36 protein-coding genes are annotated in these 41,966 nt (G+C 71.2%); 11 read left to right on the top strand and 25 right to left on the bottom strand.

What is annotated here, in order from left to right:
- Nucleotides 1-125 precede the first annotated feature (125 nt).
- Nucleotides 126-1,058, bottom strand: coding sequence for a WXG100 family type VII secretion target (locus AB0L45_RS35560; protein WP_365847561.1), 933 nt, complete (start codon nucleotides 1,056-1,058; stop codon nucleotides 126-128).
- Nucleotides 1,055-1,363, bottom strand: a complete 309-nt coding sequence (locus tag AB0L45_RS35565) for a hypothetical protein (protein ID WP_365847563.1) — start codon at nucleotides 1,361-1,363, stop codon at nucleotides 1,055-1,057. The genes AB0L45_RS35560 and AB0L45_RS35565 overlap by 4 nt, the downstream gene beginning before the upstream one ends.
- A gap of 274 nt (nucleotides 1,364-1,637) precedes the next feature.
- Here AB0L45_RS35565 and AB0L45_RS35570 point away from each other — a divergent pair, with 274 nt between their 5' ends.
- The 3 genes from AB0L45_RS35570 to AB0L45_RS35580 all read left to right on the top strand — a co-directional run bounded on the left by AB0L45_RS35570 (nucleotide 1,638) and on the right by AB0L45_RS35580 (nucleotide 6,195).
- Nucleotides 1,638-2,069, top strand: a complete 432-nt coding sequence (locus tag AB0L45_RS35570; protein WP_365847565.1) for a hypothetical protein — start codon at nucleotides 1,638-1,640, stop codon at nucleotides 2,067-2,069.
- Nucleotides 2,070-2,515: 446 nt separating this feature from the next.
- On the top strand, nucleotides 2,516-3,661 hold the full coding sequence (locus AB0L45_RS35575; RefSeq protein ID WP_365847567.1) for a hypothetical protein: 1,146 nt from the start codon (nucleotides 2,516-2,518) through the stop codon (nucleotides 3,659-3,661).
- A 305-nt stretch (nucleotides 3,662-3,966) separates the two neighbouring features.
- Nucleotides 3,967-6,195, top strand: a complete 2,229-nt coding sequence (locus tag AB0L45_RS35580; protein ID WP_365847569.1) for an ATP-binding protein — start codon at nucleotides 3,967-3,969, stop codon at nucleotides 6,193-6,195.
- A 403-nt stretch (nucleotides 6,196-6,598) separates the two neighbouring features.
- On the opposite strand, the gene AB0L45_RS35585 is transcribed toward AB0L45_RS35580, so the two are convergent.
- The 4 genes from AB0L45_RS35585 to AB0L45_RS35600 all read right to left on the bottom strand — a co-directional run bounded on the left by AB0L45_RS35585 (nucleotide 6,599) and on the right by AB0L45_RS35600 (nucleotide 9,433).
- Nucleotides 6,599-6,904 (bottom strand): hypothetical protein, encoded by a 306-nt coding sequence (locus AB0L45_RS35585; protein ID WP_365847571.1) that lies wholly within the window; start codon nucleotides 6,902-6,904, stop codon nucleotides 6,599-6,601.
- Nucleotides 6,905-7,084: 180 nt separating this feature from the next.
- Nucleotides 7,085-7,723 (bottom strand): hypothetical protein, encoded by a 639-nt coding sequence (locus tag AB0L45_RS35590; RefSeq protein ID WP_365847573.1) that lies wholly within the window; start codon nucleotides 7,721-7,723, stop codon nucleotides 7,085-7,087.
- Nucleotides 7,724-7,881: 158 nt separating this feature from the next.
- The gene (locus AB0L45_RS35595) at nucleotides 7,882-8,682 is read right to left on the bottom strand and encodes a hypothetical protein (RefSeq protein WP_365847575.1); all 801 of its coding nucleotides are present in this window, start codon (nucleotides 8,680-8,682) and stop codon (nucleotides 7,882-7,884) included.
- The gene (locus AB0L45_RS35600) at nucleotides 8,666-9,433 is read right to left on the bottom strand and encodes a hypothetical protein (protein WP_365847577.1); all 768 of its coding nucleotides are present in this window, start codon (nucleotides 9,431-9,433) and stop codon (nucleotides 8,666-8,668) included. The genes AB0L45_RS35595 and AB0L45_RS35600 overlap by 17 nt, the downstream gene beginning before the upstream one ends.
- A gap of 441 nt (nucleotides 9,434-9,874) precedes the next feature.
- Between AB0L45_RS35600 and AB0L45_RS35605 the strand changes: the two genes are divergently transcribed.
- Together AB0L45_RS35605 and AB0L45_RS35610 are read left to right on the top strand one after the other, a co-directional pair.
- A complete protein-coding gene (locus tag AB0L45_RS35605) occupies nucleotides 9,875-10,219 on the top strand; it encodes a hypothetical protein (protein ID WP_365847579.1) in 345 nt (114 codons plus the stop codon).
- Between the two features lie 291 nt (nucleotides 10,220-10,510).
- Nucleotides 10,511-11,503, top strand: coding sequence for a PE-PGRS family protein (locus AB0L45_RS35610; RefSeq protein ID WP_365847581.1), 993 nt, complete (start codon nucleotides 10,511-10,513; stop codon nucleotides 11,501-11,503).
- Nucleotides 11,504-11,587: 84 nt separating this feature from the next.
- On the opposite strand, the gene AB0L45_RS35615 is transcribed toward AB0L45_RS35610, so the two are convergent.
- The 10 genes from AB0L45_RS35615 to AB0L45_RS35660 all read right to left on the bottom strand — a co-directional run bounded on the left by AB0L45_RS35615 (nucleotide 11,588) and on the right by AB0L45_RS35660 (nucleotide 22,525).
- Nucleotides 11,588-12,667: a PE-PGRS family protein gene (locus AB0L45_RS35615; RefSeq protein ID WP_365847583.1), complete on the bottom strand. Its 1,080-nt coding sequence runs from the start codon at nucleotides 12,665-12,667 to the stop codon at nucleotides 11,588-11,590.
- Nucleotides 12,668-12,721: 54 nt separating this feature from the next.
- Nucleotides 12,722-13,063 (bottom strand): WXG100 family type VII secretion target, encoded by a 342-nt coding sequence (locus AB0L45_RS35620; protein WP_365847629.1) that lies wholly within the window; start codon nucleotides 13,061-13,063, stop codon nucleotides 12,722-12,724.
- 916 nt (nucleotides 13,064-13,979) lie between these two features.
- Nucleotides 13,980-14,975, bottom strand: coding sequence for a S8 family serine peptidase (locus AB0L45_RS35625; RefSeq protein WP_365847585.1), 996 nt, complete (start codon nucleotides 14,973-14,975; stop codon nucleotides 13,980-13,982).
- A 121-nt stretch (nucleotides 14,976-15,096) separates the two neighbouring features.
- Nucleotides 15,097-16,401: a type VII secretion-associated serine protease mycosin gene (gene mycP / locus AB0L45_RS35630; RefSeq protein WP_365847586.1), complete on the bottom strand. Its 1,305-nt coding sequence runs from the start codon at nucleotides 16,399-16,401 to the stop codon at nucleotides 15,097-15,099.
- A gap of 90 nt (nucleotides 16,402-16,491) precedes the next feature.
- On the bottom strand, nucleotides 16,492-17,976 hold the full coding sequence (locus AB0L45_RS35635; protein ID WP_365847588.1) for a hypothetical protein: 1,485 nt from the start codon (nucleotides 17,974-17,976) through the stop codon (nucleotides 16,492-16,494).
- A gap of 2 nt (nucleotides 17,977-17,978) precedes the next feature.
- Nucleotides 17,979-18,308: a hypothetical protein gene (locus AB0L45_RS35640; RefSeq protein WP_365847590.1), complete on the bottom strand. Its 330-nt coding sequence runs from the start codon at nucleotides 18,306-18,308 to the stop codon at nucleotides 17,979-17,981.
- Nucleotides 18,308-19,447, bottom strand: coding sequence for a type VII secretion-associated serine protease mycosin (gene mycP, locus AB0L45_RS35645; RefSeq protein ID WP_365847592.1), 1,140 nt, complete (start codon nucleotides 19,445-19,447; stop codon nucleotides 18,308-18,310). The genes AB0L45_RS35640 and mycP (AB0L45_RS35645) overlap by 1 nt, the downstream gene beginning before the upstream one ends.
- Nucleotides 19,448-19,768: 321 nt before the next feature.
- Nucleotides 19,769-20,062 (bottom strand): WXG100 family type VII secretion target, encoded by a 294-nt coding sequence (locus tag AB0L45_RS35650; protein ID WP_030024340.1) that lies wholly within the window; start codon nucleotides 20,060-20,062, stop codon nucleotides 19,769-19,771.
- A 134-nt stretch (nucleotides 20,063-20,196) separates the two neighbouring features.
- A complete protein-coding gene (locus tag AB0L45_RS35655; protein WP_030024339.1) occupies nucleotides 20,197-20,520 on the bottom strand; it encodes a WXG100 family type VII secretion target in 324 nt (107 codons plus the stop codon).
- A 376-nt stretch (nucleotides 20,521-20,896) separates the two neighbouring features.
- On the bottom strand, nucleotides 20,897-22,525 hold the full coding sequence (locus AB0L45_RS35660) for a type VII secretion protein EccB (RefSeq protein ID WP_365847595.1): 1,629 nt from the start codon (nucleotides 22,523-22,525) through the stop codon (nucleotides 20,897-20,899).
- Nucleotides 22,526-22,903: 378 nt separating this feature from the next.
- On the opposite strand from AB0L45_RS35660, the gene eccE reads away from it, so the two are divergent.
- From eccE to AB0L45_RS35675, 3 genes are all read left to right on the top strand, one after another.
- Nucleotides 22,904-24,124, top strand: coding sequence for a type VII secretion protein EccE (eccE, locus tag AB0L45_RS35665; RefSeq protein ID WP_365847597.1), 1,221 nt, complete (start codon nucleotides 22,904-22,906; stop codon nucleotides 24,122-24,124).
- Nucleotides 24,124-24,972: a hypothetical protein gene (locus AB0L45_RS35670; protein ID WP_365847599.1), complete on the top strand. Its 849-nt coding sequence runs from the start codon at nucleotides 24,124-24,126 to the stop codon at nucleotides 24,970-24,972. The genes eccE and AB0L45_RS35670 overlap by 1 nt, the downstream gene beginning before the upstream one ends.
- A gap of 413 nt (nucleotides 24,973-25,385) precedes the next feature.
- Nucleotides 25,386-28,397: an SCO5717 family growth-regulating ATPase gene (locus AB0L45_RS35675; protein WP_365847601.1), complete on the top strand. Its 3,012-nt coding sequence runs from the start codon at nucleotides 25,386-25,388 to the stop codon at nucleotides 28,395-28,397.
- Between the two features lie 90 nt (nucleotides 28,398-28,487).
- Here AB0L45_RS35675 and AB0L45_RS35680 read toward each other — a convergent pair whose 3' ends face one another.
- The 8 genes from AB0L45_RS35680 to rimP all read right to left on the bottom strand — a co-directional run bounded on the left by AB0L45_RS35680 (nucleotide 28,488) and on the right by rimP (nucleotide 37,229).
- Nucleotides 28,488-29,438 carry a bifunctional riboflavin kinase/FAD synthetase gene (locus AB0L45_RS35680; protein WP_365847603.1) on the bottom strand — a complete coding sequence of 317 codons (951 nt, stop codon included), beginning with the start codon at nucleotides 29,436-29,438 and terminating at the stop codon, nucleotides 28,488-28,490.
- 606 nt (nucleotides 29,439-30,044) lie between these two features.
- Complete coding sequence (truB, locus tag AB0L45_RS35685; protein WP_365847605.1) at nucleotides 30,045-31,025, bottom strand: tRNA pseudouridine(55) synthase TruB; 981 nt, start codon at nucleotides 31,023-31,025, stop codon at nucleotides 30,045-30,047.
- Nucleotides 31,025-31,471: a 30S ribosome-binding factor RbfA gene (rbfA, locus tag AB0L45_RS35690; protein ID WP_365847607.1), complete on the bottom strand. Its 447-nt coding sequence runs from the start codon at nucleotides 31,469-31,471 to the stop codon at nucleotides 31,025-31,027. The genes truB and rbfA overlap by 1 nt, the downstream gene beginning before the upstream one ends.
- 55 nt (nucleotides 31,472-31,526) lie before the next feature.
- Nucleotides 31,527-31,823 (bottom strand): DUF503 domain-containing protein, encoded by a 297-nt coding sequence (locus AB0L45_RS35695; protein ID WP_365847609.1) that lies wholly within the window; start codon nucleotides 31,821-31,823, stop codon nucleotides 31,527-31,529.
- A 183-nt stretch (nucleotides 31,824-32,006) separates the two neighbouring features.
- Nucleotides 32,007-35,075 (bottom strand): translation initiation factor IF-2, encoded by a 3,069-nt coding sequence (gene infB, locus AB0L45_RS35700; RefSeq protein ID WP_365847611.1) that lies wholly within the window; start codon nucleotides 35,073-35,075, stop codon nucleotides 32,007-32,009.
- 148 nt (nucleotides 35,076-35,223) lie between these two features.
- Nucleotides 35,224-35,535: a YlxR family protein gene (locus AB0L45_RS35705; protein WP_365847613.1), complete on the bottom strand. Its 312-nt coding sequence runs from the start codon at nucleotides 35,533-35,535 to the stop codon at nucleotides 35,224-35,226.
- A gap of 165 nt (nucleotides 35,536-35,700) precedes the next feature.
- The gene (nusA, locus tag AB0L45_RS35710) at nucleotides 35,701-36,693 is read right to left on the bottom strand and encodes a transcription termination factor NusA (RefSeq protein ID WP_365847615.1); all 993 of its coding nucleotides are present in this window, start codon (nucleotides 36,691-36,693) and stop codon (nucleotides 35,701-35,703) included.
- 2 nt (nucleotides 36,694-36,695) lie between these two features.
- Complete coding sequence (gene rimP, locus AB0L45_RS35715; protein WP_365847617.1) at nucleotides 36,696-37,229, bottom strand: ribosome maturation factor RimP; 534 nt, start codon at nucleotides 37,227-37,229, stop codon at nucleotides 36,696-36,698.
- A gap of 118 nt (nucleotides 37,230-37,347) precedes the next feature.
- Here rimP and AB0L45_RS35720 point away from each other — a divergent pair, with 118 nt between their 5' ends.
- The 3 genes from AB0L45_RS35720 (at nucleotide 37,348) to AB0L45_RS35730 (ending at nucleotide 39,547) form a co-directional block, all read left to right on the top strand.
- A complete protein-coding gene (locus tag AB0L45_RS35720; protein WP_365847619.1) occupies nucleotides 37,348-37,974 on the top strand; it encodes a hypothetical protein in 627 nt (208 codons plus the stop codon).
- Between the two features lie 82 nt (nucleotides 37,975-38,056).
- Complete coding sequence (locus AB0L45_RS35725; RefSeq protein WP_365847621.1) at nucleotides 38,057-38,575, top strand: ferritin-like domain-containing protein; 519 nt, start codon at nucleotides 38,057-38,059, stop codon at nucleotides 38,573-38,575.
- Between the two features lie 54 nt (nucleotides 38,576-38,629).
- Nucleotides 38,630-39,547 (top strand): aminoglycoside phosphotransferase family protein, encoded by a 918-nt coding sequence (locus AB0L45_RS35730; RefSeq protein ID WP_365847623.1) that lies wholly within the window; start codon nucleotides 38,630-38,632, stop codon nucleotides 39,545-39,547.
- A gap of 499 nt (nucleotides 39,548-40,046) precedes the next feature.
- Here AB0L45_RS35730 and AB0L45_RS35735 read toward each other — a convergent pair whose 3' ends face one another.
- Nucleotides 40,047-41,747 (bottom strand): proline--tRNA ligase, encoded by a 1,701-nt coding sequence (locus AB0L45_RS35735; protein WP_365847625.1) that lies wholly within the window; start codon nucleotides 41,745-41,747, stop codon nucleotides 40,047-40,049.
- Between the last annotated feature and the right edge of the window lie 219 nt (nucleotides 41,748-41,966).

The following is a 41,966-nucleotide window of genomic DNA, read 5'->3' on the forward strand; positions in this document are numbered from 1 at the left end:
GCCGCGCGGAAGCGGGGCGGGTAGCGCCGCGCGGAAGCGGGGCGGGTAGCGCCGCGCGGAAGCGGGGCGGGTAGCGCCGCGCGGAAGCGGGGCGGGTAGCGCCGCGCGGAAGCGGGGCGGGTGGTTCAGCCGAAGGCGCCGTGGCGGCGGACGTTCGGGGACGGGGGGTCGGTGGCGTTGCCCTTGGCGTTGCTCTCGGCGTTGCCCTTGGTGTCCTGGTCGCTGTTGGCGCTGGAGCCTTCGCCCTTGCCGTCCTCGGTCCCGGTGCGTTCGGTCCCGGTGTGCTGGGACTCGGCGCCGGGGCGGCTCTGCGTGGTGGACGGACCGTCGGCGGCGGCCTTTCCGGGGCCCGAGGCCGCCTTCTCCGGGCCTGCGGCCGCTCCCTCGGAGCCGGAGGCCGCGGTGCCGCTGGAGGGCGCCGAGGCGGCCTTTCCCGCCGGTGCCCCGGGCGTCGTGCCGGAGGCGCTTGCCGCGGCCCCGGTCTCCCCCGTACGGACGCCCTTGGCCACGCCCGCGCCGCCCCGTGCGCTCTTCGGATCGGTGGCCTGCGGCGGGCCGAAGGGGTCGGGCCCCTGAGGCGCGCCGGTGGTCTCCCACCGCTCGGTCAGCGAGGGCCGTTGCCCCTGGCCGCCCTTGCCGCCCTTGCCGCGGAAGGCGCCGCCCAGCGACGTGGCGAGCTGGCCGAGTGCCATGAAGCCGTACGCGGTCTGCGTGCCGGACGACTGCGAGCCGTCGCCCTGGGAGGCGGCCGGTGCGGAGTCGTGCGCGCCGGAGCCCGCGCCCGCGTGCGCCCCCTTGTCCTGGGAGGCGTCCTGGGAAGCGGCGTTCTCCAGGTCGGCGGCGGCGAGTTCGAACGCCGGCAGCGTCTCGTCGACGGACCGCTTGAGCTGGTGCCACTCCGCCGCGAACGCCTCGCCCGCGGGCCCGTGCCAGTTGGCGGCCGCGGCCTTGCCCACCTGCTGGTCCAGGTCCCGTACCAGGCCGTCCAGGTGCTTGCCCATCTCCCGCCAGCCGGCCGCCGCTTCGTGCAGGGCGTGGGGGTTGCGCTGCTCGGTCACTGGACACCCCGGATCGTCTTGACGAGTTCTTCCTCGGCCGCGTCCGTCGAGGCAGCGGTCTCCCGGAGGCCGCCGGCGACCTCCGCCAGCCGCTCCCGCAGCTGTTCCAGGGCGCGCTCGGCCTGCTCGTACACCTCCAGGTACGGCCGGGCCGCCGCGCGCGAGCCGAAGCCGTTGCACAGCGCCTCGGCGTCACTGCGCCGTCTGAAAGCGGTCAGCTGACGGCCCAGGTCGTCCGCGGATATCTCGAACTTGGTACCGAGCTTGTGCAGCTCCTCGGTACTGATCCGGACCTCGTCTGACATCTTTTTCTCCCCGAATTGATTGGCGCGGCGCGAATGACGCGGCTCGAAAGCGGCGGCGGCCTGCCGGACAAGGCCCCAGGTCTAGCACACCCGGATAGGGGCCGACTGCCGCGTCCGAAGCGGCGGGACGGCATCGCGGGGCGGGAAAAGGGGACCAATATCCCGCAATGCCAACAACCCTCCTTGACGAGCGGTTCCGATCCGTCATTAGACTCATGACGCCGGTGCAGCACACGCGGTTGCTGTACCACCGAGTTCACCGGGGGCAGAAGACATGAGCGGTACGAGCGGCATGGGCAATGAGCGGCAGATCCAGGACGAGGATCTGATGGACGTCGCCCAGGATCCCGACCAGGCGCACCGGCTGCGCAAGGCCCTGCAGACGCTGGCCACCAACCCCAAGGTCGGTGGGAAGCTCCAGGAGATGGCCCAGGAGGTGCTCTCCGGGCGGATCGGCATGAAGGACGCCATCCAGTCCGAGGAGTACATGGGTGCCATCGGCGACCGCATGAACGAGATGCGGCGGGCGGCGGAGAACCAGACACAGGCCGAGCGGGAGGCCTCCCGCGAGCAGTTCGCGAAGTGGCAGAAGGAGCAGGAGGAGAAGGAGGACCGGGAGCGCGCCGAGCGTGACGGGCCTTCGGGCGCCATCGTTACGGGACCGCGGCGGGGCGGACGGGGCGGCGGCGCCAGCCACCGGCACTGATCGGGGCGGCGGGACCGGTCGTCGGTACCGGGGCGGGGCGCGGCTCGGTACCGGGCCTCTTCGGTGCCGCGGATGGCACGGGAGCCATGGAGGCCGTGGAAGCCATGGAGGCCGTGGAAGCCATGGAGGCCGTGGATCCTTTGCTGACTCGACACCATATTTTCCCGCTTGTCCGCTCTTTCCGTCCGACCGGCGCCTGATCGCATTCGCCGGTACGTGATCGCCTTTTGAGTGGCGCTTGTCGGCTCCTGATGGCATCTCGATCGGTATTGCTATCGTGCGCGATCGCGTGCCGGAGAAGTGCACGCGGGAGAGAGCGGAGCAAAATGCCACATATTCGGGTGCTCGGTAAGGGCGCGCGGATCACGGCAGGCACCTTGTGCCTGCTTTTCCTCCTGTACACCCTGTACTGGCTGGGTCATGATCTTGTAACGCTCGGCCCTGGCGTGCTGTGGGATGTGTGGACCGGCGGCGCGTCTCCCGTTTCCGGCGGTTCCGGCGGCGCTTCCGGTTCCGGCGGCGCTCCGGCGGTCGCCTACCCGGTCACGACTCCGTACGAGGTCGGCCTGGCGCTGCTGCAAGGCGCGGCGGTGGGCGCCGCGTTCGCCGGGCGGCGGACGGCCGGCGGCCTGCTCGCGGTGGCGACGGCGCTGACGTTGTCCTTGCGGGTGCAGGCCGTCGTCAGTACCGGCAGCCACACCTCGACCGACCGCTGGTTCCTCGGCAAGGGCGAGATCGACGACGCCACCCTCACGGCGGTCTTCCTCTCCGCGGGGCTTCTGGTGCCACTGGTCCTCGTCGCGGCCGTCGTCCTGCCGGCCGGCATCCGTGCCTGGCCGCGGCCCGGCACGGCGCCCGGCCTGCCTCCGGTGCGCCCCGCCGGCCCGGCCGGCCCCGTGACCGCGATCGTGCTGGGCGTGCTCGCGCTCCTGTGGGTGGGCTGGATCTGCTACGCGCTGGTGGAGTCCCTCGGCAGCGGGTACGGAGCGTCGCTGGAAGTCCTGTTCACCGGCCACGGCGTGCTGATGGCCCTGCTGGGCATGGCGCCCGGCTGGGCCTGGCTCACCTTCCTGCCGCTGAGCGCGGCCGGCGCGCTGCTGGCCGCCACCCGCCGGGTCTCCGCCCGCGGTGTCGCCCTCGGACTGGCGCTGGTCCTGCTGCCGGTCGCCTTGCTGGCCCTGTGCGGCTCCGTCCGTACCGGCACGCTCTTCGAGTTGGGCGATGTCGCGCCGGGCGGCGCGCTGCTGGGCCAGGTGCAGATGCTGGTGGAGCTGGTCGGTTCGGTGCTGGTCCTGGTGCTGATGGGGCGACGCGGGGCGTCGGTCCAACCGGGGGCTCACGGAATGCCTGGGGCGCCGGGGTTCGCGGCGCATGGGGCGCCGGGATTCCCGCTGCATGGGGCGCCGGGGCCGTACGCGCCGGGGCCCGTGGGCGCACCCGCGTACGGGCCTGCCGGAGGGCCGGTGCCGGGCGTCCCGGGGCCAGGCGGGTATCAGGGGCCTCCGGGGTATCCGGCGCCGGGCGGGCACCAGGCGCCCGGCGCCGGATACCCGCCGCCGCAGGGCGGTTTCGGCCCGCCACCCACGGGCTGAGCGAGGGCTCGGCGGGTTACGGCACCGGTGTCAGTGGCGGATCGTAGGATCAGCCGGGAGTCGGGGAACGGGCGAATACGGGCGTCGGAGACCGGAGAGTCGGGAGTCGAAGAACGGGCGCATCGGAGCGCCGAGTCGGCACCGAGTCGGAGAACGGCGAGGACGCCGAAGAGGGCGAGGAAGGCCGAAGAAGCCAGTACGGAAGGTCGAGAAGCGCGGCGCGGGCATCGGGAACAGCACGGTCGGCACGGCAGCCGGCCGGCGCGCGCACGCCGCGATCCGCGACGGTGGAGGGCGAAGAGTTCATGGGGGACGAGGAATTCATGCACGCCTCGGACGGGGGGCACGGCAGTACGGGGGGTTACGCCCCGCACCCGTACGTCGGCGGCCGTACCGCCGTCCTGCGTGCGCTCGCGGCATGGCGTATGCAGTGGCCCGGCGCACCCCGGGTCATCGTGCTCACCGGGAGCCCCGGCAGCGGGTGTTCGCGCCTGGTGGCCGGCTTCCTCATGCTGTGCGACCCGGAGTACCGCAAGCGCCTGCCGCTGGACGACCTGGATCCGACGACCGTACCGCCCGACCTGCCCGCGCCCGCCGTGCCGGCCCCCGAAGGCCGTACCGCCGACCAGGTCCTGCGGGCCATCGCCGACCACTTCGGCCTGACAGCCGCACGCAGCGCGGACATCGTCCCCGAACTCGCCGCCGCGGCCGACCCGGTGACGGTCGTCGTCCCGGACGTCGACCGGGCCGGCCCGGTGCGGGCCGCCGACGAACCCGCCCGCCTCGTACGGGACGTGCTGAAGCCGCTCGCCGAGACCGCCACGGTCCAGTTGCTCGCCGACGTACCGCGCGCGCTGGCCACCGAGGTCATCGCGGCACTGCCGTCCGGCCAGGGGCAGGTCATCGACCTCGACGAGCCGGACTGGGCCGACCCCGAGGGGCTGGTCCGCCAGGTGGAGACGTCGCTCGACCCGGCATCGGGCGCGCCGGCTCGGCCGTACACCGAAGACGCCGGGGCGCGCCGGGCGCTCGCCGAGGCCGTCGCGGAGCGCGCCGCCGGCAGCCGGCTGACCGCGCAGCTCGCCGTGCGCTGCGTCCTGACACGGCCGGAAGACTTCGACCCGGCCGACCCGGCACAACTGCCGGGCAGCGTGGCCGAGGCGCTGGACCTGCACGCGCGGCGCCTGGGTGCCGACCCGCAGACGCTACGGCTGATGCTGGCGCCCCTGGCGCTCGCCGAAGGGGACGGGCTGCCCCTCGGGCTGTGGGGCCCGCTGGCGTCCGCCGTCGCCGGGCGCGACATGACCGGGGTGATCACTGAGGGGAAGCTGCTGGCGGGGCCGTTCGTGGAATCGGTGGTCGAGCCTGGCGACGGAGCGGTCGGTGAGCCGGAGGCCGGGGAGGCACCGGGGGCGGGACTTGCTTCGAGTTCTGCTTCTGCTTCCGGATCTGCTTCTGGTCTTGAAGGCGCCGCTGGCGCCGATAGTGCCGGTAGTGCAGGCCGTGCCGGGAGGGTCGGCCGTGAGGTGCTGCGCCTCGTGCACCCCGGTGTCGCGGACGCGGTACGGGCCGGGCTGGCCGACCTGCGCGACGCGCAGACCCGCATCGCCATGGCGCTCCTGGAGGCCGTACCGCAGCAGGACTGGTCCCGCGCCGACCCGTACGTACGCGACCGCCTCGCCGCGCACACACTGGCCGCCGGCCTGCTTCCGCAACTGCTCACCGACCCCGGCCTGTTCGCATACGCCGACCCGGTGGCGCTGCGTACGGCGATCGAGGCCGTGCCGTACGAGTCCCTGGGCGCTCCCGCCCGTACGTACCTGCGGACGGCCCCGCTGCTCATCCGCACCCGGGCGTCCGCCGTCATGCGTGCGGCCCTCCTGGAGACAGCTTTCGTCGAGGACGGCCTCGGACCGTACGCCGACGCGGTGCACGCGCTCGCTCTCGGTCTGCCGTGGCGCACGCTGTGGAGCGTGCCGCTGCCCGGGGTCACCGGCGTGACGATCGGCAGCGTGCCGCAGGCCGAATCCGCACAGGGCGGGGGCGCCGTACTGCCCGTCGCCGCCTTCACCGTTCCTGAAGGCACCCCTGGGTCGCGTTCGGTCTCCGCCGGGGCTGAGGAGGAGGGCGCGGACGCGAACGCGGGCCGTTCCGCCGTACTCCTGCACCAGCTGCTGGGCCCCGGGTTCGTGGACGCCGATCCGGCGCAGGTCTCGCGCCTCCCGGAGGCCGTACGGGCGGCGGCGCCGCTCACGCTGAGCCGGGGCGCGGACCACGTCCAGGTGTGGGACCGCCGGCGCGAGGAGCTGGTGGCCGACCTCGTCAGCGACCTTCCCTTCACGGGCGCCGACCTCTCACCCGAGGGCGTCCTGGTCGTCGCCACGCAGCACAACGTCAAGGCCCTGCAATTGACGCTGCCGGCGCCCGGGCCCGCCCCCGTACCGGCCTCCACGCCGGCCTCCATACCGGCACCCGTACCAGCCTCCGACGTCGCAGGCACCGTACCGGCCCCGTCCACCCCCACCGACCGCTGACTCAACCCGGTGGGGCATCGGAGCCCGCCGCGGCGCGCGGGCCGTTGCCTGCGCCGCGGCGCGCGCCGTGGACGTCGCCGGCCTGCTGACGCCTCAGGCCTGCTCCCCCGGTCACTCCGCTCCGCTCCTGGCGGGCTTGCCGCCTCAAGAGGCAGCACTGTGGCTGAGAAGCCAACTGGTGCAGCGGGTTCGATTGGTGAGTGTGCGCAAGGCCAGGTTCCGACGGCCTGCCGCACTCATCAGGATGCTTTCCCTGGCCCTCTCGTCCGCCTCGACCGTGGTACTGGGGCTACAGGATCTCGGCCTGTGGGCGAACATCGCCTTCGTCATGCTTCGGCCTGGGGCGGGAACGGCCGGCTCCCTGCCCACCCGGCGTACTGCAGGGAAGGGTGACAGCCGCCGCTCAGGGAAGCAGTAGCCAGTCCGCGGCGAGCGCCGCCGCCAGCCCCAGACCGAGCAGCCAGGTGCCCAGCCGCGTACGTCCGTTACGGCTCAGCTCGATCACCACCCCGCACAGGATCAGCGCGGCGCCGTACACCCCCACGACCAGGACCGACGTACGGCTCGCAAGGCGGACCACGAGCACGGCCGCCATCGCCGCCATCAGCACGGAGGCGAGAACGATCCGGACCCGCCGGGCCTGACGAGGAGTCAGGTTCACGCGGCGTGCGGGTAGGGGCTGTTCGTCGGCGTCGGCGGGTGCGTCCATGAGCGGGAATGGTACGGGACGGCTGTTCGGAGCCGTACAGTCGCGTTCGGGTCTTCCGGCTCCGTCCGGGTGCCCTGGCGCCGTTCCGGGTGTCCCGGCCCCGTTCCGGGTGTCCCGGCCCCGTTCCGGGCCCCACCGGCTCCCGGACCCGGCCCACCGGCCCCGGGCTCACGTACGGCGCTACGTGAAGAGCAGCACCGCGCCCGACAGCACCGCCCCGGTCAGCCCCGCGGCCATCAGTCCGACCATCAGCGTCCGCAGCACGCCCGGACCGACCGACCGCCACGCGTCGTCGAAGGTCGGGGCGCCGCGGAAGCGGTAGCCGGTCACGGTGCAGAGCACGCCCAGGACGAGGACGACCAGTCCGCCGCAGAGGCACAGCACCCCGTTGGCCAGCCGGTTCCAGCTGTGCTGGACGTAGCTGGAGCGGCCGACCTGGCGCACCTCGATCAGGTCGCCCTCCTTGAACCGGTGCCAGGAGTCGACACTGGCGTTCAGGTCCTTGGTCCGGCCGTCGTCCGACCGGAACGTGCCGTAGCACTGGATGTCCCGCGTCCGGTTCCCCGAGTGCTGCTTGTTCGCGTAGTGGTAATCCGTGGCGCACGCCTCCACGGTGATCTTGCCGGGGCTGCCGTCCACCCACACCGAGTACGGGCCCACGTACACGCCGACCGCGATCAGCAGCAGCGCGGCCAGGAGGACACCCACGCCGATCAGCCGCCCCAGACCGCGCTTCACCCCGTCCGCCACACCCGGCGCATCGCCCACGCTGGATGCATGGGACGCGCCTGACCTGGTGTGTTCCGACTGTGCTGCCATGGTCAGCGATCCTTTCCAGGGGCGTGCGAAGGTGCAGGGCGAACGATGCACGCATCGGCATGCCGGACATGCCACGCGTACGGGGTGTACGTGCTTCCGCGATGTGCCGAGCCTACGGCCCGGACGCACCCGCCCGGCCGGCCAGGCGGTCCGCAGCGTCACCCGTAATGCTGCAAAAAGAGAAAGACGGCTGCACCAAGGATGCCCACCCCGGCGACGGACAGCAGCAGCGGGCGCAGCACCGTCCCGCCGGGCAACCCGTCCCAGCTGTCACCGAACGAACGTCCCCACCGGGCGCCGAAGCCCGTCAGCAGGCAGAAAGCGCCCGCCGCGAGCAACGGCAGCGACACGGACACCCCGGCGGCATCGCCCCACATCTGCTCCCGGCCCACGACCACGTACGTTCCGTCGTCACCGCTCTGCACGGGGACGCGGGTGCCCGGCGGATAGACCTTGTCGGGGTGGAACGGGGTGAAGGGATTGACGTCGGTGGGGCGGTCGCGGTTGTGGGGGGCGTTGCGGGCACTGTCACCACTCTGGCCGCTCTGGTCACTGTGACTGCTGTGGTCGCTGCCATCGCTGCCGTCACTGCGGTCGACATCGTTGCTCTGATGGGCTTCATCGCTGGCCCGATGGGCATGCGTGCCGCCCCGGTCAGCCCGGAAGGTGCCCGTACAACTGACCGTCCGGCTGCTGCGACGGCCGCTGCCGACGGACGCGTAACGTTCATGGCACTCCTCGACGGTGTACGTTCCGCGAGTTCCCGCGAAGCCGGCGACAAACACCGCCTGTCTCACCGATATCACGCAGACCATCACCCCCAACACCGCCAGGACGAGGCCAACGGCTCGTCCCACCACATACCGGGCGGCGTCGCGGCGGCTGGTGAGCGGCGCCAGGATCCGGCTCAGGGAGCGGAGTGGCGAGAGGAGCGTACGGCGCTCAGTCGGCGGGGGCATCAGACCATCCCGTCGACGAGCAGCGCCGCACCGGCCCGAGAGCGGCCAGGCCGCCGAGGCCGACCAGTACGGCCCGGACCACTGCGCCGCCGGGCACCCGCCGCCAGGCCTCCCGCAGTGCCGGGCCGCGCCGCGTGCCGAACCCGGTGAGCAGACAGAACACGCCCGCCACCACCGTGCACATCGAGACCCCCACGATCGCCAGGCTCCGCCAGATCCACTGCTCGTCGATCATGACGAACCCGTGGTCCGTCTTCTGGACCGCCAGGTGCTTGCCCGGCTCGAACTTGGCTTCGGTCTCGACCGTCGCGTCCTCGACCGTCGCGTCCTCGACCGTCGCGTCCTCGACCGTCCCGTCATCGAGCGTCGCACCCTCGGCCGTCGCACCTCCAGCCTTCTCGCCCTCGGCCGCCGCGCCCCCAACCTTCTCGCCCTCAGCCGTCGCACCCCCGGCCTTCCCGCCCTCGGCCACGGCGCCCGTCCGGTCGGCGCGGAAGGTGCCGGTGCAGGTGACGACGGGGCGCGCGTGCCGGTGCCGGGACGAACCGACGCGGTCGAACTGCGTACGGCACTCCTGCACGGTGAGCGTGCCCGCGTCGCCCCGGTGACCGTTCGCGTAACCCATGTCCTTGGCGGTCATCCCGCCGAAGAACAGCCCGGCGAGGACGAGACCGGCGCCCACGACCCGGCCCGCCGAGGACGGCAACCGGGCCGACGCGTACGCGCGCACGGCCGATGAGCGGGTGCGCATGAAGGGCTGCGTTGGCATGGAAGGACCGCGATGCTGTGGAGGACAGTGCCGGCCTGCTCGGCAGCCGTACGGCACGGGAACGCACGCCACCCGGGGCGCGCGGCCGCTCGACCGGGCAGGTACCAAAACTTAACCATCTCTTTCCCTCTCCGCACCACTCCCCTCCCGCGCCTTCATTCCGACTGCCATCTGCACCACAGCACAGTCAATCCCCCCGAATTCGATCCGCATTCGAGTGGAATCCCTCCGCACATATGCCCCAACGGCGCACCGCCAGCGCCCTGTTGGAGCCCATTTCGCCACCACTGTCCACTGCACAGCACCGACTGCCGCCCGGCGCCCACCCGTGAGGGCGCCTTGACATGCCTGCGTTAAGGACACATAAAGTGGTCACGCTGGGCGTGTCGAGAGACAAACACGCCTAGCGCGAATGGCAGAGCAATGACGGGGGTCGCGGTGGCGGACAAGGCATTCGACGTAGACCCTGAGGTGCTGCGCACACAGGGTCATGCGTTCGTGAACATCGGCACGGAGTTCGGCAAGGCGGCCAAGAAACTCAAGGACGACCTGGAGGGCCTCGGCAAGCCGTGGGAGGACGCCGACTTCGGCGCCGCCTTCGACGTCATCTACACCCCGATCCGCGACGGCATGTTCACCTCCATGGATTCGCTGGGCGAACGCCTGGAAGACATCGGCGACAAACTCCAGGGCATGGCCCGCACGTACACGGCCTCCGACGAGCAGGGCGTCCACGTCGTCAGTTCGGTCCCCCGACCCGCGGTCTGAGGCGGGCGGGCGGCACGCGGCCTGAGGCGGGCGGCCGGCTCGCGGCCTGAGGCCCGCGACCGGTCCGCGGTACGGGGCGTGCGGTCCGGCCGTACGACCCCCCGGCACGCGCCCGGCCCGTACGCCCCACCCCGGCTGTACCCGGCCCCGCCCCGCCCTCCGCTCCGCGCCCGCCCGCACCCACTCCGCCCGCACCGTCCGCGCCGCTCACTTCGCTGAGCAGCGCCGACGCCGCCACCATCACCATCACTCCAGCCGTACACGGCTGCAACCGCACGGGGGACGATCACTGTGTCACTGACACTGCCGAGCGAGGTCGCCTGGGTCCTCGGACTCCTCGGGTACGACTGGCCGCAGGCCGACGAGGACGCGCTCTTCAAGTGCGCCGAGACCTGGCGGAACTTCGCCGCCCAGGTCGAACAGGCCGCCTCGCAGGGCACGTCGGCGGCGAACGAAGTGGTCGCGGCGAACACCGGCGAAGCCGTCGACGGATTCACCAAGGAATGGGGCGCCTTCTCCGGCAGCGCCGGCTCCGACCACTATCTGCGTGACGCGCAGATCGCCGCCGAGACCATCGCGCTGGCTTTCGACGCGGCGGCCATCGCCGTACTCTCCGGCAAGATCGCCATCATTGCGCAGCTCGTCGCCCTCGCGGTGGAACTCATCGCCGCGCAAGCCGCCGCCCCCTTCACGTTCGGACTGTCCGAAGCGGGCGCGGTGGGCGCGACACAAATCACCCGCGTCGCCGTCCGCGAGATCCTGAACAAGATCAAACAAGAAGTCGTCCAGGCCGTGACCAAGGCCATGGAACACGCGACGATGGACGCCATCAAGAAGCTGGCCAAGAAGGCGGTGTCCAAGGAAGCCCGGCAGCTGGCGATGGACTACGCCAAGAAGACGGTCAAGGACACGGTCAAGGAGACCGTCCAGGACAAGGTCGTCGAAGAGGGCAAGGCCAAAGCCACCGAAGCCGCCACGGAAATGGGGCAGAACGTCGCCCAGCAGGGCATCGAGAACCATTTCGGTGCCCGCGACGGGATGGACTGGGGCGAGACCGCCGACATCGGCAAGGAAAAGGCCGGCGAATACGTCGACGGCCTCAAGGAAGGCGCCCAGAGCCTGGCCGACCCGCAGACGTACGTCGACCACGCCAAGCAGGACCTCACCAACCGCGGTCTCGACGCGGCCCAGAAGCACGTGGACAGCCGTACGGGCGGCGCCGCGACCCGCCACCAAGGCGTCACCGACGGCGCGAGGGATTCGGTGCAGGCCGTGTTCGGATGACGCCTACGGGGTGAGGGTGAAGCCGGAGGCGAGAGCCCCCGGTCTCACTCCCTCTTCCCTCCCCCTCGCGCCCCTTACGCCCCCTCACCCAAAAACAGCCCGAACATCCTCGGCAACACCAGCCCCCCTCTCACCCCCTACCCCTCGCCCACTCCTGCCTCCTCCACCTCCATCCCCCTCACCTCTGCCATCTCCTCCCCTCCCACTCTCGACGGCCTCTCTCGCCCGCCCGGCCACGACGCTGCTCCCCGCCTCCGTCGCACTGTCGAGCAGACGATCGCGGTGAGTGGCCGGATCGAGGAGGCCGGCCAAGCCTCCCTCCCTCTCTCCCGGGCCACTCGGCGTGCCGGCGACATACTCGCCGGCCACGAATTCGCCGCCCCGAACCGTTCCGAACTGCTTGCCGAATTCCTCCTTCGCGCCATCGACCGTCTCCCCCACATCGATGCCGGCACGAGCACCGAAATGACTCTCGATGCCCTGCTGCACGATGTTCTGCCCGGCCCCCGTCACGATGTCGGTGGCGGCTCCCTTGGCGGGATCGATGACGATGTCCCTGACGGCCTTCCGCGCATAGTCCGTCGCGAAGTCCTTGACCTGGTTCCTCACGACATCGGACGCGATCTCCCTGACGCCCTTCTCAGCGGCGTCCGCCATCGCTTTGGTGACCGCTTCGACGACTTCCCGCTTCAGCGTGTCCAAGAGCCGACGCACCATGAGACGCGTGGCTTGCGTCACCCCTAACGCGCCCACTTCCGACAGTCCGAGAGTGAAGGGTGCGGCAGCCTGCGCCGCGATGAGTTCGACGGCCAGGACGACGAGTTGCACGATGACTTCGGCCTTCGCCGCGAACACCGCTGCCGCCGCCACCTCGAATGCGACACCGATCACGTCGGCCGCGATCCGCGCATCGGTCAGGTAAGAGCCAGGCCCGCCCGAGAAGTCCTCCCACTCCCCCGTGAAGCGGCGCACCGCCTCGCCCGAATTTCCGCTGACAACCTCCCGTACAGCCGTCCCGCCCCGCCCGTCGGTCCGCCCGACCTGGCCCGCGAACTCCAGCCAGGCCTGCCCGCACGCCATGAGCTTGTCCTCGTCCGCCTCGGGCCAGTGGTACCCCAGCAGATCGAGCACCCACACGACCTCACCAGGCAGTGTCAGCGCCACTCCCCACACCTCCCGGGCCATTCGCTCCTGCCGGACCCCTCCTCACCGCTCGCATCACGGCCCCCAAGGGGACGAGTGCGAACCCGACACCTGACCGACAAGCTGCACCGCCTCCCCCTCAGCCGTCTCATACCGGCGCGCCATCTCCTGCAGCTTCTCCCCCATCCCCTCCATCCGCTTTCCGAGCGAATCCATGGACGCGAACATGCCGTCCCGAACCGGCTCGTAAACCATGGCGAACGCCTCCGCGAACTCAGCGCCCTGCCATGGCTTCCCCAACCCCTTCAACGTCTCCTGCAGCCGCTTCGAGGCGCTGCTGAACTCGGCCCCGATATCGACGAACTCCCTCCCTTGCGCCCTGATCCCGTCCGAATCCACATCAAAAGCACTGTCCATCACGGCCCCACTCGAACAATCAACCATCGCAGGAAGCAGCGAACACCCTGGTCCACCGCATTGAGTGTCGCGAGCTTTCCATCCCACCGCGACCACGGCCGACACCCGCCCCGCAAGAAACCCCCGCCCACCCCACTCGAACCCCCGACCCAATACCTGCACGCCCCACCGCCCAGACAATCCGAAGAAACCTTTACCGCACCTCGTCCGGACCCCACCCCAACAACCAAACTCCCAACAAGCCCGTGCAGAATCATCCCCTCGTAGCCCACAACCCTCCACAAACGATGCTCACCCACATCAAAATCAATCACCACTCATCCGAGCGAACCATGCGCACGCCGCTGACACCGCACCGTCGCCGCTCGCACCCGCACGCGGAGAAGGGGCCCGCACCAAGCTGCGGGCCCCTTCTCCGGTCACGCTGTGCGGCTACTACCCGGAGGCTGAGCCGGCGGAGCCGAGGGGGAGGAACCGTAGACGCTGGGCTGCTGCCCGTAGGGATTCGGCTGCTGCTGGTACGGCCCAGCCTGGTGCGGCGGGAAACCGACATGACCGCCGGGCCGCCCTCCATAACCCCCAGGACCACCGGGACCGCCATACCCCCAGGCCCCCAAGGCTCCCCAGGTCCCCAAGGCCACCGGACTCACCAGGACCACCAGGACCACCAGGACCACCAGGACCACCAGGACCACCAGGACCACCAGGGCCACCAGGGCCACCGAACGGCGGCCCCCCGTTGCTTTTCTTACGCCGCACCACAACGATGACGACCACCAGAGCCGCCACAAGCAGAACCAGCACCAACCCGATAGTCACGATCGGCGGAATACCCAGGCCCCGGCTGCTGCCTCTCGCTTTCCCCTCGCCTGCCGTCCGACAGCCGCACCGTCCTTCCCCGCGGGCGTCGAATCCGTTACATCCGGCGCCTTGAGCGGTCCGTACTTGGATCCGGCCGGAATGTTCTGAGTGAGCGCGCGTACGGACGGATGGCGCCGTAACCATATTTGGGGCTCGGGGTGCTGATGCCCCACTTACCATCAGGAGTGACAGCCGTCTTCGTCAGCCGGTTGGCGACCTGGCCGGCGGTGAGGTTCGGGAACTGGGAACGGACGAGCGCGGCGGCGGCAGACACATAAGCAGCAGCATCGGACGTGCCGTCTGCCTGCCGGTACTTTCCACCGAGACCAACCGAGTAGATTCTTTCTCCTGGGGCCAGAAGACGGACGTGCTCGCCGTAGTTCGAGTCGTGCCACACCTGCGCGTCCTTGGCCACAGCACCCACCGCGAGCACTCCCAGCGCGGCTGCGGGGCACTGGGGTGAGGAAGAGCCGTCGTTTCCTGCCGCGGCGACAAGCACTACGTCCTTTCCCAGGGCGTAGCTGATCGCTTCCTTCTCATCGGGCCCCAGAGAACCCGCACCAAGCGACATATTGACGACCTTGGCGCCTTGGTCGACCGCATACCGGAGCGGCTCGGCGTACCTCCGGGCGGCCACGGCGGTTTCAGCGCTGTCCGTCATCACCGGGAGAATCTTCGCGTCCGGCGCCAGGCCCATGATTCCGGCAGAAGCATAGGCACCGTGGCCATGCCCGGCGATTAGTGCTGCCATTGCGGTGCCATGGTCATCGTGGGTCGGGTGATCCCCGGTTCCGCCTTCGCTGGTGAAGCTCTTTCCGGGGAGAACATTCCCCTTCAGGCCGGGATGGTTCGCGTCGGCCCCGCTGTCGATGACCGCCACGGTGACGTTCTTGCCCGTGGAGTGCTGCCGGATCTCGTCGGCGCCGAAGGCTCCGAGCGTCCACTGCCCGTCCCGTAGGTAATCCGCCGAAGCAGCCGGCGCGATGCCGATGACCAGCACCCCTGCCACGACCGCGCCGCCCACCGCACGCAGCGTCCGCGTGAAGCTCACGCCGTACACCTCTCCTAAAAAAACAGCACAGGTCCCGCAGTCCGGGGACTGCGGGGACCTGTGCGGAGAGACCCCTGGGAAAACCGTTGCCGGCGGAGCCTCTCACCAAGCTCTCTGCCTGCTACTGGCCCGGCGGCTGGTAAGGGGGGCCCTGCGGGTAGCCCCCCGGGTTACCGGTCTGCTGGTAAGCACCGGGCTGCTGCGGCGGGTAGTAACCCGGCCCACCAGGACCACCGAAACCGCCACCGGGCGGCGGGCCGTTACGCTTCTTCTTCTTTTTCTTCACGACGAGGACCACGATGATGCCGATGATCAGCAGAACAATGAGCGAAAAGGCCGCAATACCAAGGGCTGCCTTGGTGTTGCTGTTGTCTTCTTCTTCCTTCCAGCGGTCCTGATTCGCGTTGCTTCCGGAAGGCTGCTCTTGTCCCTGGGCTTCGGGGGCCTTGAGCGGCCCGTTCTTCGGGCCGGCGGGGATGTTCTTGGTGAGAGCGTCGTACGGACGGATGACGCCATATCCGTAATACGCATCCGGCGCCGCGCCCGAAGCCGCAGAAGGCAACTGCGCAGTCTTGGTGAGCCGATTCGCGACCTGTCCTGCGGTCAGGTCCGGGTACTTCGACCGGATGAGTGCCGCCGCGCCGGACACGAACGCGGTCGCGTCAGACGTTCCGCGGGTGTACTGATACGGCTGGCTGGCTCCGGCGGAACGAATGCCCTGACCGGGAGCGCTCAGGAGAAGGTGAGGCCCGTAGTTGGAATTCTCCCAGACCTTCCCTTCCTGGCCTACCGCCCCGACAGCCAGCACACCCGGCTCTGCCGCCGGGTAGTAGCTGTTGCTCGATCCGTTGTTCCCCGATCCCGCGATCAGCAGGACATCCTTCGAGGCGGCGTAGGCAATCGCCTGCTTCTCGTCGTCACGGAGCGAGCCCACGCCGGCGAACGACATGTTCACTACCTTGGCGCCGTGGTCGACCGCGAACCGCAGCGGTTCAGCCAGGCTGTTGGTAAGAGTGTTGTCGTCCGAATCCCAATTCTTGATGGGCAAGATCTTCGCGTCAGGAGCCAGGCCCTTGACTCCTTGGGAGCCACCACTCCCATGCCCGTGCCCGGCAATGATGGACGCCATGCCCGTGCCGTGATTGTTCCGGGTTTCACGATCGGCCGGATCCCCGCCCGCGAAGTTCTTCCCGGGGAGCACGTTGCCCGTAAGGTCGGGGTGGTTCCCGTTCACGCCGTTGTCGATGACAGCGACAGTGACGCCTTTCCCTGTGGACTGCGACCATGCCTTGTTCGCACTCAGGTAGCCAAGTGCCCACTGGTCGTCTCTGACCTGATCTGCCGAAGCAACCGGCGCGGTACCGAAGAGCAGCGCTCCCACCACCGCCGCGCCGCTCACCGCACGCAGCGTTCGCGTGAAGCTCATGCCGTACACCTCTCCTATGCAGGACGGGGCCCACAGCCCGAGGACTGCGGGCCCCGTCTTGGTTCCGCCGGCTACCAAGCCAGATCGGCCCTACTCGATGACCTTGGGCGCCACATTACGCTCCGGCGTCCAGGTCTCCTCGTCTTCCACAAGGTAGTCAGGACGCTCGCCGTTCGGGCCCTTGTCCTTGCCCTTGGCGCCGTGAGCTCCAGGCATCCCGGGCATCCCCGCGGGGCGACGCCCGCCGCCGGCGCCGGTCTGCGTACCACCACGGCTGCGGTGCAGGCCGGAACCGCCCTGCCCACCGGTTCCGGTCTTGCCACCGGTGCCTCCGACGACACCGCCCTTCTGCCGGGCCAGTGCCCCGCCGCGCCCGGCCGCGGCGCCCTTGGCTCCGCCACCGGCACCAGCGGCGCCTCCCATACCGGGTGCGCCGACGCGTCCGCTGCGGGAGCCGGCACCAGCACCGCTGCCGCCCGTACCCGACCGGCCGGCCATCGTGCCACCGGCCATGCCACCGCCACCCGGAATACCCGTCGCTCCGGCGCCGCCACCACTCAGGTGACCACCGCCACCACCGACACCGCTCAGGCCGCCGCCACCGGGGAGGCCACCGCCACCGCCGCTGAGGCCACCGCCGCCGGAGCCGCCTCCGGGAAGGCTGTTGAGGCCGGTGCCCACGTGCGGAAGAGTCGACGTCTTGGGCGGAATCGTGCTGCCGACACCACCGGAAATGCCGCGCTGACGCGGAGCTTCCAAGCCACCGGGCGAGGTGTATCCCGGTCCTTTGGGAGAGGGAACGGTCCCCTTCGGGGTGGACGGCTTGGGGCGGTTGACGACCCCGTCCGGCAGCGGGACGAAGGGCGGCGGCGGAGGCGTGTCGTTCTGCTTCGGCACGTCGTTCTCTGAGACACCACCACGCGGAGGCTTCCCGATCGCCAGCGCGTTGGACCGGTATGACGACCCCAGGTACTCCATCATGACCGCGGTCTGCAGCTGGCGTTCCTTGCCCTCCGACAGCTCTCCCGAGTTGCCGTTGAGGACCTCCGTGGTGTCCTTGCCCTGCTGGAGTTCGTGGATCGCCTTTGAGTCGTCGCGTCCACCCTTCGCACCAAAGGTCACTACTTTGAGTGCGTAGTTACCCGCGGCGTCGAGGTTGCTCTCCGTGCCGGAGGGCATCTCCATCTCGTCGATCTTCTTCTTGTACTCGCTCAGCGTGTGACCGACACCGTCCATGACGTGTCGCATGTTGGACGCGTACGGAGCCGAGTTGCCGATGTTCCGGCTGATCTGGTCAGCGCGCTGCCGGAACCCCTCGGCAGCCTTGCCACCCCAGTGTTCGAGGACTTCCTTTACGGCGTCGTCGAATTCCTTCCGGAGGCCGCCACGACCGTCCTCCCCCACGAGAGTGTCGTGGATCCACTTCCAGTTCGTGGCGATTTCCTTGACCTTGCCGGGGTCGGCGTGGGCCACCATCGCCTTGAGCTCTTGCATGTTGCGCTCATAGAACTTGGTCTCGTGCTTGGCGTAGAAGCACCCCTTGTCGGTGCTGACTCCCCCATTGCTTTCCGACATGGTCACTTACCCCCCGGGTTCAGAGCGTTGTGGACGTCGTATTCACGGTCGTGATACGCGTCCTTCGTCTTGGCCGTCTTCTGGCTCAGGTCATCGACGAGATGAGCGAGCTTCTTGAGGATTTCGTCATCCATGAACGCCTTCATCTCATCATGCGCCCGACGCAGCTCCTCCTCCTCACGGAACCCCGTGCCCAGCGTCCCGGCCGGAAGGTATGTGCTGTGTCCCGCCTTGCTCTTGGCCTCCGTCATGGCCCTGAGCACGCCGTTGAGCTTGCGCCCTACGGTGTCCAGCGCTTCAAGATCGACGTAATACTCGTCGCTGCTGCCCATTAGTGTCCTCCCCGTGTGTTCAAGGTGTTCTTGCGGCGCCAGTCACGCATGGCGATCGAGGTGCCGACGACCGTGGCGACGGCCAGTGCGCCGCCGCCGATGATGTAGATGGCGATGCGGGCCTGTCGTTCCTCGGTGGATTCGCCGATGGTCAGGACGGCCGGCTGGATGTTGGCGCCGGAGTCGGCCGCGCCGGAGTCGGTGTCCGGTTTGGGCTCGCCGGTCGGCTTGGTCTGGTCGTTGAGGGCCGCTACGGGATCGACGACACCCCAGCCGATGTTGTGGTCGCGGTTCTTGCGGACACGTTCGGCGGTCTTCTCCAGGTGCCAGATGATCTCGCGCGGCTTCCACTTCTGATGTTCGGCGTTGTTGCGGCCGATCAGGAGGGCCGCGGCGCCGGCGGCGTACGGGGCGGCGAAGCTGGTGCCCTGGTCGACGCAGTTGCCGCCGTTGGGGACGGTGGAGACCATGTCCACGCCGGGGGCGGCGATGTCGACGAAGGCGCCGGCCTGGGAGAAGGGGGCGCGCTCGTTGTTGCGGTCGGAGGCGGCGACGGCCAGCACGTTGGAGTTGTCGAAGGCGGCCGGGTACATGCTCTGCTCGGCACCGCTCGCGCCGCCGTTGCCCGCCGAGGCGACGATCAGGACGTCCTTGGCCTCGGCCCGGGTAACCGCGGCCTGCAGGCCGCTGAGGAGGGCGCGGTCCGCGTTGGTGCCCTGGGAGATGTTGATGATGTCGGCGCCCGCGGCGACCGCGTCGTCTATCGCCTTGGCCAGGCTGGCGGCGGTGCCGCCCTTTTCCTTGTCCGTCTGCTGGAAGGGCATGATCGTCGCCTTGGGGGCGAGGCCGTAGAAGCCGGAGCCGGCCTTCGGACGGGCGGCGATGATGCCCGCGACCTTGGTGCCGTGGCCGACCTGGTCCTCGGTGGGCTTGCCCTTGTCGACATAGCTCTTGCCGCCGCTGATCGCGCCGCGCAGCTGTTCGTTGCCGGAGTCGACGCCGGTGTCGATGACGGCGACCTTCACTCCGGCACCCTCTCCGTGGGCCCACATCTGCCGGGTGAGCAGGCGCTGCAGCGACCACGGGGTCTCTTTGATGTCGTCGGTGCCGAACGTGCACTGGCCACTGTTCAGGGGCACGTTCGGGTCCGCGATCGCCGGTGCGGCCGTGGCGCAGGACAGTGCGACGGCCGAAGCAGCACCGGCCAGTGCTACCGCCGCGTGTCGGCGGTGGCCGGCTCGGTGACCATTGGCGCGAGATCCCACGAGGTGTCTGCTCTCCGTGTGTGGCGGATTCGGGAAGGTGAGGAGGAGGAACCGGGGAGGCGGTGAAGAAGTGGGTGGACTGCGTGAGGGCGAGCGCACTGGTGCAGCGCGCCCGCCCTCATTCACCACTGTGCGAGCCTTCGTGGCTGCTCAGCCGTTGTGCTGTGTCCGTCTCCGTCGGTGGACGGTGCCGGATCAGCCGCCCCAGATGCTGGCGTTCTTGGACTCGGTGCTCTGGTAGTTCTGAGCGGCCTGGTCCAGGGCCTTGGCGATGGCTTCCAGGGTCGAGTGCAGGGAAGCCGCGCGCTGGTCCCACTCGCGCTGGCGGGCCTGGTAGCCCTCCTGCGCGGCACCTTCCCAGCTGGCCGCGATCTTCTTGACACCCGACTCGAGGTCGTCGAGCTGGGTACGGATGTTGTTGGCCGTTCCGCGCACGTCGGAGGCGGCCTGGGAGATCGTCGCGAAATTGACGAGGATCTGGCCGGACATGAAGTCTCCTCGGGGAGTTGAGCTGAGATCGATTCACATGCCGCAGCAGACGGGCCGGCCCACGGACCGCCGGGGCGGTGGGCCGGTGCGTGCTACGGCGAAGTGGGCGCGCCGCGGAGGGCGGCGCGGTCCCGTCATCCGAAGGGCGAAGCCTGCGCGGAGACGTGGGACATCGACTGAGCCTGCTCCTCTTCCGAGGCCACGTAGTTCTTCGTGGTCGAGTCGATCGCTTCCTTGATCTCGTTCAGCAGCTGGTTCAGGCGCTTGGCGTCGTCATTCACCTGGGTCTGCAGCTGGTGGTACGAGGTGGCGGCAGCGCCCTTCCACCCGGACGTGATGCCCTCGACGACCCCGTTGAGGCGAGTGATCTCACCCTGGATCGACTGGTTGACGGAGGAGATACGGCCGCTGAATGCGACCATCTCCTCCTCAGTGGTTGTGAACTGCTGACCAGCCATAAGTCAACGTCCCCCATGAGACTCGTACGTCGTGCCGGGGGACTGACGTGAAGTGAGCCCCCGGTCGGCATCTTCTGTTGACGCCTTCCGCCACTTTAACCACTCCATACGCCTGTTCCCAACAGCGGGTGGGCGGTTGTGACGGGATCACAACAAAGGCAACTGGCCGTACGCGAATGTCAATTCGATGGAAACGGACAGATGCCTTTGTTTCGGTCAAGCGGGATGGTGAAGCAGCGCCCGCGCATGTGAAGGAGTAGTGCGGATCCGGACGTCGAGAGTGGAGCGGATCCGGGCGTCCAGAGCTCCTGACGCCCGGCTCCGAACGTCGAGACTGGCGAGGATCCGGGCGTCCAGCGTGGAGCGGCTCCGAGCGTCAGGAGCTCTGCGGCTTCTTGGCGCTGTCGACATCCAGCTGCGGCCCTTCCGACAGCAGCTGCGACCACGCCTTGTCGACCGTCGGCGGGTGCACGCTCTCGTATCCGAGGTGGATCTGCGCCTGGTCGCGTGCCTTCTCCGCATTGCCCGCCTTGGTGGCGCTGTCGTTGCTGCGCGGCACGGAATAACGCAGTCCGGTGTCGGTCACCAGGAACAGCGTGCCTTCCTTGGCGTTGCCCGTCACCTGCTGGTACAGCAGGCCGCTGCCGGGCGTCACGTACGAGGCCGAGCCGGAGGCGATGGCGGCCGGGTAGTCCTTGCCGACCCAGGTGCTCATCTTCGGCACGGCGCCGCTGAAGCCGAGCGCCCTGCCCGCCCCGTTCGCGTAGTCCGTGCTGGTGCCGTGGTAGACGCTGCAGGCCACGTCCGCGCCCTTGCCCGAGTCGCCGATGCCGGAGCTGCGCCGCGTCGCGGCGGCGTTGGCCATGGTGACGGCCTCGGAGGGCCACAGGGCCGTGCCCGGGTACTCCGAGCCGAACTGGACGACTTGGTCCTTGTCGTCACGCTTGGGGGTGATGCTGTCGGTCGAGACCTTGATCGCGTCCATCTTCTCGCCGCCCTTCTTCACGGCGGTCGCGTTCGGCCCCTCCAGCAGCAGCTTGGCCTGGAAGTTGGTGACCTTCTCCAGGCCGTCGGCGGTCACGACGTACTTCTGGTTGTCGCCGGCCTGCAGGATGTTGCCGATGACGCTGAACTCGCTCGGCACCCCCTCGACGGGCATCCGGGTGCCCGCCTTGTCCACCCGGGGCATGATGAGCGGCATCTGGCTCTTGATGAGGGTGTTCATCCATTCGGAGGTCACCTGCTGGGGCTGTGCGTCGCCGAAGATGACCCGGCGCAGCTTGTCGTCCTGCTGCTCCTTCACGGCCGGCGAGGGTGCCTTGCCGGCGAGGGCGTCGAACTTGAAGGCCACGCCGTTCTCGTCGACCAGGAACTTCTCGCCCTCCGGGTCCTGCACGTACAGCGCCTGGTGCAGGTCCAGCTTGCCGTGGTCGAGCACCTTGGCCTTGTCCTTGCCGCCGAGGACGAACACGGCCTGCTGGGACTTGCTGTTCTCGCCGCTGCCCGGGCGGTCGCACACCGCCCAGATCTTGGGGGTGCCGGCCTCCTTGTCGGTGGGCAGCCGGTCGGGGGCGTACGGGATTCCGATGGCCGGGCCGTGCGGAATCTTTCCGTCGAGTTCCTCTTCCTTCACCTTTACGACCTGAAACTTCTTCGGATCGAGAAGGAGTTTGGCGGAGGCCAGGTTGAGGATCGGGTGCAGAAGTTTCTGATTGCTTCCGTTTTCACCCTTGCTGTTCAGTACGACATACCGGGTGGTGGACTTGTCGCCGACGATGACGTTCTGCGCCGGCGTGTCCCACCCCTTCGGGGCGACCGGCTTGAGGATGCCGCAGGCGCCGAAGCCCACGGTGACCACCAGGCCGAGCAGGATGCTCGGGAGCACCGCCTTGAGCGGCCGCGGCGCGCTCTCGATCGAGCCGTTCGGCAGCGGCTTCAGAAATGCCGCAGTCGTCCGCTTTCGAGCGAACGAATACGCATTCAGCTCGTCCCGACGTGATGCCATTGTTGCTTTCTCTCCCCGCCTGTCGGATCCACCGTGGACCGCCCCCGGCACTCGGGCCGCAGCGCCCTCTACTATGCCGTGTGTCGATCGACCCGTACGGTACGGGTGCCACCTTCCGGTGCACCAGTCTCGACGACGGTACTGAGGCCGGGAAGACATACCGCTCAGAGGCACAATGCTCGGAGCCACACCACCAGTAGAGGAGCAGGCCGGGGGATGTCCAGCGCCACCAGGGCTCGACGCCGCAATGGGCGGCAGCAACAGCAACAGCCTTCCGTTGCGCCGCATTACGCGGGAAATGCGGACCAAAACGGTATAGCTCCGGGCAATGGAGGAAATCGGGGCCCAGGTGGCTCCGCCGACCGGCCGGCCGGCCCGGTGGCGCCCCGGCTGCGCCCGCAGGCCGGCAGCATCGGCGGCGTCCGCGTCCAACAGCTCGCGATCATCGAGATCGCCGCGGCGCTGGTTCTGGTGGGGTGGGCGATCCACCCCGTGGCCCTGACCGTCGCGGCGGTGCTGGCGGCCGTCCTCGTCGTCTTCGCCCTCGGCCGGCGCCGGCGCGTCCCGCTGCCGGAGTGGATCACGACGGTGCGCGCGATGAAGCGCCGGGCCAAGCGGAGCGGTTCGGCCGCGGGCTCCGGTGGTGTCGACCCGGCCTTCGCGCCGCTGGTGGAGTGCGACCCGGCGCTGCGCACGTACGAGTACACCGACGCCGAGCAACGTGCGATCGGCTTCGTCGGGGACGGCACGTTCCTGACCGCGATCGTCCAGCTGGAGGGCCGCGACGAGCCGCTGCGCCCGTCGGGCGGCGGCCGTCCGCTGCCGATGGACGTCCTGCACACCGCGCTGGACGTGGAGGACATCCACCTCGAATCGGTGCAGTTCGTGCAGTACACCCAGCCGGCCCCGGCCCCGCACCTGCCCGAACAGGCCGTCGCCGCCCGCTCCTACGCCCCGCTCCAGGCGCAGACCAGGACGCCCGCGCTCCAGCTCACCTGGATCGCACTGAAGCTGGACCCTGAACTGTGCGCGGAGGCCATCGAGGCGCGCGGTGGCGGTCTGGACGGCGCCAAGCGGTCGCTGCTGCGCGCCGCCGACCAGCTCGTCAGCCGGCTGTCCGCGCACGGCGTACGGGCCAAGGTGCTCGCCGAGCGCGAGGTGGTGGCCGCGGTGGGCACCGCGGTGTGCGTCAGCCCGCGCGCCGCGAACGGCGCCATGGGGCGCGACGGCCGCGCCGCGCGCCGCACCCAGGAGACGGTCCGCGCCATGCGCTGCGACGACCGCTGGCACACCACGTACTGGATCGGGCGCTGGCCGCAGCTGGGGCAGGGCGGTACGCCGCTGTCGGACGTCGTCCAGCTGCTCAGCAGCACCCCGGCCATGGCCAGCACCTTCTCGCTGACCGCCTCGCACGGCGGCGGCCGGGCGCCCGCCATCTCGGGCTACGTCCGCCTCTCCACCCGCAGCGAGAACGAACTGGACGCCGCACAGGGCGAGTTGGAGCGCCGTTCCGGTTCCGCGAAGGTCGGGCTCGTACGGCTGGACCGTGAGCAGCTGCCCGGCCTCCTGGCCACGCTTCCCCTCGGAGGTACCCGCTGATGGCGACGCCCACCTACCAGCCCCGCGCCACCCCGAGCAGCGACGGCTGGCGCAATCCCCCCATCGGCGGCGCGCCCGCGGGCGGCGGGCGGCGGCTCTCCCACGAGCCCCGGCCCGACGAACGGCAGGCCGCGCCCAACGGCCCGCGCCCGCAGCCGGGCTTCGGCCTGAAGGGCCCGCGGCGCAGCCCCCACGTCCTGACGCCGGAGTCGCTCGGCGCGCTGACGCTGCCGGTCGCCGAGGACGGCGTCGTCATCGGCATCGATCCGCAGAACCAGCCGGCGGTGCTCAGCCTGCTGCGGCCCAGCCCGCTCGAAGTGGTGCTGGTGGGCAGCATGTGGCTGGCGCAGGTGCTGTCGCTGCGTACGGTCGCCACCGGCGCGCGGGTCGCGGTGGAGACCGCGCGGCCGCCGGCCTGGGCGCAGATGGCGCAGGCCGCGGGCGGCGGGCAGCAGTGCGTCTCGGTGCACGACGTACGGCAGATCGCGCCGCAGGGGCCGTCGGTCTCCAGTCCGGTACTGGTCGTACGGGACATGGGCGCGCGACCGCCGCGCAACCAGCTGGCGCCCGGCCCCTGGCAGACCACGCTGACCGTGCTGCCCTTCCTGGGCCCGCGGTCACCGCAGATGCTGGCCCGTGCCGACCTGGTCTGCCTGCAGCGGCTGTCGCCGGAGGAGGCCGAGGTCGTGACGCGCATCATGCGGCTGCCGGCGCAGATCGGCGGGGTACTGCCGACGCTCAGCGACAACGCGATGCTCTGGTGCACGCGGGACAGTCACCAGTTCGTGATGACGCAGCCCACCGACGCGGAGACGAATCTGCTCGGCGGCGCGCGCCGGATGGACTGACGGGGCGCTCCACGGAGTGCCGCACGTACGGCGCGGGCTTTCGCGGGTACCTCTTGGGGGTGTCCGCGGGCCCGTGCGCGTGCTTGGCGCACGGGGCCGCACGCCGGAGCCTTCGGCGGGCCGCGCCCCATGCAGGCGCGGCATGGGGCGCGGCCACCGGTGTGCCGCCGGTGCGCTTCCGGTGCGCCGCCGGGTTGCCAAGACGAGATGACATCGACTGCCGTTCGAGGCCGACTGTTGATTAGGCTGTGTCGGAGAGCCGCAAGAGCACACCGGCGGCTGCCGATACGGGGATGGAGACAGTTAGTGTTGGCGCTACCCGGGGTGGTGTGGTCCGACGTCCGCTACATCCGATTGATCCGCCTGTATCCGGTCCTGCCGTTCAGGTGCGTTTCAGTACACCAGGAGGCACAGTGAGGGAGCAGGAGGCTTTCCGTCCGGACGGGAACGATCCTGACGACGACCAGTCCGAGTTCGATCTGACGGGTGAATTCAAGATCGATTTCGCGGCTCCGGCCTGGTACGCCAGCAACGACACCAGCGGCGGCGGTTCGGCCGCGGCCGCTCCGGCCACACCTCCCGCTGCCACGCCTTCCACGCCGCCCACCGGCGCGCCGCTGAGCGGGCCCGCGCAGCCGGGCCCGGGCCAGGCCGGCCCGCAGACCGGACCGGCCCAAGGTGCGCCGCATGGTGCGCCGCATGGCGCCACGGCACCGCCTGCCGCCCCGCCCGCGTTCCCGACGCTGCGTCCCGACGCCGGCGCCGCCGACGCCGCTCCGGCGCCCGCGCCCACCGCGCCGCCGGTCGCACCGGCGCCGGTCGCGCCCGCACCGCCCGCGCCCGAGCCGGTGGCTCCCGTGGCGCCGCCCGCGCCTGTCGCCGAGGCCGCGCCGGAGACGCCCGCCGACCCCGCGGAGTCCGAAGCGCCGGCGGGCTCCGCCTCCGGGAGTGCCGGAACCGTACGGGCCGGCACCGGCGTCGACCCGTCGGCGTCCCTGTGGGCCGACGACCCGGAGCCCGAACCGGCCCCCGCGCCTGCCCCTGTGGAGGCCGCACCGGCCGCCGACGAGCAGCGCGCCGACGAGGCGGTCTCGTCCGACGGTGCCGCCGAAACCGAGGCACCGGCCCCCGTTCCCGCTCCTGCTCCCCTGGCGCAGCCCGCGCCGGAAGCCGAAGCGCCCGTCGCCGCGCCGCAGCCGCCCGTTCAGCAGCAGTCCGTGGAGCAGCAGCCGACCCCGGATGCGCCGCAGCAGCCGGAGCCGGAAGCCGTACAGCAGCAGGACGTACCGCAGGAAGCTCCGCAGCAGAGCGTGCCCCAGCAGCAGGCTCCGCAGGAGCAGATGCCGCAGGAGCAGCCGCCTCAGCAGCAGGCTGCGCCCCAGCAGATGCCTCAGCAGCAGCTGCCGCAGCAGGGTGTACCTCAGCAGGGTGCGCCTTGGGGCGCCGCTGCCGGACAGCAGGCAGGTGCGCCTGCGAATCTGCCGCCGCTGCCTCCGGAGTACCAGCCTGCGGACCCGCGCACGGGTCAGGCCCAGCAGCAGCCGTACCCGCAGCAGCAAGGCCAGCCCCAGCAGCAGGCGTACGCCCAGCAGGTGCCGCAGCAGCAGCCGTATCAGCAGCAGCCCGGTTACCAGCAGCAGGCACAGCAGCCCCAGCCCCAGCAGCAGGCGCCCCAACAGGCCCAGCCGCAGGCCGCGTACGGCTACCCGCAGCCCGCTTACGGATACCCGCAGCAGCACCCCCAACAGGACGCCCCGATGCCGCAGCAGGCACCGGCCGACCCCAACACCGCTGCCGCGCAAGGCGGTTACGGCTACCCGCAGCAGGCCCAGCCGCAGCAGCAGACACCCCAGCAGGCTCAGGCCCAGCCGCAGCAGCAGGCTGCGTACGGCTATCCGCAGCAGCAGGGCGCCTACGGCTACCCGCAGGCCGCCCAGGGCTACCCGCAGCAGGCCGCACCCGCGCAGCAGCAACAGCAGCAGTACCCCGGATACGGCCAGCAGCAGGCCCAGGCCCAAGCACAAGCCCAGCAACCGCAAGCCCAGCAGCACCCGCAGCAGCCCCAGGCCCAACAGCCCCAGCCGCAGGCCCCGCAGCAGCCGCAGGCCCCCACCCCCGTTCAAGGCACCGACCCGAACGCCGCTGCCAATTACGCGCAGTACTCGCAGCCGGGCCAGCAGCAGCAACAGCAGCGGGCCGCCCCCGGCGCGCCCCTGGGCTACAGCGCCGCCGTCGAGCTGACCTCCGACCGTCTGCTCCGCAACCAGCCCAAGAAGAAGAAGCCGGGCGCCAACGCGCAGCCCTCGCGCTTCAAGCTGGGCGCAAAGAAGGAGGAGCAGGAGCGTCAGCGCAAGCTGGAGCTGATCCGTACGCCGGTGATGTCCTGCTACCGGATCGCGGTCATCAGTCTCAAGGGCGGCGTCGGCAAGACCACGACGACGACCTCGCTGGGCGCCACGCTCGCCTCCGAGCGGCAGGACAAGATCCTGGCGATCGACGCGAACCCGGACGCCGGCACGCTCGGCCGCCGGGTCCGCCGCGAGACCGGCGCGACCATCCGTGACCTGGTGCAGGCGATTCCGCAGCTGCACAGCTACATGGACATCCGCCGGTTCACCTCGCAGGCGCCGTCCGGTCTGGAGATCCTCGCCAACGACGTGGACCCGGCCGTCTCGACGACGTTCAACGACGACGATTACCGGCGCGCGATCGACGTCCTCGGCAAGCAGTACCCGATCATCCTCACCGACTCGGGTACGGGGCTGCTCTACAGCGCGATGCGCGGCGTGCTGGACCTCGCCGACCAGCTGATCATCATCTCCACCCCGTCGGTGGACGGTGCGTCCAGCGCCAGCACCACCCTGGACTGGCTGTCCGCGCACGGCTACGCCGACCTCGTCCAGCGCGGTATCACGGTGATCTCCGGAGTCCGCGAGACCGGCAAGATGATCAAGATCGACGACATCGTGTCGCACTTCGAGACCCGGTGCCGCGGTGTGGTCGTGGTCCCGTTCGACGAGCATCTGGCCGCCGGTGCCGAGGTCGACCTGGACATGATGCGTCCCAAGACCCGCGAGGCGTACTTCAACCTGTCCGCGCTGGTGGCGGAGGACTTCTCCCGGACCCAGCAGGCGCAGGGCGCCTGGAACGACCCGGCCGCCCAGCAGCAGATGCCGCCCGGCGACCCGAACGCCCAGCAGCAGTACGGGCAGCAGCAGTACGGCCAGCAGGCGTACCCGCAGCAGCCGGGCCAGGAGGCCCCGGGGCAGCACCCCGCCGGGTACCCGCCGCAGCAGGGCGGCTGGACCCAGCAGCCGCAGGGCCAGCAGCCGCCGGCCGGGTGGCAGCAGCCGCCCCCGGACGCGCCGCAGCAGGGCCAGCCCGGCCTCCAGCCGGGATGGACGCAGCAGCCCCCGCCGCAGTGACACCACGGCACACGACAGGGCCCGGCACGCGAAGAAGTGCCGGGCCCTGTCCCGTTGTTGCGGGGCCCCGTGCGGGCCCCTGAGCCGCCGTCAGTCCTCGGCCGACCCGATCAGCTCGCGGGTCTCCTTCACGTCGACCGCCATCCGCTCCAGCAGCCCGTCGAGCGTCTCGAACTTCTCCATGCCGCGCAGGTACGCGTAGAAGTCCACCGCGACGTGCAGGCCGTACAGCTCCAGGCCGACGCGGTCGATGGCGTGCGCCTCGACGGTCCGCATGGTGCCGTCGAACTGCGGGTTGGTGCCGACCGAGATGGCGGCCGGCATCTTCTCGCCGTCCGCGTGCAGCCAGCCCGCGTACACCCCGTCCGCCGGGATCGCGGTGTGCGGCAGCGTCTCCACGTTCGCCGTCGGGAAGCCCAGCTCACGGCCGCGCTGCGCACCGCGCACCACGACTCCCTCGACGCGGTGCGGCCGCCCCAGCACCTCGCGCGCCCCCGCGACGTCGCCCTCGGCGACCAGCCGCCGGGTCAGCGTCGAGGAGAACGGCTCGCCGCCGCCCGCCGTCCCCCGCTCGAACAGGTCGACCACCTCGACCGCGTAGTCGTAGGTGCCGCCCAGCTCCGCGAGCGTCTCGACCGTGCCCGCGGCCTTGTGCCCGAAGCGGAAGTTCGGTCCTTCCACGACCAGCTGCGCGTGCAGCTTGTCGACCAGGACCTTGACCACGAAGTCGGCCGGGGCCAGCTTCGAGAACTCCTTGGTGAACGGCAGGATCAGCACCGCGTCCACACCGAGCCCCGCCATCAGCTCCGCGCGCCGCTCGTGCGGCGCCAGCAGCGGCGGGTGGGTGCCGGGCCGTACGACCTCGCTGGGGTGCGGGTCGAAGGTGACCACCACCGCCGGCACGCCCAGCTCCCGGGCGCGCGCCACCGTCTTCCCGATGATCAGCTGGTGCCCGCGGTGCACGCCGTCGTAGGAGCCGATGGTGACGACGCTGCGTCCCCAGCCCTCGGGGATGTCCTCCAAGCCACGCCAGCGCTGCACTGTGCCCGCTCCTCGCCAGAACTCTCGTCCGTCACTGCGCCGGGAAGAACCCGGTCGGATCCGGGCACCCTCGGCCTTACGCAGGTCTAAGACTGCCATGCCTCGCGCATCGCTTCGCGGGAAGGGTCACCTCGCTTCTGTGGAGTGCGGCACCCCTGGGCGCGCGTTCCACCGTCCCGGCCCGCGCGTGTCACCCGCACGCCGGAGCACACGCCGCCGCCCGCGCCCCGACGGCCGCCACGGGGCGCGTACGGTCCGCACCACCACCGCACTGCCCGCGGAGACGACGACGGGCGGCGCCATGACTCCGGCACCGCCCGTCCTCTTGCCTCACGCCCCATGCCCCGCGCCCCGTAGCGTGCCTCCAAGGACTCGGCCCTGAGGGCTCGGCCCCGGGAGCCGGGGCTCCGAAGGGCCTGGGCTCCAGGCCCCGGCCTACGCCGGGCGGCGCCATGCCCCTGGCTCCGCCCGTCCTCCTGCCTCGCGCCCCATGCCCTGCGCCAGCGCCCCGTGTGCCCCATGCCCCGTACCGTGCCCCGAGGACTCGGCCCTGAGGGGGCGGCCCCGAGAGCCGGGGCTCCGAAGGCCTGGGCTCCAGGCCCCTGCCTACGCCGCGAAGACCGCCAGGCTCTTCGCCCGGCCGCCCTGGTTCTCCAGCAGCGCCAGGAACGTCCCGTCCGGCGCGAACGCCGCCGCGGGCCGCACCGGGCCGTCGCCCTCGTCGAACCGCGGCATGGGGATCCGTACGCCGTTGGTGAGCAGCCGGGCCTGGTCGAGCGTGACGTCCCAGCGTGGGAAGGCCGCGGCCGCCGCCTCGCCGATCGGCATGACCGGCAGGCCGCCGCCCGCCTCGTCGTCCACGGACGCCTGCAGCTGCTCCAGCGTGCGGGCCCGGTCGAGCTTGTACGGGCCCACCCGGGTACGCCGCAGCGCGGTCAGGTGACCGCCGACCCCGAGGGACTCCCCCAGGTCGCGGGCGAGCGCCCGGATGTACGTACCGGAGGAGCACTCCACCGAGACCAGCAGGTCGGTGACGGGCGTGCCGTCCTCGGCCTCGGCCTCCTCGGCCGAGTACACGACGAAGGAGGAGACGGTCACCGGGCGGGCCGGTATCTCCACGTCCTCGCCGTTGCGTACCCGGGAGTACGACCGCTTGCCGTCGATCTTGATGGCGCTGACCTTGGACGGCACCTGCATGATGGCGCCGGTCAGCTCCGCCACACCCGCGTCGACGGCCGCCCGGTCCAGGCCGTGCGCGGCCTTGGACGCGGTGATCTCGCCCTCGGCGTCGTCGGTGACCGACGTCTGGCCGAGCCGGATCGTGCCGACGTACTCCTTCTCGGTCAGCGCGAGGTGTCCGAGCAGCTTGGTGGCGCGCTCGATGCCCAGGACGAGCACGCCCGTCGCCATCGGGTCGAGCGTGCCGGCGTGGCCGACGCGGCGGGTGCGCGCCATGCCCCGCATCTTGGCCACCACGTCGTGCGAGGTGAAGCCGGCCGGCTTGTCGACGATGACCAGGCCGTCCGGCGCCCCCTGCTTGGCGCGGGTGCGCTCCACGCGCTTCGCGCCGGTGTTCTCCCGCTTCATTACGCCGTGGTGTCCTCGTCCTCGTCGCCCGGCTTGCGGTACGGGTCGGCGTCGCCCGCGTACGTCGCGCCCGAGGACGCCTCACGCACCTTGGCGTCCGAGGCCCGCGCCTTGTCGAGCAGGTCCTCGATGGTCTTGGCGTTCTCCGGCAGCGCGTCCGCGACGAAGGTCAGGGTCGGCGTGAACTTCACGCCCGCCGCCTTGCCGACCTCGGAGCGCAGGATGCCCTTGGCGCTCTCCAAGCCGGCCGCCGCGCCGGCCCGGTCCTCGTCGTCGCCGTAGACCGTGTAGAAGACCGTCGCCTCCCGCAGGTCGCCGGTGACCCGGGTGTCCGTGATGGTCACGTGGCTGCCGAGCCGCGGGTCCTTGATGCCGCGCTGCAGCTTCTGGGCGACCACCTCCCGGATGAGGTCCGCCAGCTTCTTCGCCCGCGCATTGTCGGCCACTGGTCCGTCTCCTTCTGTGTCTTTCACCATGGTGCATGTGGCGCCGACGACCCGCTCAGTCGTCATGGTCGCCGTGGATCCGCCGCCGTACCGACAGCAGCTCCACTTCGGGCCGTGCGGCGACCAGGCGCTCGCAGCGGTCCAGTACGTCTGTGAGGTGCCCCGTGTCCCCGGACACCGCCGCGAGTCCGATGGTGGCTCTGCGGTGGAGATCCTGCTCGCCGACCTCCGCCACGCTGACCGCGTACTTGCGGTGCAGTTCGGCGACGATCGGGCGGACGACGGAGCGTTTCTCCTTCAGCGACCGTACGTCGCCGAGGAGGAGGTCGAAGGACAGCGTCCCTACGTACATGCGGTGCGGGTAAGGCCACCCGTGGGGCACTAGATGCCAGATGTACGAACCATTCGAACCGTACAGGCAACGGCCGGGGCCGATCGACGGAATTTCTTCCGCCGACCGGCCCCTCCCGCCCGTCTCCCGGCCACCATCCCTGGTGGACCGCGCTACGCGCGGGCTTTTTCTGTCTGCGCGTGATCAGCCGCGCGGCTTCTCCCGCATCTCGTACGTCGCGATGACGTCGTCGACCTTGATGTCGTTGAAGTTGCCGAGGTTGATACCGCCCTCGAAGCCTTCGCGGATCTCGGTGACGTCGTCCTTGAAGCGGCGCAGACCCTCGATGTTGAGGTTCTCCGCGATGACCTTGCCGTCGCGGACCAGGCGTGCCTTGGTGTTCCGCTTGACCTCGCCGGAGCGGATGAGCACACCCGCGATGTTGCCCAGCTTGGACGACTTGAAGACCTCGCGGATCTCCGCCGTACCGAGCTCGACCTCTTCGTACTCCGGCTTGAGCATGCCCTTGAGGGCCGCCTCGATCTCCTCGATCGCCTGGTAGATGACCGAGTAGTACCGGACGTCGACGCCCTCGCGCTCGGCCATCTGCGTCGCACGGCCTTCGGCGCGGACGTTGAAGCCGATCACGATCGCGTCGGAGCCGGACGCCAGGTTGATGTCGGACTCCGTGACCGCACCGACGCCGCGGTGCAGGACCCGGATGTCGACCTCTTCGCCGACGTCGAGCTGGAGCAGCGAGGACTCCAGGGCCTCGACCGAACCGGACGCGTCGCCCTTGATGATGAGGTTGAGCTGCTGCACCTCGCCGGCCTTGAGCACCTTGTCCAGGTCCTCCAGCGACACCCGGCGGGTGCGCTTGGCGAACGCGGCGTTGCGCTCACGGGCGGCGCGCTTCTCGGCGATCTGGCGGGCCGTGCGGTCCTCGTCGACGACCAGGAAGTTGTCGCCGGCGCCCGGGACGTTGGTCAGACCCAGCACCAGGACGGGGGTCGACGGACCCGCTTCCTGCACGTTCTGGCCCTTGTCGTCGAGCATCGCCCGGACACGGCCGTACGCGTCGCCGGCCACCATCGTGTCACCGACGCGCAGCGTGCCGCGCTGGACCAGGACGGTCGCCACGGCGCCGCGGCCACGGTCGAGGTGGGCCTCGATCGCGATGCCCTGCGCGTCCTGCTCGGCGTTGGCCCGCAGGTCGAGCGAGGCGTCCGCAGTCAGGACCACGGCCTCCAGCAGCTCCTCGATGTTCAGGCCCTGGCGCGCGGAGATGTCGACGAACATCGTGTCGCCGCCGTACTCCTCGGCCACCAGGCCGTACTCGGTGAGCTGGCCGCGCACCTTGGTCGGGTCCGCGCCCTCGACGTCGATCTTGTTGACCGCGACCACGATCGGCACGTCGGCCGCCTTGGCGTGGTTCAGGGCCTCGATCGTCTGCGGCATGACACCGTCGTTGGCCGCCACCACGAGGATCGCGATGTCGGTCGACTTGGCACCACGGGCACGCATGGCGGTGAACGCCTCGTGACCCGGGGTGTCGATGAAGGTGATGCGCCGCTCTTCGTCGTTGACCTCGGTCGCGACCTGGTAGGCACCGATGTGCTGGGTGATGCCGCCGGCCTCGCCCGCGATGACGTTCGTCTTGCGGATCGCGTCGAGCAGTCGCGTCTTACCGTGGTCGACGTGACCCATGACGGTCACCACCGGCGGACGCGCGACGAGCATCTCCTCGCCGCCCTCGTTCTCACCGAAGTCGATGTCGAACGACTCCAGGAGCTCGCGGTCCTCCTCCTCCGGGGAGACGATCTCGACGACGTAGTTCATCTCGTCGCCGAGGAGCTGCAGCGTCTCGTCGGAGACGGACTGCGTCGCGGTGACCATCTCACCCAGGTTCAGCATGACCTGGACGAGCGACGCCGGGTTGGCGTTGATCTTCTCGGCGAAGTCGGTCAGCGAGGCACCGCGCGACAGACGCACCGTCGCACCGTTGCCGCGGGGCAGCATGACGCCGCCCACCGACGGGGCCTGCATGGCCTCGTACTCCTGACGGCGCTGCCGCTTCGACTTGCGACCGCGGCGCGCGGGACCGCCGGGACGGCCGAAGGCGCCCTGCGTGCCACCACGGCCACCGGGACCACCCGGACGGCCGCCGAAACCGGGACGACCGCCGAAGCCGCCGCCACCACCGGGACCGCCGCCACCGGGACGGCCGGCGAAACCGCCGCCGCCACCCGGACGACCGCCGCCGCCACCGGGACGGCCGGCGAAGCCGCCGCCGCCCGGACGACCGCCGCCACCGGGACGACCGGCACCACCGGGGCCGCGACCGCCGCCGCCGGGGCCCGGACGCGGGCCGGCAGCCGGGCTCTTGGGCATCATGCCCGGGTTGGGACGGTTACCGCCGCCGGGACGCGGGCCACCCTGGCCGGCACCCTGCGGACGGGGCATGCCGCCCGGGGTCGGACGGGCGCCACCGGGAGCCTGCGGACGGGGACCGCCCTGGCCACCCTGGCCGCCCTGCGGGCGCGGGCCGCCGGGGGCACCCTGGCCGCCGGGGCGCGGCGCGCCACCGGGACGGGGCGCCTGCGGGCGCGCCATGCCGGTGGAGCCGCCGGAGGTGAAGGGGTTGTTGCCCGGACGCGGGCCGGACGGACGGTTGCCGCCGGGACGCGGGGCGCCGCCCTGGCGGTCGCCGCCGGGACGCGGGGCGTTGCCGCGGCCCTGGCCGCCGCCCTGACCGCCCTGCGGGCGGGCCGGACGCGGGCCGGGGGTGGCGCCGGGCTTGGGCGCCGGAGCCGACGGCGGGGCCTGGAACTCGGGCTGCGCGGGCGCGGCCGGAGCGGGCTTGGGCGCCGGGGCCTTGGGGCCCGGCGTGGGGCGCGGACCCGGGGCCGGGGCCGACTTCGGGGCCTCGGCGGGAGCCGCCGGGGCCTGGGACTGGGGCGCCTCGGGGGCGGCCGGCGCCGGAGCGGCGGGGCCCGGCTTGGGGGCGCCCGGCTTCGGGGCGGCGGGACGGGCCTGCGCCGGGGACGGCGCGGGCTTTGCGGGCGCGCTCTTGCGCGGCGCCGCGGGCTTGCCGGCGGCACGGCCGTTGCCGTTGCCTGCCTGGAAAGCGTCGGTCAGCTTTCGAACAACCGGCGCCTCGATCGTCGAGGACGCCGAACGGACGAATTCACCAAGTTCTTGGAGCTTGGCCATGACGACCTTGCTCTCCACTCCGAACTCCTTGGCGAGTTCGTATACCCGGACCTTAGCCACTTCGCTCCTTCTAGGTCCGGGTGTCCACCGGACCGTCGCTACTTCATGGGCGTACTCATCGCGTACTCATCGAGTGCTCATCGCAATCTCGACCTACTTCCGACTCGCGAGGTACCTGACCGCACGGTTTTCCGTGCGCTGTGCTTTCTTACGGTGTTGCCTGATCAACCGGTGCGGCTTGATCAACATGCGCCCCTTCGATGAACCGGCGCAAGGCCGTCACATCGAACGGTCCCCGGCCCCGGAAGGCCCGGGGGAAAGCCCGGCGGCGGACCGCCAGGTCGAGACAGACCCGGGTTCGGTGCACGTAAGCACCCCGGCCGGGCAGCGTACCGCGAGGATCGGGGGCACACTCACCCTCGATCACCACGATCCGCAACAGATCGCCCTTGGCCGCTCGCTCCCGGCACCCCACACAGGTGCGCTCAGGGCATGCGCGGGCATGCGTCCGGCCAGACACTGCTTCAGTCTACCTCCCCGCGCCGACCTCACCCCTACGGGGTAATGCCCGAACGGTCGCTCAAAATTCCGGTGGGCCGCCACCGATTTTCGGCTGCGGCCGCACCCCGTCGCACCTGCGGAGCGCCATCCGGCACGGCTCTTCCGTGCCGGCGGCGGCCCGAGGTCAGTCCTGGCCCGCGCCCTGGTCGGTGTCCGGGCGGATGTCGATCCGCCAGCCGGTGAGCCGGGCGGCGAGCCGGGCGTTCTGCCCTTCCTTGCCGATGGCCAGCGACAGCTGGTAATCGGGCACCGTCACCCGGGCGGAGCGGGCCGCGAGGTCGACGACCTCGACCTTGCTGACCCGTGCGGGCGACAGGGCGTGCGCCACCAGCTCGGCCGGGTCGTCCGACCAGTCGACGATGTCGATCTTCTCGCCGTGCAGCTCGGCCATGACCGCGCGCACCCGGCCGCCCATGGGGCCGATGCAGGCGCCCTTGGCGTTCAGCCCGGAGCGGGTGGACCGTACGGCGATCTTGGTGCGGTGACCTGCCTCACGGGCGATGGCGGAGATCTCCACCGAACCGTCGGCGATCTCCGGCACCTCCATGGCGAAGAGCTTCTTCACCAGATTGGGGTGGGTGCGCGAGAGCGTCACGGACGGGCCGCGCACGCCCTTGACCACCCGGACGACGTACGAGCGCAGCCGGGTGCCGTGCGCGTACTCCTCGCCGGGGACCTGCTCCTGCGCCGGCAGGATGGCCTCCAGCTTGCCGATGTCGACCAGGACGTTCTTCGGATCCCGGCCCTGCTGGACGACGCCCATGACGACGTCGCCCTCCCGCCCGGCGTACTCGCCGAAGGTGATCTCCTCCTCGGCGTCCCGCAGCCGCTGCAGGATGACCTGCTTGGCGGTGGTCGCCGCGATCCGGCCGAAGCCGGACGGGGTGTCGTCGAACTCACGGGGCTCGGCGCCCTCTTCGAGGTCGGCCGGGTCCTCCTTGGCCCACACCGTCACATGGCCGGTGTTGCGGTCCAGCTCCACGCGCGCGTGGCGGCGGCTTCCCTCGGTGCGGTGGTACGCGATGAGGAGGGCCGACTCGATGGCCGCGACCAGCAGGTCGAACGAGATCTCCTTCTCCCGTACCAAACCCCGCAGGGCACTCATGTCGATGTCCACGGCTACGCCTCCTCCTGGCTCTCGTCGTTCTGCTCGGCGCGGTCGTCGCGCCCCTTGTCCTGCTTGCGGTTGAACTCGATCTCCACGCGCGCCTTGGCGATCTCGGCGAAGGCGACCCGGCGGGCGGTGGGCTTGCGCCCCTTCACGCCCGGTACCTCCAGGTCCAGACCCTCGTCGTCCATGGCGGTGATACGCGCCACCAGTTCGCCGCCCTCGTGGAGTTGGGCCCTGATGAGGCGGCCGACGGCGCGGCGGTAGTGCCGCGGCTCGGTCAGCGGACGGTCGGCTCCGGGGGAGGTGACCTCCAGCGTGTACGGGGCGCCGCCCATCACGTCGGAGTCGTCGAGCGCCTGCGAGGCCTCGCGGCTCAGCTCGGCACACTCGTCCAGCTGCACGCCGTCGTCGGAGTCGACCACGATCCTCAGCACACGCCGCTTTCCGGCCGGTGTCACCTCGATCTCTTCCAGATCCAGGTCTCGCGCGGCGACGAGCGGTTCAAGCAGTCCGCGCAGCCTCTCGCTCTGGGTGGTGCTCATCCGGGTGACTCCTCGGCCGCGTGTGCTGTTGTGGGAAGGTCGCGTGTCGGGTCAAAGCCTAGCTGTTCCGGCGGGGTACTGACGATTCGGCGGCCGGTCACGGATACGCTCGCCTGCGGTGATCACTACGGCCGCCCCCACCGAAGACCCCGGGAAGTCACACGTGCACAACGTCGCGCACACGCGCAGGAGGACCTTGCTGACCGGCTCCGTGCTCGGTGGGGCGGCACTGCTGCTCACCGGCTGCTCGGAGGATTCCGGGTCCGGCGGGGGCAGGAAGGACGGGGCCGCGGCGGCGGACGCCCGGCTGCGCCGACAGGCCGCACGGGACAGCGCCGCCCTGCTCGCCCGGTACGACGCGACGCTCGCCGCGCACCCCGGGCTCGACGACCGGCTGCGCCCCCTGCGGACCGAAGTGGCCCGGCACGCGGCGGCGTTCGGGGCCTCTCCGGCTCCCTCCGCGCCCGCTTCCCCGGCACCCTCGACGTCCGCCGGCCCGTCCGACGCCCCGTCCGCGCGGCCCCGTACGGGCGCGTCGCCCCCCTCCTCCCCCGCACCGTCCGCCCCCGCCGTCCCGTCCGACGAGAAGCAGGCGCGTACGGACCTCGCCGCGGCGGAGCGCCGCACCGCGGACGCGCGCGCCGCTGCCCTGGTGAGCGCGCCGCCGGAGCTGGCCAGACTGCTGGCGTCGGTCGCGGCGGCGGGCGCGTCGCACGCGTACCTGCTCACCGAGGACGGCGCATGAGGCACGCCGGGGCGGCGGACGGACGCACGACGGGACAGCGGACGGGGCGGAGCCCCGCCGCGGCCACGGAAGGGGCACAGCGATGCTGACGAAGGCGGAGCACACCGGGGCGACGGAGGACGGCGCACGGGGCGCCGAGCTGCGGGCCCTCCAGGCCGCGCTGGCAGCCGAGCACGCGGCCGTGTACGGCTACGGCGTGGTCGGCGGCCGGATCGGCGAGGACCGGCGCAAGGAGGCGCGGGAGGGGTACGACGCGCACCGCGCGCGCCGGGACGAGCTGCGGCGCGGCGTACGGGACCTGGGCGGCACCCCGCAGGCCGCCGCGGCCGCGTACGAGCTGCCGTTCGCGGTGCCGGACGCGGCCGCCGCGGTCCGGCTGGCCGCGGAGCTGGAGGACCGGGTGGCGGCCGTGTACGCCGATCTCGTCCGGGACGGTGCCGGCGCACGGCGCCGGGACGCGGCGGGGGCGCTGCGGGAGGCCGCGGTGCGTGCGGTGCGCTGGCGCGGCAGCGGCGTAGCCTTCCCTGGGCTCGCGGAACGGGCCGGGGGCGCCGGCACCCCGTCCGGCGCGGCGCACGGCGCCGCCGCGGACCGGCACTGACGGCCACCCGTACCGGGAGGTCACCGAACGTCCACCGAAAGGGACAGCACAGGCATGGCTACGGCACCCATCGAACCGCCGCGACGGCTGGTGAGCGCGCTCGGCGGCGATCCGGACGGACCGGCCGGTGCCTGGCTGGAAGCGCTGCCCGCCCTGGTGCAGCAGCACCTGGACGCCTGGGAGTTGACACCGGAGCGGGTGCACGAGCCGGGCGGGCGCAGCAGTCTGCTGGTGTACGTGCGGCAGGCCGACGGGACACCGGCCGCGCTGAAGTTCCCGGCGCCCGGCCGCGCTCCGGCGCACGAGGGCGCGGCGCTGGCGCAGTGGGACGGCTGGGGCGCGGCACGGCTGCTGCGCGCCGACGAGACCGGAGGTGCGCTGCTCCTGGAGCGTCTGCAGGGCGCGGTGTCCCTGCGCTCGCTGCCGGAGGCGAAGGCGCTGCTGGAGGCGGCCGGGACGGTACGGCGGCTGTGGGTGCCGCCGGCCGAGGGCCACCCGTTCGCGTCGCTGGCGGGCCGTACGGAGGAGACCGTCGAGGAGCTGCGGGCCCTCGGGGCGGCGACCCCGGCGGCGGGACCGCTGCTGGACGAGAGCCTGGAGCTGCGCCGGGCGCTGCCGTCCGACGCCTCCGAGGAGGTACTGCTGCACGGTGCCTTCCGGCAGGGCAAGGTGCTGGCCGGGGAACGCACCCCGTGGCTGGCGGTCGGCCCCTCGCCGGTGGTCGGCGAGCGGGCGTACGACCTGGCCTGGCTGGTGCTGGACCGTTTCGAGGACCTGGCGGCCGGCTCGGGCGCCGCGTCGGCGGCCCGGCGCCGGGTGGCCAAGCTGGCGGACTCCCTGGACGTGGACCGGGACCGGCTGCGCAGTTGGACGCTGTACCGGGCGGTGGACTCGGGAGTGCGCGAGATGACGACACCGGGCGGCGACGCGCAGCGCGGCGAGCTGCTGCTGGAGTTCGCCACCTGGCTGTAGGGACGGGGCTGCCGGACGGGCCAGGGCCGGGCGGGATCGGCTATCCGGGGCTGCCGTGCGGACGGGCGTGGGGCCGAGCGGGACCGGCTACGCGAGGCTGCCGTACGGACGGGCCCGGGGCCGAGCGGGACCGGCTACGCGAGGCTGCCGTACGGACGGGCCCGGGGCCGAGCGGGACCGGCTACCCGAGGCTGCCGTGCGGACGGACGAGGCGCTAGCAGGACCGGCTTGCCGACGCCGCCGCACAGACAGACCAGGGACGGGGCAGGACCGGCTTCCCGGGGCTACCGCACAGACAGGCCAGAGGCCAGGCAGCACCGGCTCCCCGACGTCGCCCCGTACGGACAGACCACGGACCGGGCAGCACCGGCCCCCCGACGCCGCCCCAGACAGGCCAAGGACCAGGCAGCACCGGCCCCCGACGCCGCCCCGCACAGACAGACCAAGGGCCGGGCAAGACCGGCTCCCCGGTCCCGCCCGGCCCCTGGGCCGCTCTGTGTCAGGCGCTCAGCCGGGCCACGGCCTCCTCGACCGTCAGCTCCTCGCGCTCGCCCGTACGGCGGTCCTTCAGCTCGACGACGCCCTCGCCGGCGCGGCGCCCCGCGACCAGGATCTTCGGGACGCCCAGCAGCTCGGCGTCGGTGAACTTCACACCCGGCGAGACGCCCGCCCGGTCGTCCACCAGGACGCGCAGGCCCGCGGCGCCGAGCTTGTCGCCGACCTCCAGGGCCAGCTCCGTCTGCTTGGCCTTGCCCGCGGCGACCACGTGCACGTCGGCCGGGGCGATCTCGGCCGGCCAGCACAGGCCGGACTCGTCGAAGGTCTGCTCGGCGAGGGCCGCGACGGCGCGGGAGACACCGATGCCGTACGAGCCCATCGTGACGCGCACGGGCTTGCCGTTCTGGCCGAGCACGTCCAGCTCGAAGGCATCCGCGTACTTGCGGCCCAGCTGGAAGATGTGGCCGATTTCGATCGCCCGGTCGATGCGCAGGCCCGTGCCGCACTTGGGGCAGGGGTCGCCCGGCTCGACCACGACGACGTCCAGGTACTCGTCGACCTCGAAGTCACGGCCCGCGACGACGTTGCGCGCGTGCTTGCCGTCCTTGTTGGCGCCGGTGATCCAGGCCGTACCGGGCGCGACGCGCGGGTCGGCGAGGTACTTGAAGGACTTGCCGGCCAGGCCCTGCGGACCGACGTAGCCGCGGACCAGGTCCTCGCGGCCGGTGAAGTCCTCGGCGGTGACCAGCTCGACCGTGGCCGGGGCCAGGTGCTCGCCCAGCTTGCCGAGGTCCACCTCGCGGTCGCCGGGCACGCCCACCGCGACGATCTCGCCGTCGACCTTGACCAGCAGGTTCTTCAGCGTGGCGGAGGCCGGCACGCCCAGGTGCTCGGCGAGCGTCTCGATGGTCGGGGTGTCGGGGGTGTCCAGCTCCTCCACCGCGCCGACGCCGGAGGCGTCCGAGGGCTCGACCGTGACCGTGACGGCCTCGGTGTTGGCCGCGTAGTCGCAGGCCGGGCAGTCCACGAAGGTGTCCTCACCGGCCGCGGCGGGGGCCAGGAACTCCTCGGAGGCGGAGCCGCCCATGGCGCCGGAGACGGCGGAGACGATGCGGTAGTCCAGGCCCAGGCGCTGGAAGATCTTCTGGTACGCCTCGCGGTGCAGGCGGTACGACTCGGCCAGGCCCTCGTCGGTGGTGTCGAAGCTGTACGAGTCCTTCATCTGGAACTCGCGGCCCCGCAGCACGCCGGAGCGCGGGCGCGCCTCGTCGCGGTACTTGGTCTGGATCTGGTAGAGCATCACCGGCAGGTCCTTGTAGGACGTGCACTGGTCCTTGACCATGAGGGTGAAGATCTCTTCGTGGGTGGGACCGAGGAGGTAGTCCGCGCCCTTCCTGTCCTTGAGCCGGAAGAGCTGGTCGCCGTACTCCTCCCAGCGGCCGGTGGCCTCGTAGGGCTCCTTGGGCAGCAGGGCCGGCAGCAGCACCTCCTGGGCGCCGATCGCGTCCATCTCCTCGCGGATGATGCGCGACACGTTCTCCAGCACCTTCTTGCCCAGCGGCAGCCAGGTCCAGATGCCGGCGGAGGTGCGGCGGACGTAGCCGGCGCGCACGAGCAGCTTGTGGCTGGCGGTCTCGGCGTCGGCCGGGTCGTCGCGCAGCGTCTTGATCATCAACCGGGACATGCGCTGGACCTGGGCCATGGTGATTCTCCTGCGTAAGAAAGGTGACTTCCGCGAGGTTATCCGGAGGGGCACGCCCCACGGAAATGCGTTCCGCGCCCCATGCGGCCCGTTCCCGCGCCCCATGCCTCCGGATTCCGCGCCCCACGCGGCCCGCTCCCGCGCCCCACGCGGCCCGCTCCCGCGCCCCACGCGGCCCGCTCCCGCGCCCCAGGATCGGAGGAGCACACGTCGGACTCC

Origin of the sequence: Streptomyces sp. NPDC052496 (genome assembly GCF_040679095.1) — a bacterium.
Classification (GTDB): Bacteria; Actinomycetota; Actinomycetes; order Streptomycetales; family Streptomycetaceae; genus Streptomyces.

Coding starts and splice junctions, on each gene's coding strand:
- AB0L45_RS35650 (WP_030024340.1), bottom strand. CDS start 20,062: ATGTCCGGCCAGATCCTCGTCAATTTCGCGACGATCTCCCAGGCCGCC.
- AB0L45_RS35670 (WP_365847599.1), top strand. CDS start 24,124: ATGGCGACGCCCACCTACCAGCCCCGCGCCACCCCGAGCAGCGACGGC.
- AB0L45_RS35585 (WP_365847571.1), bottom strand. CDS start 6,904: ATGGACGCACCCGCCGACGCCGACGAACAGCCCCTACCCGCACGCCGC.
- AB0L45_RS35695 (WP_365847609.1), bottom strand. CDS start 31,823: ATGTACGTAGGGACGCTGTCCTTCGACCTCCTCCTCGGCGACGTACGG.
- AB0L45_RS35725 (WP_365847621.1), top strand. CDS start 38,057: ATGCTGACGAAGGCGGAGCACACCGGGGCGACGGAGGACGGCGCACGG.
- AB0L45_RS35735 (WP_365847625.1), bottom strand. CDS start 41,747: ATGGCCCAGGTCCAGCGCATGTCCCGGTTGATGATCAAGACGCTGCGC.
- AB0L45_RS35635 (WP_365847588.1), bottom strand. CDS start 17,976: ATGTCGGAAAGCAATGGGGGAGTCAGCACCGACAAGGGGTGCTTCTAC.
- AB0L45_RS35730 (WP_365847623.1), top strand. CDS start 38,630: ATGGCTACGGCACCCATCGAACCGCCGCGACGGCTGGTGAGCGCGCTC.
- AB0L45_RS35620 (WP_365847629.1), bottom strand. CDS start 13,063: ATGGACAGTGCTTTTGATGTGGATTCGGACGGGATCAGGGCGCAAGGG.
- rimP (WP_365847617.1), bottom strand. CDS start 37,229: ATGAGCACCACCCAGAGCGAGAGGCTGCGCGGACTGCTTGAACCGCTC.
- AB0L45_RS35605 (WP_365847579.1), top strand. CDS start 9,875: ATGACGGGGGTCGCGGTGGCGGACAAGGCATTCGACGTAGACCCTGAG.
- AB0L45_RS35580 (WP_365847569.1), top strand. CDS start 3,967: ATGGGGGACGAGGAATTCATGCACGCCTCGGACGGGGGGCACGGCAGT.
- AB0L45_RS35595 (WP_365847575.1), bottom strand. CDS start 8,682: ATGCCCCCGCCGACTGAGCGCCGTACGCTCCTCTCGCCACTCCGCTCC.
- AB0L45_RS35570 (WP_365847565.1), top strand. CDS start 1,638: ATGAGCGGTACGAGCGGCATGGGCAATGAGCGGCAGATCCAGGACGAG.
- AB0L45_RS35655 (WP_030024339.1), bottom strand. CDS start 20,520: ATGGCTGGTCAGCAGTTCACAACCACTGAGGAGGAGATGGTCGCATTC.
- AB0L45_RS35640 (WP_365847590.1), bottom strand. CDS start 18,308: ATGGGCAGCAGCGACGAGTATTACGTCGATCTTGAAGCGCTGGACACC.
- mycP (WP_365847586.1), bottom strand. CDS start 16,401: ATGAGCTTCACGCGAACGCTGCGTGCGGTGAGCGGCGCGGCGGTGGTG.
- AB0L45_RS35600 (WP_365847577.1), bottom strand. CDS start 9,433: ATGCGCACCCGCTCATCGGCCGTGCGCGCGTACGCGTCGGCCCGGTTG.
- AB0L45_RS35565 (WP_365847563.1), bottom strand. CDS start 1,363: ATGTCAGACGAGGTCCGGATCAGTACCGAGGAGCTGCACAAGCTCGGT.
- truB (WP_365847605.1), bottom strand. CDS start 31,025: ATGAAGCGGGAGAACACCGGCGCGAAGCGCGTGGAGCGCACCCGCGCC.
- AB0L45_RS35660 (WP_365847595.1), bottom strand. CDS start 22,525: ATGGCATCACGTCGGGACGAGCTGAATGCGTATTCGTTCGCTCGAAAG.
- AB0L45_RS35590 (WP_365847573.1), bottom strand. CDS start 7,723: ATGGCAGCACAGTCGGAACACACCAGGTCAGGCGCGTCCCATGCATCC.